37 protein-coding genes and 1 pseudogene (1 of these 38 cut by a window edge) are annotated in these 41,868 nt (G+C 37.6%); 15 read left to right on the top strand and 23 right to left on the bottom strand.

All coding sequences use genetic code 11. The features are described 5' to 3' along the window. The first annotated feature begins 202 nt into the window (after positions 1–202). Entirely contained in the window at positions 203–421 is a 219-nt protein-coding gene (locus ND2E_RS23615; RefSeq protein ID WP_033094355.1) for a hypothetical protein, read from the top strand. Between the two features lie 187 nt (positions 422–608). Here the strand turns inward: ND2E_RS23615 and tyrA are convergent, their stop codons facing one another. Then, positions 609–1,754 carry a bifunctional chorismate mutase/prephenate dehydrogenase gene (gene tyrA / locus ND2E_RS08460; protein ID WP_033094354.1) on the bottom strand — a complete coding sequence of 382 codons (1,146 nt, stop codon included), beginning with the start codon at positions 1,752–1,754 and terminating at the stop codon, positions 609–611. 123 nt (positions 1,755–1,877) lie between these two features. Next, positions 1,878–2,972, bottom strand: coding sequence for a 3-deoxy-7-phosphoheptulonate synthase (locus tag ND2E_RS08465; RefSeq protein ID WP_052056639.1), 1,095 nt, complete (start codon positions 2,970–2,972; stop codon positions 1,878–1,880). Positions 2,973–3,361: 389 nt separating this feature from the next. Here ND2E_RS08465 and ND2E_RS08470 point away from each other — a divergent pair, with 389 nt between their 5' ends. Further along, a complete protein-coding gene (locus tag ND2E_RS08470) occupies positions 3,362–4,318 on the top strand; it encodes a Kelch repeat-containing protein (RefSeq protein ID WP_052056637.1) in 957 nt (318 codons plus the stop codon). Positions 4,319–4,575: 257 nt separating this feature from the next. Here the strand turns inward: ND2E_RS08470 and acs are convergent, their stop codons facing one another. The 14 genes from acs to ND2E_RS08540 form a co-directional block, all read right to left on the bottom strand. Next, positions 4,576–6,522 carry an acetate--CoA ligase gene (acs, locus tag ND2E_RS08475; RefSeq protein WP_033094353.1) on the bottom strand — a complete coding sequence of 649 codons (1,947 nt, stop codon included), beginning with the start codon at positions 6,520–6,522 and terminating at the stop codon, positions 4,576–4,578. 519 nt (positions 6,523–7,041) lie between these two features. Beyond that, positions 7,042–7,359, bottom strand: coding sequence for a DUF6172 family protein (locus tag ND2E_RS08480; RefSeq protein ID WP_033094352.1), 318 nt, complete (start codon positions 7,357–7,359; stop codon positions 7,042–7,044). A 188-nt stretch (positions 7,360–7,547) separates the two neighbouring features. Continuing rightward, positions 7,548–8,504 (bottom strand): prolyl aminopeptidase, encoded by a 957-nt coding sequence (pip, locus tag ND2E_RS08485; protein ID WP_223303625.1) that lies wholly within the window; start codon positions 8,502–8,504, stop codon positions 7,548–7,550. Positions 8,505–8,629: 125 nt separating this feature from the next. Beyond that, complete coding sequence (locus ND2E_RS08490; RefSeq protein WP_033094351.1) at positions 8,630–9,007, bottom strand: DUF2237 family protein; 378 nt, start codon at positions 9,005–9,007, stop codon at positions 8,630–8,632. A gap of 617 nt (positions 9,008–9,624) precedes the next feature. Further along, entirely contained in the window at positions 9,625–10,008 is a 384-nt protein-coding gene (locus ND2E_RS08495; RefSeq protein ID WP_033094350.1) for a DUF4345 domain-containing protein, read from the bottom strand. Between the two features lie 179 nt (positions 10,009–10,187). After that, on the bottom strand, positions 10,188–11,315 hold the full coding sequence (locus ND2E_RS08500) for a Kelch repeat-containing protein (protein WP_190277836.1): 1,128 nt from the start codon (positions 11,313–11,315) through the stop codon (positions 10,188–10,190). Between the two features lie 417 nt (positions 11,316–11,732). Further along, positions 11,733–13,412, bottom strand: coding sequence for a sensor domain-containing protein (locus ND2E_RS08505; RefSeq protein WP_033094349.1), 1,680 nt, complete (start codon positions 13,410–13,412; stop codon positions 11,733–11,735). 100 nt (positions 13,413–13,512) lie between these two features. Further along, complete coding sequence (locus tag ND2E_RS08510; RefSeq protein ID WP_223303624.1) at positions 13,513–14,733, bottom strand: DNA alkylation repair protein; 1,221 nt, start codon at positions 14,731–14,733, stop codon at positions 13,513–13,515. Between the two features lie 239 nt (positions 14,734–14,972). Beyond that, positions 14,973–16,325 (bottom strand): tetratricopeptide repeat protein, encoded by a 1,353-nt coding sequence (locus ND2E_RS08515; RefSeq protein WP_033094348.1) that lies wholly within the window; start codon positions 16,323–16,325, stop codon positions 14,973–14,975. An 85-nt stretch (positions 16,326–16,410) separates the two neighbouring features. Next, the gene (locus ND2E_RS08520) at positions 16,411–17,058 is read right to left on the bottom strand and encodes an energy transducer TonB (RefSeq protein ID WP_052056647.1); all 648 of its coding nucleotides are present in this window, start codon (positions 17,056–17,058) and stop codon (positions 16,411–16,413) included. A 42-nt stretch (positions 17,059–17,100) separates the two neighbouring features. Continuing rightward, positions 17,101–17,511 (bottom strand): ExbD/TolR family protein, encoded by a 411-nt coding sequence (locus tag ND2E_RS08525; protein WP_033094347.1) that lies wholly within the window; start codon positions 17,509–17,511, stop codon positions 17,101–17,103. Positions 17,512–17,587: 76 nt separating this feature from the next. Beyond that, entirely contained in the window at positions 17,588–18,115 is a 528-nt protein-coding gene (locus ND2E_RS08530; RefSeq protein ID WP_033094346.1) for a MotA/TolQ/ExbB proton channel family protein, read from the bottom strand. Between the two features lie 3 nt (positions 18,116–18,118). Beyond that, complete coding sequence (locus tag ND2E_RS08535) at positions 18,119–19,606, bottom strand: MotA/TolQ/ExbB proton channel family protein (RefSeq protein ID WP_223303623.1); 1,488 nt, start codon at positions 19,604–19,606, stop codon at positions 18,119–18,121. 5 nt (positions 19,607–19,611) lie between these two features. Beyond that, entirely contained in the window at positions 19,612–20,433 is an 822-nt protein-coding gene (locus tag ND2E_RS08540) for a DUF3450 domain-containing protein (protein WP_081962051.1), read from the bottom strand. Positions 20,434–21,386: 953 nt separating this feature from the next. Between ND2E_RS08540 and ND2E_RS08545 the strand changes: the two genes are divergently transcribed. The 8 genes from ND2E_RS08545 (at position 21,387) to ND2E_RS08580 (ending at position 30,122) form a co-directional block, all read left to right on the top strand. Next, positions 21,387–21,770, top strand: coding sequence for a BlaI/MecI/CopY family transcriptional regulator (locus ND2E_RS08545; protein ID WP_033094345.1), 384 nt, complete (start codon positions 21,387–21,389; stop codon positions 21,768–21,770). A gap of 3 nt (positions 21,771–21,773) precedes the next feature. Further along, positions 21,774–22,724, top strand: coding sequence for a M56 family metallopeptidase (locus tag ND2E_RS08550; protein WP_223303622.1), 951 nt, complete (start codon positions 21,774–21,776; stop codon positions 22,722–22,724). Positions 22,725–22,827: 103 nt separating this feature from the next. After that, positions 22,828–24,102, top strand: coding sequence for a TolC family protein (locus ND2E_RS08555; RefSeq protein ID WP_052056635.1), 1,275 nt, complete (start codon positions 22,828–22,830; stop codon positions 24,100–24,102). 11 nt (positions 24,103–24,113) lie between these two features. Continuing rightward, complete coding sequence (locus tag ND2E_RS08560; RefSeq protein ID WP_033094344.1) at positions 24,114–25,352, top strand: efflux RND transporter periplasmic adaptor subunit; 1,239 nt, start codon at positions 24,114–24,116, stop codon at positions 25,350–25,352. A 9-nt stretch (positions 25,353–25,361) separates the two neighbouring features. Then, positions 25,362–28,508 carry an efflux RND transporter permease subunit gene (locus ND2E_RS08565; protein WP_033094343.1) on the top strand — a complete coding sequence of 1,049 codons (3,147 nt, stop codon included), beginning with the start codon at positions 25,362–25,364 and terminating at the stop codon, positions 28,506–28,508. A gap of 61 nt (positions 28,509–28,569) precedes the next feature. Continuing rightward, complete coding sequence (locus ND2E_RS08570) at positions 28,570–29,211, top strand: HupE/UreJ family protein (protein ID WP_150113761.1); 642 nt, start codon at positions 28,570–28,572, stop codon at positions 29,209–29,211. A 20-nt stretch (positions 29,212–29,231) separates the two neighbouring features. Further along, on the top strand, positions 29,232–29,744 hold the full coding sequence (locus ND2E_RS08575) for a hypothetical protein (protein WP_033094341.1): 513 nt from the start codon (positions 29,232–29,234) through the stop codon (positions 29,742–29,744). Positions 29,745–29,762: 18 nt separating this feature from the next. Next, positions 29,763–30,122, top strand: a complete 360-nt coding sequence (locus tag ND2E_RS08580; protein WP_033094340.1) for a DUF6488 family protein — start codon at positions 29,763–29,765, stop codon at positions 30,120–30,122. Positions 30,123–30,540: 418 nt separating this feature from the next. Here the strand turns inward: ND2E_RS08580 and ND2E_RS08585 are convergent, their stop codons facing one another. Next, positions 30,541–31,893, bottom strand: a complete 1,353-nt coding sequence (locus tag ND2E_RS08585) for a serine hydrolase domain-containing protein (protein WP_081962050.1) — start codon at positions 31,891–31,893, stop codon at positions 30,541–30,543. A 365-nt stretch (positions 31,894–32,258) separates the two neighbouring features. Between ND2E_RS08585 and ND2E_RS08590 the strand changes: the two are divergent. Further along, a pseudogene (locus ND2E_RS08590) lies at positions 32,259–32,816 on the top strand (transposase); the annotation flags it as partial. 104 nt (positions 32,817–32,920) lie between these two features. Here ND2E_RS08590 and ND2E_RS08595 read toward each other — a convergent pair. Next, positions 32,921–33,805, bottom strand: coding sequence for a LysR family transcriptional regulator (locus ND2E_RS08595; RefSeq protein WP_033094339.1), 885 nt, complete (start codon positions 33,803–33,805; stop codon positions 32,921–32,923). Positions 33,806–33,905: 100 nt separating this feature from the next. On the opposite strand from ND2E_RS08595, the gene ND2E_RS08600 reads away from it, so the two are divergent. Both ND2E_RS08600 and ND2E_RS08605 read left to right on the top strand, forming a co-directional pair. Beyond that, positions 33,906–34,604 carry a hypothetical protein gene (locus ND2E_RS08600; protein WP_033094338.1) on the top strand — a complete coding sequence of 233 codons (699 nt, stop codon included), beginning with the start codon at positions 33,906–33,908 and terminating at the stop codon, positions 34,602–34,604. Further along, positions 34,604–35,527, top strand: a complete 924-nt coding sequence (locus ND2E_RS08605; protein ID WP_033094337.1) for an MBL fold metallo-hydrolase — start codon at positions 34,604–34,606, stop codon at positions 35,525–35,527. The genes ND2E_RS08600 and ND2E_RS08605 overlap by 1 nt, the downstream gene beginning before the upstream one ends. A gap of 345 nt (positions 35,528–35,872) precedes the next feature. Here ND2E_RS08605 and ND2E_RS08610 read toward each other — a convergent pair whose 3' ends face one another. Then, complete coding sequence (locus ND2E_RS08610; RefSeq protein ID WP_033094336.1) at positions 35,873–36,940, bottom strand: metal-dependent hydrolase; 1,068 nt, start codon at positions 36,938–36,940, stop codon at positions 35,873–35,875. Between the two features lie 4 nt (positions 36,941–36,944). Further along, a complete protein-coding gene (locus ND2E_RS08615; RefSeq protein ID WP_150113758.1) occupies positions 36,945–37,544 on the bottom strand; it encodes a TetR/AcrR family transcriptional regulator in 600 nt (199 codons plus the stop codon). Positions 37,545–37,823: 279 nt separating this feature from the next. On the opposite strand from ND2E_RS08615, the gene ND2E_RS08620 reads away from it, so the two are divergent. Both ND2E_RS08620 and ND2E_RS08625 read left to right on the top strand, forming a co-directional pair. Continuing rightward, entirely contained in the window at positions 37,824–38,531 is a 708-nt protein-coding gene (locus ND2E_RS08620; RefSeq protein ID WP_033094335.1) for an AraC family transcriptional regulator, read from the top strand. A 100-nt stretch (positions 38,532–38,631) separates the two neighbouring features. After that, a complete protein-coding gene (locus tag ND2E_RS08625; protein ID WP_033094334.1) occupies positions 38,632–39,537 on the top strand; it encodes a DMT family transporter in 906 nt (301 codons plus the stop codon). 277 nt (positions 39,538–39,814) lie between these two features. On the opposite strand, the gene ND2E_RS08630 is transcribed toward ND2E_RS08625, so the two are convergent. The 3 genes from ND2E_RS08630 to ND2E_RS08640 all read right to left on the bottom strand — a co-directional run. Further along, entirely contained in the window at positions 39,815–40,186 is a 372-nt protein-coding gene (locus ND2E_RS08630; protein WP_033094333.1) for a hypothetical protein, read from the bottom strand. A 434-nt stretch (positions 40,187–40,620) separates the two neighbouring features. Beyond that, positions 40,621–41,505, bottom strand: coding sequence for a LysR family transcriptional regulator (locus ND2E_RS08635; RefSeq protein WP_033094332.1), 885 nt, complete (start codon positions 41,503–41,505; stop codon positions 40,621–40,623). A gap of 115 nt (positions 41,506–41,620) precedes the next feature. Then, a protein-coding gene (locus ND2E_RS08640) for a sulfite exporter TauE/SafE family protein (protein WP_033094331.1) crosses the window boundary here: on the bottom strand, positions 41,621–41,868 show its end. Its footprint extends 583 nt past the window's final position; the window shows 248 of its 831 coding nt (coding positions 584–831); its start codon lies beyond the right edge, outside the window; its stop codon occupies positions 41,621–41,623.

Raw genomic sequence — 41,868 nt, 5'->3', positions numbered from 1 at the left:
AGCCGATCACTCAATACCATTTTGACCGAAAAGTGATCGGCATCGATGGTATTGAGTGATCGCGATGGATGGTATTAGGTGATCGGCTTAGATGGTATTAGGTGATCGCGATGCATGAGAATATGCACATAGAGTTCATCATGGTACCAATAAGCAGTATTTAGATAAAAACTATGCTGGTATTTTTATTATTTGGGACAAAATGTTTGGCACATTTGCCGAAGAAAAAGAGGTTGTTTCCTATGGTGTCCACCCTCAGCTGAAAAGCGTAAATCCGATAAAAGTATTCTTTTCTGGTTATACAAAACTAACAAGTCGATTATGGCAAGCTCCCAACTGGGGTTACCGCTGGAACCTACTGATGAAATCACCAACCTGGGCTTGGCAACAAGAACAAAAGTTAAAAAACAATAAAAAGTAAATACACTGATTGTACTCACAGTTGGGAGCATGACAGATAGATTGTGAAAAATATGAATAAGCTTCAGAACATGTAGCTTAATATTTATGCTTTATTATGGCATTTTAGCAATAAGTGTTGATAACATATAAAGGAAATAGCGCTAGTAATAATACTAGCGCAAAGGTTGGAAAACGTTAAAGCTAGCTTAATTCTTTTTCAGCTCATTCGCTTTTAATAACATTGACTTACTTTCTTCGAGGAAGTCACCAGCATAGTCACCAAACCAATCAGATACGTTATTGAACATAGCAACAAAGGCGTCTTTGTCATCAAGGCTAACATCTTCAAGCAGTTCTAAAAAACGGTAGGCAAAACGTTTCATCATGCTTACATTATCCTTGTTAGCAAAAATAATATCTGCATAAAGCGTAGGATCTTGAGCAAATAAACGTCCGACCATGATCAATTCTAATCGATAAATGGGTGAGCTCATCGCGACCAAGTTTTCTATATCTGCACCTTCACTCATCAAATGATAGCCATAAGCAATGGTAGAAAAGTGTCGCATCACTTGCACCATTGACATCGCTTGATCATGCTCATGCGCTTGCACAGGATAAATTTTAGCGCCCCACACTTCAAATTGCTCAATCAACCATTGGTACTGCTCGGGATGTCGACCTTCACAACTAATGATAGTTTGTTTTATTAAGCCTGTAACATCAGGACCAAACATGGGATGCAAACCAACAACTGGACCAGCATGCACCTTTTTCATTTCAAATAAAGGCGACTCTTTTATACTGGTTAAATCGGCAAGGATACAGCTTTTAGGTAAGTTATTAAGCTGGTGAATAACCATACTCGTCAAACGAATAGGCACAGCGACAATAACTAAACTCGCTTCAGCTAAGATAGCTTCGCTGTTTGGCCAGTCATTTTGTTCAATAATAGCAACTTGGTAATCAGAGCGTTGAAATAAGTCAACAAAGACAGAGCCTAGCTGACCTTTACCACCAACTACCACCACCTTTTTGCATTCAGGATTAACACAACGATAACCACTAGCATCTTGACTGACATAAGAATCACGCATTAAACGACGTAAAACATCTTCTATTAAATCAGGTGAAAGGCCTGCTTCACTTGCCTGATGACGACGTTTAGCAAATAAACTCGCCTCACGTTTAGCATCATAAATAGGTCTACCAACACTGCTTTTTAATTGGCCAACTTTACTGGTCACAGCTAATCGTCTTTGCAGTAATTTAACTAAATCACTATCAATTCCATCAATTTCATCACGTAAATTAGTTAACTTTTTATCAAAGTCAGGATCTGAATTCGTCATTAATATCTCTTATTTACAACATATTATTCAAAGCATCTAGCATGATGCCTTCAAAATAGAAAACGCGACAAAAGTCGCGTTTCATTAAAAATATCTTACCTAACAATGTTAGGTAAATACTTCTTAGGCTGAACGCGAAGTTAAACAACCTGATAGACGTGCATTAGCATCATCTAATAATTTCTCTGTTTCAGCAAAATCAATACAAGCATCGGTAACAGAAACACCATAAGCTAATTCTTCTTTAGCTAAATCACTACTTTGATTTCCTGCATTAATATTACTTTCTAACATTATACCAATAATTGATTTATTGCCTGCACATATTTGTTCCACGATATCCTGGGTTACCACAGGTTGACGCGTATAATCTTTACTTGAGTTACCATGACTACAATCAACAATTATACCTGGATCAATCCCCTGCTTAGCCAAGGCTTGTTCACACTCGGCAATACTTTTTGCATCATAATTTGGCGCTGTGCCACCGCGTAAAATAACATGGCCATCAGGATTACCACTCGTTTGAATTAACGCAACTTGTCCTTGACGGTTTATCCCCATAAAGTGATGTGGTGAAGCGGCTGATTGCAATGCGTTCACCGCGACACTTAAACTTCCATTAGTACCATTTTTAAAACCGATTGGCATGGACAAACCACTGGCCATTTCTCTGTGAGTTTGCGACTCGGTAGTACGCGCACCAATCGCAGACCAGCTAAAGACTTCCGCAAGGTATTGTGGGCTGATTGGGTCTAGTGCTTCCGTTGCCAAAGGCAAACCAAGCTCTGTTAAATAAAGAATCAATTCTCGGGCTTTTCTCAGGCCTGTTTCAACATCAAAAGAACCATCCATATGTGGGTCATTAATCAAACCTTTCCAACCCACAGTGGTGCGTGGTTTTTCAAAGTAGACGCGCATAACAACAAATAATGAACCTTGGTATTTATTATGAAGCACTTTTAATTGGCGAGCGTAATCTTTAGCTGCTTCAACATCATGGACAGAACATGGGCCGGAAATAACGAGCAAACGAGGATCTCGTTTATGGATTATGTCACTAATTGTTTTACGTGACTGTTGAACAAACTCACGCCCTTCTTCTGAAAGCGGCATTTCAGCACGAAGCGCTTCAGGCGTAATGAGTACATGCTCAGCATTCACATGAATGTTATTTGAGCTAGTCGGTACGGCAGATAATTCGCTGGCTGTGGTCATAGTTTTTCCTCAATGTGATTCTTTTTCCACTAAGTGGATCTTTAAAGTGTATTAACGCTAGCTAAATAAACAGATTAAACATGTGAAATTCAAGGTAGGAAAAAGCGACTAAATAAGGGCTACAGCTCAACCAAAAACAAAAACAAGAAATCGTAAAGATTTAAATACGCGATTTGTATTGATATAATTACACTCTTTTTTACCTATGTATAGTACTAAATGGTAATAATCAGGTAAAAACTTGTATCTTAATATACATACCGATTAAAGCCTTCAAATCAGCCGTAAAAAAGCGCCATTCCATACTCAACCAGTAGATTATTAAATAGTTGAATAGTAAGGGGGAAATGCATTAACCTTTACCATTCAACTATTAAGAGACTCAATCAGTGATAACAACTAAAAATATTCATTTCACCTTTGTAATAATACTTCTATTAATAGCAATTACAGCGTGTAGCTCTAATCCTAATAAAAATACAGATGAATTATCTTTATCAACAGCTCGTTATGGCCATGCCGTTGTCAATGATGGTCAAAAAATATATGTCTTTGCCGGTGGTAACAAGTCAGGTTTCCTGTCTGATATTGAGATTATCGAGCCGACACTCGAAAAAACAAAAGTGCTCCCTAATAAATTAATACCTAGACGATATTTTTCAGCGGTATGGGATGGAGAACACTCCATCTATATCATCGGCGGAGTAAGTTTTGAAAAAAAATACTATCGATTTGAACCAAGAGTAGAGATTTTCAATACAATCACGCACGAGATCAGCTTTGCTCCACCTCTACCCACACCAACACGTATCAATACTGCAGTACTATTAAGTGGTCAAATTTATGTTTTTGGTGGCGCCTACTCTGTTAATAACAGGCTTAAAGCGAGCTCTGAAGTTACTATATTTAGTATTGAGGAAAATAGGTGGATGCAAGCAGCCGCAATGCCAACAGCAAAAGCGACAAGAGCGATAGTGAAAGATGGAGAAATATATGTCGTTGGTGGCTACAATCAAACGTCATCTATGAATGTCTTTGAAAAGTATGATCCTAAATTAAATGCATGGCAAACCCTACCTGCAATGCCAGTAAAAATCAGCGCGCATTCACTCTCCCTTGTTAAAGATACACTCTTTGTATTTGGCAATTACAATGACTTAACATCTAGCTATGCTTATAGCTTCCGTACAGAACAATGGAAAAAGGTTGAGCTAGGCTATCAAGCAAGCAGACACAATGCCGCAACTACACTCGGTGATACCACCTATGTAATCGGTGGTAATTTAGGTAGAAGAGGACCATTTCTAGATTATGTTCAAATATTCAAGTTATACCAGTTTAATTAAGTTTGTGATCTTGTTGTGCGTCGGAAAAATATTTCAGGACAAGACGCTCGATTGAGTAATAGCTGGCTATTCTGAGTGAGAGCAACGCCGACATGAACTATTTTAACCAGCACAAGTGAGCAATAATTTAATCAAATTGGTATTATAACACTTCCCCCTTCTTGACTCTTAATACTGTTTAGACATTAAAAAAGCGCCTTGCGGCGCTTTTATTTCAATAACTTATTATCTAGTAGTGAATACTTAATCGTTAAGTATTAACCACCGTGGACAATACGCTTATCAATTAGGTTTTCAACAACACTTGGGTCTGCCAATGTTGAAGTATCACCTAAAGTATCAACATCATTTTCAGCAATCTTACGTAGAATACGACGCATAATTTTACCTGAGCGTGTTTTCGGTAAGCCTGGTGCCCATTGAATGTAATCAGGTTTAGCAAAACGACCTAATTCTTTTGCAACAAACTCTTGCAGCTCTTTGTTTAACTCATCTGACTCTGAAGCATTACCCATAAGCGTTACGTAACAATAAACGCCTTGCCCTTTAATTTCATGTGGGTAACCAACAACAGCGGCTTCGGCTACTGCAGGGTGAAGTACTAATGCACTTTCAATTTCAGCAGTACCTAATCTGTGACCAGATACGTTAAGCACGTCATCTACACGCCCTGTTATCCAGTAAAAACCATCTTCATCACGTTTAGCACCATCACCAGTAAAATAGTTACCTGGGTATTGACCTAAATACGTTTGGTAGAAGCGGTTATGATCACCATAAACGGTACGTAGTTGTCCTGGCCAGCTAGCAGTCATCACGAGTAGACCTTGGTTTTCGCCTTCTAAGTTATTGCCATCTTTATCAAATAGCGCAGGCTGTACACCAAAGAAAGGCTTACCCGCACAACCTGGTTTCATGTCTACAGCACCCGGTAGTGATGTTATTAAGATACCACCTGTTTCTGTTTGCCACCACGTATCAACAATTGGACAATTACTCTTACCAACAACTTCATAATACCAATGCCAAGCTTCTGGGTTAATTGGCTCACCTACTGAACCTAACAAGCGTAAAGAGGACAAATCAGCTTGATTCACTAAATCATCACCAACACTCATTAATGCACGAATCGCGGTAGGTGCGGTATAAAATACGTTAACTTTATGTTTTTCACAGACTTGCCAAAAACGACCAGCGTCAGGGTACGTTGGTACACCTTCAAAAACTAACGTTGTTGCACCATTTGCTAACGGGCCGTAGAAAATATAAGAGTGACCAGTGATCCAGCCAGCATCGGCCGTACACCAGTAAATTTCACCTTCTTTATAATCAAACACATACTTGTGTGTCATCGCAGCATAAAGAATGTAACCACCACAAGTATGTACAACACCTTTTGGTGTGCCTGTAGAGCCAGAGGTATAAAGAATAAATAAAGGATCTTCAGCATCCATTACTTCTGGTTCACATACAGCTGATTGTTTAGCAACAGCTTCTTCGTAGCTAATATCTACTTTGTCATTCCAAGCAACATCACCACCTGTACGCGCAACAACAATTACTGAGTGAACGTTAGGGCACTCTGCAACGGCTGCATCAACATTTGATTTAAGTGGAATACGTTTACCACCACGTAATGATTGATCAGCAGTGATAACCACTTTACAGTCAGCATCAAGTACACGCGCTTTAATTGATTCGGTAGAGAAACCACCAAAAACAACCGAGTGGATAGCACCAATACGTGCACACGCTAACATAGCGTAACCGACTTCAGGGATCATCGGCATGTAGATACATACACGGTCGCCCTTTTTAACGCCACGTTCTTTTAATAAGTTTGCAAAACGACAAACATGATCGTGTAGCTCTTGATACGTTACCTTTAAATCTTCATTTGGATCATCACCTTCAAAGATAATAGCGGTATCATTTGCTTTAGTGGCTAAATGACGATCTATACAGTTATAACTTACGTTAAGTTTACCGCCAGAGAACCAGTTGATTTCAGAGTTTTTAAGGTCAACTTTACTTACGCTGTCCCAAGGTTGGTACCAATCTATAAACTCTTTTGCTTGTTCGCCCCAAAACTCATCTGGTTGCTCAATTGATTGCTTATACATGGCATCGTATTTAGCTGCATCAATATGAGTGTGCGCTTTTGCTTTTTCTGAAACTGGATAACAAGATTTTAATTCTTTCATTTTCTCTTCCTTCGGACTTAACTTGAGGTTATTCATACCATTGAGATTAAATAAGTAACGCTATGTTGACCCACTATTTAATCTGTTTGATATAACATGAAATATTTATTCTTTATATTTATTATTCTTCAACGCTAATATTATTTGCACTTAGTTTTAACGTATTATTTTCTTTAATTCCAGCAATAAACTACATGTGATAAGTAGCTAAAGATGATTGGATGACTAACATGCTAAAATTTTTGATCTGACTTTAATATACAACTTTAGTATTAAATTAAGTTTTTACTCTAATAAAGTGTAAACAAAAGTGACTGCACATTACCATATCATTGAAAACAAAGGGTGACAACGCTGTCATTTCCTGTCTGAATGTTTATCATACAAAGTGCTTACTATACGGTAACGACGCTATGTTTTTTTGATTCGACCACAGAAATAAAAAAACCGAGCGTATGGCTCGGTCTTTATCAATCTGAAAAAGTAGTGATGTGCTAAATTAAGCTGAAGTCTATTTAACTAGTCCTCAAAGTCACTCTCATCTTCATCTCTTGGCGTAAAGGTTCTGATCCCTTCTTTCGCTATGATTTCAATGTAAAATGACGTTAAGCCTTCCACTTGAGTTTGATCAATACGTTTATTAATCTCTGACAATTGCACTGGCTCTGCTTCCTCTTTGGTATTACCAAATTGGCAATCAAAGTCCCAAAAGTCAGCACCTGTAGGTAATTTTTTGTTGCGCTCTCTTTTAAGATACTTTTTAACTTCATGCTTTACAGCATCAACGCGTCTTTCAAGTTTTACTTTAGGATGGATTAATTCAAACGTTTTTTTCATGGTGGGCCTTAAGTCAATGGCTACAATTACGCGTTTATGAGACGAGTAAAAGGTGTAAATAGTATAATGTCGGCTATTTTACGTTACTTTCACGCAAGTAGCGAGATAGTGATAGCAACACAAGCATAAAAACCTAAGTGTGTTGCTGATAGACCTAAATTTACAGCCTGAATACTATTTTTATTACGCTACACTAACAACATTGCTTGTGTAGCCGCGATTAAGTGGTGCTTGGTGTTTGGTTCAACGGAGGCATGGCCTGATGCTTCACTAATAACAAGGCTCGATTTAGGTAACTGCTGATGTAATAACCACGCGTTATCTGCAGGGCAAACAATATCATAACGACCATGAACAATAGTTGTTGGGATATCTTTTATTTTATCGCAGTTCGCTAAAATCTGATTGTCCGATAAAAAACAATCATTAACCATAAAATGTGCCTCATGGCGAGCTAATGTCCAAGCATGATCATCCCCAGTAGCGGCATCAACAAAAGCTTGATCAGGTATTAAGGTACAACAGCGAATTTCCCAAATACTCCAAGCCGTGGCAATTTTTTGCGCTAACACTTTATCATCGCCAATTAACATCTCATAGGCTGCTTTGGTTGTTGCTTGTTCTTTACCTAGTGGCAGTACATCGAGGTACTCTTGCCAATAATCAGGGAAAATACGTGTTGCCCCACCCCCTGAAAATGTCCAATTAGTGTCAACATCACGTCCAAGGAAAATACCACGTAATACTAAACTCTTAACACTTATCGGATGCGCTTGAGCATAGACTAAAGATAAAGTAGAGCCCCACGAACCACCAAAGACATGCCATTGTTCAATATTCAAGTGTTGGCGAATCTTTTCGATATCTGCGACTAAGAAATTGGTTTCATTGTTATCTAAACAACCGTGCGGTAATGAACGTCCGCAACCACGTTGATCAAATAAAATAATATGGTACTTCTCAGGATCAAAAAAACGCCTGTCGTTAGTTGAACAACCGCCTCCTGGACCACCGTGAATAAAAAGCACTGGTTGCCCGTTAGGATTACCACACTGCTCTACATAGATTTGATGTTGGCCATCAACATCAAATAAAAAGTCATTAAACGGGGATATTTCAGGGTAAAACTGATTCATATTGTTCATTATATAAATTCTCTTCAAACATTCGCGCTATAAAAATAAAAGCTATTACACTGAATCAGGACAATATAACTTTGATTAGATTAATTATGCTGCTTTAGTTACCTTAAATTTTTAACATAAATTGATTAACTTAAATCTAATGCATATTTTTTTAATATTTCAATCGGCACAACTTCTAACGCTTTAATATGTGTCTTTCTTAAATGCACTCTAGGTGCTCTATCCCCCTGATAAGCTTCTAACCAACGCTCTGCACATAAACACCAAGTATCTCCAGGTTTTATACCGTCAAAATTAAATTCAGGTCTGGGTGTTGATAAATCATTACCTTTAAAACGAGAAAATTCTAAAAACTGCTGGCTTGCCTCAATGCAGATGGTATGTGAGCCAACATCTTGGGGCGAGGTATTACATTTATTATCTCGAAAAAAACCGGTCACAGGATCACCACCACAGCCGACTAACGCTTCACCAAAAACATTGATTGATTCATCCATTTCCATTTTTAATTCTCATTGCTAGGACTAATTAGCTAACAGTATACCCGTGTTATCTCAAAATGTAGAATGCAAATGGCAGTAGATAAATGCTTTTAGATATTCACAAATAAAAATTCTAAAAGCATATAAAAAAGGCGCAATACTTTCGAAGGTATTGCGCCATAATTTTAATAATAACATCGGTTAACGTAAGACTAGTGCCCTAACTCTTTTTGAGGATTCCAATCTTTATCAGTGCGAACCGTTTTTGATTTCCCCGCTAAATATGGTGTCATTTTTATACCTGACGGAGGTACAATTTTTCTGCCTTGCTAGGTGGTTAAAGGATGTTTATCATCCGCATAGTCTAATATTGTCATAGGTAAATCTTTTACTGAGACGTAAGTATCTGAAATTTCACCTTGACGCTTAAACTTATTCACATGCGCTTTAGTTGGAACCATAATCAATGGAACACGAGCCCCCCTTCAGAACCATTATCAGTCATATAAATAAACGGTTGTTAAGTAACCTCATATATTCATCAACTGTATAAAATAAGCATTCCATATAAGCCAATCAACTAAGCAACAATTAATCACTTAGTGATTTACCTATGCACTGATTTACTAGATTAATATTTATTGTTGTTTTCTCTGCTTAATAAGCATAAGACCCACAGTGCCAAAACCAATTTCAAGTAGTAAAAAAACCACTAACAATGGATGAGACATACCGTCAACGACTAAGCTTAAAGCACGTCCCGCAGCCAAACCTAGCATGAAGACAACGAGGCTCAATAGTGCTGGTAATTCTAAGTTTTTGTTTTTTGCACCAATCAACCAGAAGATAATAAGTGCTAGATATAAGCCCATTACGGCTCGGAATATATGAGCAACATTCACGCTACTCGCATCTATGTTATATAGAAATGACAAACTAACTGCAGGAGCCGCACCATACGAAAGTGCGATAGGAAGTAAACCCACAGAAGCAAGAATCAAGAATTTTTTTTCTCTTTCCATATTAAAGTCCTTCTTTGAATGAATTGAAAATTTATTAAAATAGATTCATTATTAAATCTATTATAACTATTATAACTATCAGCAATCAGCAATCAGCAAGGTAAATTTAGTATAGCTTCACTATTAATTCAAAATCTTTACTTAATAAATAAGGAGTATTATACGGTCATGCTAAACACTTACAAATAATCGTTAACATTACCGTGCTGATTAATTGTTTGTAGAACCTGCTGGTTCTCTCCCATACCGCCAATCGTTATTAACTGATCATCTAAGTGTAATAAACCGCGGTGGTCCATTGTTGCATTAGATGTTGCTTTAACTTGCCAACTTTGGCTTTTAATATCATAGATCCACACGCCATTATCAGGAGAAGATGCCTGACCGTTATAACCTATAGCATTGAAGTTATAAGGATTATCACTACCCCCAATAAAAACAATTTTTTGATATTTAGCTATCCCGACTGCAGCCATTCGGTATCTTGATTTTCCTGTCGGGTGAGGTAATAACTGCCAAGCTATTTTACTTGGCATTTTTTTATTTATTTTGCCTAAATAGCAACTTGCTTCAGCTGCATAACTTCGACGTTTATTAATATGAACATCAACTCGTACGCCATCACAGATAACCAGGGTATTACCAACAATTCCGCCTGCTTGGCCAAAGACAGGTTTACCTGGAAATGGACTTGCTTGCTGCCAAGTATCTGTTTTTATATCGTATAGTTGAACCAAGTTAACATTTCCATCATTATGCCAACCGCTAACTAAATAGATATATCGGTTATTATAAGGCAGAGCAACACTATCATCGACAGGTACAGGCATCGATGCCAGCTTTTGATAGTTAGCCTTAGTCACATCATAAGAATAAACATCAGGTACTGAGACTTCACTATGGTCTTTTGCAACGGTATAACCGCCAAAAACATACGCTTTACTTTTTATACTTGTCGCAACACTAGCCAAGCGTCCCGTTAAACCATTAATTGCTTTCTCAATCGGAACACCGGCAATAGCCTGCCATTTTTTCTGATTAACATCATAAATAAATGCCTTGTTGTGAACATCGCGATAGGTTTTATTTTTGCCTACCCCAGAAAAAGACAAGAAATAATCTTTATTCTCGATAGTAAGCTGAGTAACAGCGTTATTTGCAACAGGTTCAGGTAACAAAGCTAATTTCGTTTCGTTCAGTGAATTAGCCCAGACAGATAGGGGAAAATTTAACAGGATAATAAAATAAAACAACGCAGCTATATTTTTAGTAAATAGATCGACAATGTAAGAAAATGATTTAGACATAAATATAATCCAGATGTTTCGTATGTTATATGAGTAGTTAATAAAGTTATTGCTGCAATGAATCAGCAGAGACTATCAAGACAATGACTTAAGGGCTAAACCCTTTATCATTAAGTATGATTGCTACTTGCTGTTTTCTAGGTAATAACCTCGTATGCTTATTACTTAAAAATAGGCTTTCGTTCTCCTTGATTTAACTCCTTTTCCTTAAGGTTAGTTTCACTGATTTTAAACACATTTATCAATAACCGGACGTTATTTTTCATAAAATAAAGTCCGTAATGAAAATGTATTTTTTTGCTTATTATTGCGGTGTTTTTTAAGGTAAAACTGAACTAGGCGAGCTCAGCAATTTAACAGTCGGAGTTAATTACTATCACCAAAATTAACCGCTTTAGCAGAAAGAAATTAGTAAAATTAACAATTTAGATGATCACCTTTTATTATTTCATGATAATAACAATAGGCGGCATCTAAATGAAGCTTTGCTTCATACATTGCTTGATCGGCATGTTCTAATAATTCCTTAGCGTTATTGGCATCATCTGGATAAATACTAATACCAATACTCGCTGAAACTGTTGTTGAACTCTTTTGAATTATTAAAGGTTGTTCTATTTGAGCAATCAATTTTTGTGCTACATGTTTCGCTTGATCAATACTCTCAATATCAATAATGACAACAAATTCATCTCCCCCCATACGGGCAACTAAATCGACCTTTCTTATTTCAAGCTTTATCCGTGCAGCAATTTCAATCAACACTTTATCGCCTTCAAAATGACCAAATTGATCATTGATAGGTTTAAACTTATCTAGATCTATAAATAACGCAGCCATCAACTTTTTTTGTCGTTCACAACGAATTATGGCGCTGTTTAAATTACTTTCTAATTGCAGTCTATTTGGTAAGCCAGTCAAGTAGTCGTAATACGCCTTATTTGATAAATCCATCTCCCTAATTTTTGAGCTGGTATTATCACGAAGAAGAAGCACGTAATTATCAGGAATATTATTATTATCTAGTGTGCAATTCAGCGTAGCTAAAAAAGGTTGTCCACCTTTAGTGATAACATCCCCTGCCCACTGTCGTTTTGTCGCAATTATATCTTTAAAAAGAAGATTGCCATCAAAACAAAAAATAAAATCGGTAATTGACAATAAATGTTTATCTGACTTTTGAGAGTGCATAATATTTGATTTGGCAGCAACATTGGCTGTTTGGATGTAACCATTTTTATCTAAAATAAAACAGGGCTCAGAAGTTGTTTCAAACACTAATGCGGCTAATTTTAATTTACTTTCTGTTTCCCTTTCATCAGTAACGTCATGACCAATCCCTACTATGCCCTCAATATGTTCGTCATCGTTATACAAAGGGATCTTTAGCATATCAAGTAGTCGCTGATCTCCATTATTATAAGTAACCTTTTCATCACAACGAATTTCATTGCCTTGAAGGACTTTTCTATCATTTCCTTTTATGTAATTTGCCGACTTCTTTGACATCAAGTCGTCATCGCTAAATCCTATTATCTCACTATTTTTTTTATTTAAAAAAACCTCAAAAGAACGATTACAACGTTGATAAATGCCATTATGATCTTTGATAAATATAAAACCAGGTAGTGCATCAATCATAGTTGTTAGCATTCGTTTTTCTTTACCTAATGCTATATGAGCAGTAATTTGATCGGTAATGTCTCTGGCTACAACTGCAACCGACTTAATCGGTAAACCATCATAAAAAGTATGACGACTATCAATAAAGCGTTCTTCGCCTGTATGGTTTTTTCCCCAGAACTGAAGACTTACTTCTTCACCTTGAAGCGCTTTATCCAAGAAGGGTTTAATAATCTGTTCAAAACGATCTTGTCCGTGTAATTCTGAAACATGTTTTCCAACAATAGATTCATTGTGAATTCCAAAAAACTTGGTATAACCAGCACTTACCGCACGGTAATAATAATTTTCATCCACAATAGAAATTAAATCTTCCAAAGCTGACAATAAAGAGAGATCAGCTGAATTATTTAATAAGTCAGTGAGATATAGTGCAGAGTCATTTTCTTGGAGAGATTGTTTTTTAATATTCATCTTTTTATTATATACAAGTTTATGAATAATGATTGAAAAATACCTTAATCACTTTACATATTATCGGCCAATTACCTCTTACCATGTTCATTTAATGCCTTTATCTATCACGCACATCAGAGGTTACCAATACAAAGTCTTTTGCAGCAAACTCTTTACCATTTAATATGATTGATACTTGGTGTTTTCCGGGATAAAGCACGCGCGTGCTTATCGCTTTAAAACTCTGCTTTCGTTCCACTTGATGTAATTCATGAGCCTCAAGATGGCGCTCACTGATTTTAAAAACCTTTTTCGATAATTGGCCGTTCTTTTTCATAAAGTACAAGCCGTACTCCAAACGTATTTTTTTACTTATTGAGGAGTTATTCTTTACCGAAAAACTGAATTGGGCGTGTTCACCAAATTTAACAACATTGGTTAATACCTCAAATTTAGTAAGCACTATATCAGTACTGTCATAGCCAAAAAGTGCCAGCGTATCAGGGCAAGCCTGTTTTAATAACGTTCGACATGCATGTTTAAGTGTTCGATCAATCTGTTCACTTTTACCAAGATATTCTTTGGTAAAATTAATGACCACTTGTGGATTATCTTTGGCAATATCATTTAAGTTATTAGCAACGCTACGGCGAACAATCTCAGTTGGATCATCAACTAGGCGGTGTAGTATAGGTAAAACTTCAACAGGATTTTTCTTATATTCTGGCAGGGCTATCGCCCAAGGTAAGCGAGGTCTACTACCTTCAGTTGCTAAACGTCTAACCAAGTAGTGCTGATGTTGGCTCCACAAAATCATCTGATCCAACATTTGATTGCCATATTTAATCAAGAAAGGTCGAACGGCAAATTCGCCACTGGTAAATTGCGTTACTTTTTCCATAACCTTAACCGACTCTTGAAAATGGTCTATACCATAAGTTTCTATGTATTCTGGTAAAAACATATATTCAACACTGCCTTCAGTAATGCCAGCCTTAGTTAAACTGGCAATTAACTTCACTAACACTTCGGCAGCCTGGGAGAAATCAGTCGGCATAAACTGATGCATCACCACTTTGGTATGGCTCATTCGCTCTTTCAGCTCTAATACCTCAAAGTCATCACTTAGCATAAGGGACATGAATTCTTGCTCATCAAAGTCTGGCAAACATGCCTTTAAATGTACCGATAAAGTTAAATAAAAGTCTTCGTTATATAAATTTTTAAAAGGTTCCATAGTGATAATTTCAGTCCAGAGTTTTTCAATGCAATAGGTATAACCGTATACTGCCTTAAAACTGTATATAAAAACAGTTATCTTTACTGCTTTACTCGACATATAGGGTAACCATATCACTAGAACTTTGCTGGTCTTGCACTATGATTTGCTGCTTACCTGAAAGGTGTAAAATAAGTGCTCTTTGCCAAGTTTAGGTATTTCCGTATATCGTGATATTCCCCTATCAAAGAAACTACTGAATGATCCCCCTTGATAGGTGCTATGACTTATACTGAGATATTCATAACAAAAAAGCGCCCTAGGGCGCTTTTTTATGGTCATACTTTAAACGACGTAAACTAATTAAGCATAGCTAACTGAACTTTGTAGTGCTGTTGTTCACGCTCAACATACTTACCCCATTGCAAGGCCGTTTTTTTAGTACTAGTAAATTTTGACGCTTTGGCAAACGACGCTAAAGAGTGTTCAAATTTTCTCAGGTTGAAATTCGCCATACCCAAAATTAAGTGCATATTGGCGATATCTTTAGCTTGCTTATCATTAACTTCCTTATGTTTAGCAAATCGTGTTAAGGCTAAGGTGGAAGAGTCTATCGCCGCTTGCCATTGTTCGGTATTTAGATAGGTTTGCGCTAATAAGGCATCATGTTCACCTGATTGCGCAATGTCGCTGACGCGCACTAACACTTCTGTTGCTTTATCATATTCTTTAGCAGTCAAATAAGCACGAGCTAGCATACTTAAATTATCTTCATCAGCAAAAATACTCCCTTGCTCAATCGAGTTATCTAACACCTCAGCACTTTTATAAGGCGCACCATGGAATAAATAGAGTTGCGATAACGTCACTATATCACTCGCTTTGGTGATATAACCTGCTTGGTAAGCCGCTTCCATTACCGCCATTTGCTTGTCTTCTTCACCAATTTCACCGTACATGCTTGACAGTTGTAACCAATATTGTGGTTTGTCATATAGGCGTATGAGCTTTTCCATGACCTTGGTTACTTGTTTAGGTTGTTGTAACTCATAATAAGTAGCACGTTGTAAGGTGAGCCAATTTTCTTTAGGTATTTTATTTTTTGCTTCAACTAAACGGATTGCCGTTTCACTATGCTCTAAGCTATTAGTAAAATCTTTATCTTGATAATACACTTGAGCAAATAACATTTCTTGCGAACCCGTTAACTCTTTAGCGTATATATCGCGCCACTGAGTTAAGTAGGCAAGCGCCTCTTTATAGTGTTGTTGCTGCATACTCAATTGCGCTAGAGAATAAAGCGTAGAGGTAATCAAACTGTCAGGTATTGCTGTTTCAGCAATGACTTTGTTAAAGCTATCCACTGCTAATGCAATATCATCATTGGCGTAGTACATAAAGCCGTAGAAATTAAATAACATGGCGCGTTCATAACTGTTTAAGCTATCAACTCGCTCTTCAACTTCTGCTAAAACTTCAAAGCCTTCAATTTTATCACCTTCATCAGCTAACTTTTGCGCTCTTGCAAGTTGTGCATATACGCGGTTACGCATGGCAGGTACTTTTTTACTGGCGCGATAACTTTTTTTATCAACACTTTTTTTAACTGAGCTTGTAGCTGATTGCGTTTCTCCAGCAATGCTGTCATTGGCTGTTAATGAAACAAGTACAGTAAATGCCGTTGTCAGTAGTAAGGAGTTTTTACTTTTCATAACTCAATCCTCATTAATATCATTATTTATCTACACTCAAAATAGGTTTCAAAGTAATTAGCTTATGAACCCTGCCTTCGAGTTATTAACCATCAATTTCAAAACTAATTTTGTTCTGTACGCCAGCTACTTCCATTGCTACACCATCAACCACACGGGGTTTGTATTTAAACTTAGCAACCGCATCAAGTGCAGCCCTATCAAATACCCCTTCTGGTTTTGCTTGCACTACCTTAGCTTGACTAACTGAGCCTGTTTTAGTCACGACAAACTCAACAATAACAAAGCCTTCGATACCACGAGATTGCGCTCTACGTGGATAAATAGCGGCTACTTTAACAATTGGTAAATAATCACCATCACCACTATCCAGACTCAAGCCGCCTGACAATCCCATATCCGTTTGAATATCTGCTGCAAAGCTACTTTTCGTCGCACTGGCATTAGGATTTGATTGCTGCATCTGCGGTGCATTCATTGGTGGTGGTGGCTCTTTTGGCTTAGCTGGTTTTTGCGGTTTACGTTCTTTTTTCACAATCGCTTCATCTTTTTTTAAGCGAATAAAATCAAGCACACTGCCCTTGGCAGGATCTGTCATCACTTCATTACCGCCTGCAATTAGCTTTTGCATGCCCCAAAGTAAAATGAAGGTCATACTGAGTGCTAATACGCCGGCAATAACGTATCGAGCACCACTACGCACTATAATTTGTTGCGACGTATCAGTTGACATAGTTGTTGACATATTTGTTGACATGTTAAGTCCTTAACCCCATTAGGCTTCTTGCGCGGCGATAGATACATCATAAACACCGGCTGCACGGGCAGAGTCCATCACCTTAATTAAGGTGTCAGTAGTCGCTTTTTTATCGGCTTGAATCACCACAGTACCCTGTGGATTTTCTGCTTTTAAACGCTCAATATTGGCTTGTACACTGCGAATATCTACTTTACGTTTATTGATCCAAACATCGCCTTTATCACTAATCGCCACTAAAATATTGGCACGCTCTTTTTTTACCGCTGTCGCAGCTTCTGGGCGATTTACATCAATGCCCGCTTCTTTAACGAATGAGGCCGTTACAATAAAAAAGATTAATAAAATAAACACCACATCAAGCATAGGGGTCATATCAATTTCTTCTTTTTCATCTTGATCTTGTAACATTTGGTTTAAATGACGCATAACTAACTCCAACAATTTCTATTTTGAATAACGCTTCACCTGAGGTTAAATCGCTATTCTTTTATTAACTCAACGTTTAATGGCTAACCGTTAAACTATCGGCAAGTAATTCAGCTTCTTTTTTAGCATTTCGACGTAACCAGGTGGCGGTAAAGACACCTGATAGTGAGCCTACCATGCCCGCCATTGTGGGGATGGTGGCACGCGAAACCCCTGATGCCATGGATCTTGCATTACCACTTCCTGATATTGCCATCACATCAAACACTTCAATCATGCCAGTTACCGTGCCCAATAAACCTAATAACGGACACAAGACAACTAAGGATTGTATAAGCGCTAGGTTACGATTTAGCTTAGTGGTACCACGAGAAATTAACGCGTTGCGTATTTGTTCGCTGTACCACGACGTTTGCTCTTTGCGACCTTGCCACACACTGATCATGTGTTTCTTTACGCTGCGGTAGCTGTAAAAAACAAAGACAAAGCGTTCGAAAATCAACAACCACATAATGAAAATGACAGCAGCAATCACGATTAATACTTGACCACCAGTATCCATAAACTCATTAATGGCATCGTACATTTCCATTAAGGCAATCACTATTTATGCTCCTTGGCCTGCAAGTGTTTGGCCTTGGGCCATTTCATCTGATTCAACACTCTCAGCTCTTTCTGCAATGATGCCGGTACTTTCTTGTTGTAAAATATTAACAATGTTGCGGCTACGACCATTTAAGTAAGCGAAGATAAAGACCATAGGAATGGCTACGACTAGACCTAAAACCGTAGTAACAAGTGCTTGAGAGATACCGCCAGCCATAAGCTTAGGGTCACCCGTACCAAACAAGGTAATGGCTTGGAAGGTATTAATCATACCTGTAACGGTTCCGAGTAAACCGATTAGTGGTGCAACTACTGAAATGATTTTAATTAAGGTTAAACGCTTAGATAATTTAGGCACTTCTCTTAAAATAGATTCAGATAATTTAAGCTCTAAGGTTTCAGTATCTAGGCCAGGGTTATTATCTTTAACCTGCATTACACGACCCAGTGGATTATCACTTGATGCGACCGATGACTTAAGTTGACGCTCAACTTTAGAACCAATAAACACTAAGCTAATAAGGCGTTCCAGCGCAATAAGCAAACCGACTAAACCTATGGCTAAAATGATGTAACCCACAGGGCCACCTTGATCAACACGTTCTTTCAAGTCAGGTGCTTGCACTAATAAACTTAATATTGAACCGCCCGTTGGGTCTAAGGCAAAAGCGGAAGTGTTTCCAGCACTGTTAACCAAGTCACTTGTTGAGGCTAAGTATCGGTTAGAAGGTTGTCTAATGAGCTCAGCTACCGTGCCTGTTTCATCAATATATTCTAAATAGCTTCCATCAGAGATGAGGTTAAAACCACCAATTCGTGTCACAGCTGTATTATTACGATCACCGTTAGCTAATACCACTTCGCGGTTAAAGGTGGTTACCTTACCGCTTTGTGTCATTTCTCGTTGTAACTCAAACCATAATCGTTCAATTTCTTCAATAGATGCCAGTTTTGAACTTGAACCCATGCTTTGAGCAAACTCATCTAGAAACTGACCACGCCCTGGTATCTGCGCCGAAATAACAGAAGTTTGAAACTTACTGCGTGTATCACCAGCGACTTGCTGTAACACACCAAACAACTCTTTCAATTCGCCTAAACGTTTGTCCAACGCTTCAGCTTTGTTGGCTAAAGTTATTTCATTATCTGCGAAATTTTGCTCAAGCTGCACACTGAGTAATAGCGCATTATCACGCTGATTGCTCATATCATTTAACATGTTCTGCTGCTGATTAACTTTGGCTTTAAATTGACTTTCTCTGGCTTGGTTTTGCTTAGTTTGAGTTATTTGTCCCTGTTCTAATTGATTTAATAAATCATCTAGAGTGAGCGCATCTTGTGCATAACTCACAGTACTTAAACAACTTAATGAAGCAAATGTCAGTGCAGAAACAGTTAACGCCTTTTTACCCACTTTATTTAACTTAGATACCGTGCTTCTTAGGGTATTCGTTACTGTGTTTCGTATTTTTTTAGGAGAATTTGTCATTATTATTACTCTGCTTGTGTCGAGGTTTCGTTAATAGACACCGGTACCATAATTAAATCTGGTGCTAGCTGTTTACGGGCTATACGTAAGGCTTTGTTAATACCTAAACGATAATCTTGGGACAGTGGTTGCCATTGCCCCTTTCCTCCTGTTGAAGATTGTTTCCATTCACCTAAACGGCTACCATCACGTGTTTGATAAACTAAGCTGACACGACCAATACGTAAAAAATCAACATCCATTTTATTACCCTCAATCGGTAATACGCCGCTATACGCTTCAATAGTACGTCCGTAATCCACTTCAATTTGGTACGCTTCTAATACTCGGCGAAACTTCTCTGATACCGCTATATCCGCGCGATTCATCATGGTCTTTAAATCTTCAACGCGTTTAGTCCTTTCGCTAGGCAAAAAAGGCACATCAAGACTAACAAAGGTATCTAAGGTGCTGATCATACGAGCCATTAAGGGCGATATTTGACGTTCAATGACACTCACTTCTTCCATCGACTTAGCTAATTGGGCGAGCTCAGCCATTTGGCTATCAAGCTGTGCTTGCATTTGTTGGTTATAAACACTCAGACCGTCAACTTCTTTTGTTACCACATGAAATTGTTGTAATTTAGTTTGTGCTTTATCCGTTAATGCATTCACTTTTTGCTGTGACTTAGCGGCAGATTGATTGATTTGCTGACCGGCATTAACGACTTTATTTAATGAGGTATCAGCAGAGGCATCAGTAGCACTCGCTGAGGTAGCAAAGATTAAACTACTTGTGGTAAGGCCAAATATTAGGCTTGCTTTAGTGAGTTTAGACAACGTCATTGTTTTACCCTTTCTCTTTTACTCTATTCACTTTTAAAAAGTTAAGAGCGTCATAATGATAAATACCAACCCTAACCTTCATAGTTAAAACAAAGATTCTTTTATTGGTATTCAAGAATGTGACAAAGTGTACCGAGGGAATATGACAGTTAAACTGAAAAATTATGACGCTTATGTTGCATTAAGGTTTCAGATTAATGACAAACAACAAGAGTGGGAATAACAATAAATAATGAGTTGTGTAGTTCTTTAAAAAAAGTAAGAGTTCTCGTGCGATACTTTTTTCGCTGAAATTGACTTGGGATAAGTTAAAAGAATATTTTTCATAAAAAGATGCTGAGGAGATCACTAACAACTTAACAAGCCGCAAGACGATAAAGACAACTAAGTGCGCAAAGTTGAAGTATCAACTCATAAAGCTATCCTCGCGATAAGCTCATTGCTGTCGTTGATATTTCACATTTTAACGCTAACTAGTGCCACAAAAAAGTCGTTAGCATAGGTCAATTTTGTAGACGCTTTTGGGTCACTATAGATACGAAAGCGGAAGTTCTCCATAGATATAAAATGTATTTTTTAACTATAAATATTACCAATTAATCGAAAACCTGACTGGCAAAAAAGCCATCGTTGCAGTCTTTGGGGATTTTAGGTTAATGGCAGCTCATCTGGAACCGCAGTCATAGCCACTGAATTAACAGTATGTTGTTATAATCGTAAAATATAAATTCAGATTATTTTAGCAACCTTTTCAATTCAAACTTCAAGGCCAACATAATACCAAACAGCTCATTGGTGAAGCTTTGACTTGCTATTAACCTTAATTACTACCTGCTTGCATATCGCACGTTAAAGCATAATTTTTCAATAACCCAACTTAAAACCTATTGACTATAGGTTAAATGCAGTGCATTATACCTATCGTTAATAGGTTAAATTGTAAGGAGTATTAAATGAAGCTAGGAGATTTGGAAAAGTTAGTCTTACACTACCTTTGGGAGAACGATAAAGCTGATGTAAAAAAAGTGTTTTCTCACTTTGAAAAAATTCGCGGTGGCAGTTTGAATACTTATCAGACAACTTTAGATCGTTTATTTAAAAAAGGTTTATTGTCTAGAGAGAAACTAGGCTATGCGTTTCATTATAAAGCGAAAGTAGAAAGGTACGAATTAATTGGTCAATTAATAAAATCAGTAACTAATGATTTTATTACTGAAGATGATAATAGCCTAATTGCTGCATTTTCGTCGATTTCTAAAGATCTTGATGTGGAACAATTAGATAAACTAGAAGCTTTAATTGAAGCACAGCGTATAAAGTTAGAGATGGGAAAATAGCAAATGACCGAAGGGGCTATGGCAATAACACTAAATACGTTAGCAATAGTAATTGTTGCGTTTCTGATTTCGAATATAGTTTTGTCGATAGCATCTTCTTTATTAGCTCAGAAATTTCTTAGTCTACAGGTTGCTTCTAGAAAGATCTTATTATGGTTTATTGTCCTTTTACCTTGGATAGCTGCACTTAGTATTGGTTTATATTTTTTAAATAGTTACTTATCTTCATCGACATTCGAGTATGCGCATTGGCATCACATGGCAATATTTGAATGGTATAGTTGGCATGGAGCTTCTGTAATCGTGGCTGCAACTTATACGGTGTACGTATTATTAAAGAAAGCGTTACAGTTATTATCCCATAGGCAAGAAATCTCCGCGTTAACTGAGCTTTCTTTAGATTTAGGCAATGGTGTTTATGAAATAGAATTGCCTGAAGGAAGTGCTTTCACAACGGGATTCTTTAATAAAAAATGCTTTGTTACTAGTGGGTTGATATCGGAAACCACCGAAGAAGAACTTGCTGTTGTTATTGCACATGAAAAAGCCCATGCGGCTAATAATGATCCTTTTAAAAAATGGATGTTTAGCTTGTTCTCCTCATTTTTTATTGCATCTGTTGCGGCTAGGTTAAATTTGCATCTAACTCTGGCTATGGAGCAAGATGCAGATAACGCTGTAATTGACGCTAATAAAACATCGATATTCATTGCTGGAACTTTAGTAAAGATTGCTAGGCTAAATGCAAATGGGTTACCTGTTAGCAATAATGAATTAGTTGTTAACTTCGGTGCCGATGTACTTGAACAAAGAGTATATTTTCTACTGGGACATCTAAAGTTAAAGCCATTAAATAAAGTGGCGGCGATATTTTCAGTTAGTTTGATATTGTTAGCTTGTTTTTCATCAATAGATGGTATTCACCATTTAATAGAAAAAATTTTTAGTCATTAACTTTTAGTTATTAATCGCCAAAAGTTAATTTATACCCACCCATAAAACCTACTACTAATAGGTTTTACATTATTCCCTTTAATTTATTATGAGGAAGAATTTTATGCCTGAACATAAAAACACACTTAAAAAACCGACCTTGAATCGGTTTAATAGTGGGATTTGCTCAATCTTACTTAGTTTAACTATCTTTTCTCCTGCAATTTTTGCTCAGGAAAGTTTGTCGTTAAACAATGCAATTAGCCTTACATTAAAACAACACCCTGATCTTAAATCCTTTATGTTCAAAAAAGAGGCTGCTAAGGAGATGTTAGAGCAAGCTCGTATTGCTAGTCCTATGACTGTTAACTTAGACTTTGAAGATATGATGGGGAATGGTGGCTATTCAGGTATTGATAGCATGCAAACAACCCTAAGTATCTCATGGTTATTAGAAGGAGATATTATTGAATCTAGGGTAGGCGTTGCGAACGTAAAGCTTGATGAATATGCACTTAATAAAGAAATAAAAGCGCTAGATGTTGCTGCTGAAACGGCAAAAATATTTATAACTATTTTATCACAGAAAGAGCAACTCATCTTAGCAAAGCTCGCTAGAAATAATGCCAAAGATGTCTTTAATGAAATATCAATTAGAGTTAAGGCAGGAAAGCTTAATGTTATTGATGAATTAAGAGCAAAAGCTGATTTATCTAAAAAAGAACTTATTGTAGAAGACCTTATTCATGAAATCTTAGCGAGCAAGTCACAATTAGCGGCTCAATGGCAAGGTAATTCGGATTTTAATATTACAGGAAGTCTTTTAAACATCCCGACAGCCGAACAATTAGAACTAGCCATTAAAAGGTTAAAGTCAAACCCAAGATTAAAAACCTTTGCTTACAAAAATCGAATTGCTGACGCTGAAATAGCGCTAGCTAAAGCCTCTCAAAAACCTGCTTGGTCAATAAATACGGGAATAAAGAGAAATGAAGCAGTAGATGATTTTGCATTCACTGCTGGCATATCAATTCCTTTTGGGGGAGAGAACCGCAATCGCGGGCAAATAAATGCCTTACAAGCTAAGAAAAACCAAGCAATAGCTGATTCTGACGCCTCATTTCAACGAATGTCAACACAGCTATTATTACTAACTCACAAACTTAAACATAATAGCCATGTTGTAAAAGGGCTTTCTAATGAAACGATCCCCGCGCTAGAAGCAGCGAACCTTAAAGCAGAAGAGGCTTACAAAAAGGGGCGTTACCGTTACACCGACTGGTATTCCGTTCAACAAGACTTGCTGATGACTCAATCAGAGTTAATCAATGCATATACAAACATCCAGATATTTAATATTGAACTAGAGCGCCTTACAGGCAGCTCAATTTCTATGTAAGTGAGATAAAGATGAAACTTAAAGCAATAGTTACCTCAATACTTTTAGCCCACCTCTCTATTGGAGGAGCAACTTTTAGTATGCATGTGAATGCTCAATCAAATGAGCAGTCTGTGAAAGAAGAAGTCGAAAAAGGTCCGAATAATGGTCGAATGCTTAGAGATGCAGAGTTCGCTATCGAACTCGCTATTTTCGAAGATGGCATGCCACCTGAATTTAGAATATTTCCATCGATAGGAGGAAAGCCTATTCAACCAGATGATATTGAGATTAATGTCCAGCTCTCTCGTTTAGGGGGCGTGGTTGATGATATTAACTTTTACGCAGAGAACAATTATTTACGCGGAGATATGGAAATTTATGAGCCACATTCTTTTAATGTGACGCTGACAGCCAAGCATGGCGGAAAAAGCTATCAATGGTCATATGACAACTTTGAAGGAAGAGTTTTAATTGCTGAAAGCATGGCTAATACCATGTCAATCGAGACTGAAAAAGTTGCAGAGCAAGTGTTTGAAGAGAAATTAAAAGTTTTTGGGAAGCTTTCTATGCCACCCAATGCTATGCGTTCTATTAGTGCTAGATTTCCTGGCGAGATTAAAGCTTTACATGCCGTGATGGGGCAAAAAGTGAAAAAAGGGCAGCTACTCATGGTTGTGGAAAGCAATGAGAGTTTACAAAGTTATCGTATTTACTCTCCTATTAGTGGTGTGGTGACCAAGCAAAGCGCAGGAGTTGGAGAGCAAACAGAGGGAAGAGAGTTATTAAAAATCTCCAATACACAGAAGCTAATTGTGGAGCTGGGTGTGTTTCCTTTAGATCAATCAAAAGTGAAACTTGGCTCTATCGTCGATATTAGCATTCCAGGGCAAAGTGGCGTTGTAAAAGCCCAGGTTTTTGACTCACTTGTTACTGTAACAAATGAGCAAGCAAAAATATTTAGAGCAGAGATTGATAATTCAAATGGTGATTTTAACGTTGGTCAGATTGTTTCAGGTGAAATAATGCTGGATCGATACAAAGTATCACGAGCAGTAAAAGCTTCTGGTATTCAGTCCTTTCGGGACTTCAAAGTCGTTTATGCGAAAGTGAATGATGAATACGAAGTGAGAATGCTTGATATAGGGAGAAAAGTAGGACCTTGGGTTGAGGTCTTAGGAGGTATTCCTTCTGGTACTGAATATGTCGCGAAGAATAGTTACATAATCAAAGCCGATATTGATAAATCTGGCGCGTCTCACGACCATTAAGGAAGTAGTATGTTGGAATCAATTTTAAAATTTTCAATTGAACGAAGTAAACTTATACTGGTTTTTGTATTGGCTGTTGCCGCTCTCGGTGTTTGGAATTTCACAAAACTTCCCATTGATGCAGTACCTGATATTACCAATGTTCAAGTTGTTATCAATACTGAGGCTGCGGGTTACACTCCACTTGAAGTTGAACAACGCATTACTTTTCCTTTAGAAACCGCTCTAGCAGGGGTTCCTAATTTAGAGTATACACGCTCTGTCTCAAGATATGGCTTGTCTCAAGTAGTCGCTATATTTACTGACGAAACTGATATTTATTTTGCGCGTCAGTTAATCGGTGAAAAACTCAATTCTGCAAAATCTGAACTTCCCACTGGCTTAGAGCCAGAATTAGGACCTATATCTACTGGGCTTGGTGAGATTTTTATGTTCACCGTTGATGCAGCGCCAGGAGCTACTGACCTCGATGGTAGCGAAATTACGCCAACTGAGCTTAGAACCGTTCATGATTGGGTGATTCGACCTCAATTAATGCAAGTTGAAGGTGTTGTTGAAGTAAACCCAATTGGCGGATATGACCGAGAGATATTAATTGCGATAGATCCTGAAAAGTTGTTAATTCATGGGCTGACACAACAAAGTGTTATTGATGCTGTTGGTTCACACAATCAAAACCGTGGCGCTGGCTTCATTGAAAAAAATGGTGCTCAGTGGCTGATTCGAATCCCTGGACAAGTTGAATCTCTTCAACAATTATCTGAAGTTCCAATTTCAACAGTGGCAGGACGCGTTCTAAAAATCAAAGATGTTGCTGAAGTTAAGGAAGGTAAAGAGCTTAGAACAGGTGCCGCTACACAAAATGGTCGTGAAGTTGTACTTAGCACAGTCTTTATGCTGATTGGTGAAAATAGTCAAAAAGTAGCTAAAGATGTTGGAGAAAGACTATCGGAAATAAGTAAGAACCTACCAGAAGGAGTCGTTGTAAACGCGGTTTATGATAGAACAAAATTAGTTAATAAAACCTTAGATACTGTAGAGATGAACCTGGTAGAAGGTGCGGTTCTTGTTATCGTTGTTCTTTTCCTTTTACTAGGGAATTTTAGAGCGGCTTTATTAACAGCAGCAGTGATACCTTTTGCTATGTTAATGACTGTTACTGGTATGGTGCAAACCAGAACCAGTGCCAACTTAATGAGTCTTGGGGCACTTGATTTTGGCTTACTTGTTGATGGTGCAATTATTATCGTTGAGAACTGTATGAGAAGGTTAAGTCATGCATCCAACGGAAAAGTGCTACCTGTTAAAGAGCGGTTATCATTAGTTTTTGAGGCGACAAGAGAAGTTATCAGACCTGCTTTGTTCGGTGTGTTTATTATTACCGCTGTGTATTTGCCTATATTTGCTTTGAGTGGTGTAGAAGGGAAAATGTTCCACCCGATGGCTATCACTGTTGTAATAGCACTTGTTAGTTCGATGATTCTTTCGGTAACTTTTGTACCTGCTGCAATAGCATTAATGTTCAAAGGCCCAATTGTCGAAAAAGACAACATCATCATGAAGACAAGTGAATCGTTATATCGTCCAGTACTATCCTTTGTCTTGAAAGCACGATGGCTTGTTGTGCTAATTGCGGTATCTCTTGTATCCATTGCAGGTGTTATGAGCACAAAGTTAGGAAGCGAATTTGTTCCTAACCTTGACGAAGGAGATATTGCAATGCATGCATTAAGGATCCCTGGCACATCATTAACTCAATCAATAGAAATGCAAAAAGCCTTAGAAGAGAGCATTAAGGCGATGCCTGAAGTTGAGCGAGTATTTGCAAAAATAGGTACACCAAATGTTGCGACTGATGCTGTTCCTCCAAGTGTTGCTGATAACTTCATTATTCTAAAGCCTAGAAATGAATGGCCCGATCCCAAAAAATTAAAATCTGATTTTGTTGCTGAATTGGAAGCCATTGTGACACCTATTCCGGGAAATCGTTATGAATTTTTACAGCCTATTCAAATGCGTTTTAACGAGCTATTGGCTGGGGTTCGTTCAGAACTTGCAATTAAAGTGTTTGGTGATGACTTTGATGGGTTAGCTAGCATTGGCAAGGAGATTGAGAGTGCAATTAATAGCGTAGATGGAATTCGTGATATTCAGGTTGAGCAAACCAAGGGCTTACCAATATTAACTTTTATACCTAAAGATGAGCAGTTGGCTATTCACGGAATATCTAAAGAAGGGTTGCAAAACCAAATAGCGATTGCGATGGGCGGAGAATCTGTCGGTAAATTTTACGACGGAGATAAGCGATTTGACATTATTGTTAGGCTTAGTGAGCAGCAAAGACAAGATGTCGATGGTTTATCCCAATTACCTATCTCATTGCCAAGCGGTGGTTTTGTGCCACTTCAAGAATTAATCACAATTGAAATGATTAATGGTGCAAACCAAGTTAACCGGGAGAATGGTAAGAGACGGGTCGTCGTAACAGCTAATGTACGAGGCAGGGATTTAGGCAGCTTCGTTAAAGATGTTCAACAAGCTATTGATAGCAAGGTGAAACTACCATCTGGTTATTGGATTGAATACGGAGGAACTTATCAAAAGCTTCAATCGGCAACTCAAAGGTTGAGTATTGTAGTGCCTGTAACACTTGTACTGATAGTTGGATTATTGCTTCTGGCATTAGGCTCTTTTAAAGATTCTATGATTATTTTTACAGGGGTTCCCCTTGCCTTAACAGGTGGAATATTCGCTTTAGTCCTTAGAGATATTCCATTTTCGATTTCAGCAGCGGTTGGTTTCATTGCGCTATCGGGTATAGCAATCTTAAATGGCTTAGTGATGGTTTCTTTTATTCGAGAGTTACGAAAAGAGAAGTTTGCACTGGAAGAAGCCATTATAAAAGGGGCGCTAACTCGATTACGCCCGGTATTAACAACCGCGTTAGTGGCTTCATTAGGTTTCATACCTATGGCGCTAAATACCGGAATAGGATCTGAGGTACAAAGACCTCTAGCGACAGTTGTAATAGGAGGTGTTATTTCATCAACCATTTTAACGTTATTTGTTCTACCTGCGCTTTATCGTTTGTTGCACTCAAGAGATAAAAAGTCGAATGAACAAAATGACAATCAATTAATAGAAAATAAAGGGTAAATAAATGTTTGGAAAATTCAAACTTTCTTATTTGCTGTACCCGTTATTGATTCTACTGTCGATGGCTTCAATTGAAGCCTTCGCACATGGGGTTGATGATAGTACACGCAACTTCTTACAAAATAATACAGGTATCCAGATACTCCCATTCATCTACATTGGTGCGAAGCACATGGTGACTGGCTATGATCACCTGTTGTTCTTAGTCGGTGTATTGTTTTTCTTACGCAGCAGTCGAGACGTATTACTTTACGTCAGTATGTTCACGATTGGGCACAGCTTAACGTTAATGGGCGGAGTACTTGCCAATATTCAAGTTAATGCTCATCTAATCGACGCAATCATCGGCTTATCCGTTGTTTACAAAGGCTTTGATAACTTAGGTGGGTTTAAACACTTTTTTGGTAAGCAACCTAACCCGAAAAAAGCGGTTCTTATTTTTGGCCTGTTTCACGGTTTTGGTCTCGCTACAAAAATTCAAGAGTTTGAATTGCCATCAGAAGGCTTAGCAACAAACCTATTGTCATTCAATATTGGTGTTGAAATCGGACAATTCTTAGCGTTGATGTTTATTCTTCTTGCCATTAATTTTTGGCGTCAATTCGAGAGTTTTAACCGCTTTGCTAAAGCGACAAATACTGCATTGATGTGCGGTGGCTTTATGTTAGTTGGTATGCAACTAACCGGATATTTTGTTAGTTAACTTTTATGAGATATATATTTATGGAATCAAATAAAACAAGTCGTTCATTGATTAAAGCGACAACTCTTTCATTTGTGGTTGCGATGATCACATTGGTGTTATTCATTTTACCTGCTGAGTACAATATTGACCCAACGGGCGTTGGTCAAAAACTTGGTTTGACGGTATTTAATGATGAAGGGACAAAACCTTTAGTAACTCAAGCTAGTGATGGGGGACAAGATACAGCTATTTTGATAGTACCTGCTGGTAAAGGTATTGAATATAAGCTGGATATGAAAAAGTTCCAAAAAGCTACGTATGAATGGGTTACTGATGGCGGTGATTTATACGTTGATTTACATGGTGAGCCTAAAGGTGACACCACGGGCTATTTTGAGTCATATACGATTGCAACCGCAGATGAAATGAAAGGCAGCTTTACTGCACCGTTTGACGGTTCTCATGGTTGGTATTGGAAAAACAAATCAGAAAAAGACATCACTATTCAACTTATCTTCAGTGGCGATTATGTCATTGAAGGTCTTAAATAAACCTACATAGGAACCCTTATGAAAACATTAAGCAAATTAGCAGTTATTTCAACTTTATTATTCACTACATCAGTGTTTGCACACGGTGATGGACATGGTGAAGTTGACAAGAAGAAAATATTACAAGCTGCTCAAACTTCAGCCAAAGCTCTTACTTTTAAGGATAAGGGGATGTCTGTCGGTAAACTAGATGGCTCATGGAATAAAGTTGCTAAAGACAATTTTACTATCGTCGAAGAAACCCGTGAAGGTATTCTGGTGAAAGCGACAAATGCGCAAAATCATCAAACACTTTTATTCATGGTAAGTAAAACAGGAAAAGTGATGGAAGTTAAAGATGAAAAAATGTTCAAGCATGAACATGGTCATGCACACTAACTTATAAACACAGTTGGTAGCGGTAAATGCAGAAAAAATACCTGTATTTACCGTTTGTCGCAGATTATTTATTTTTTTCGGTTTTAGGCTCTGAGCTGCCATTAGTAACTCAAAAGCTAAGGTCCGCTATTGGCTAACTGAAGTACACTATAATTATTACTGTTCAGATGTTAACAAAGATACGAAAGCAGACGTAAGCGTTTATTGGTTTTCATAAAGCAACGAGCTGTGAGTTCAAGCCTAATAGAATATAGGGTATTGTTACTATCCTCCTTTCGACCAAATCGAAGAAACTTTATGAGTTAATAAAAGCTGTTTTAAATGTAGAAGTTAACAGCTATACGTCACCAGTAAATTTATTGATGGCTTTTATCTCTAGCTCTTCGTTGTTCTTTCAGCTTTAACGAGTATCAAATTTTTATTTACGATATGTTTGTTTGACTATTTCTCGAGCATAAGCATGAACCCAAACCTCAGCTTGATACGAGGAAGAATAGAAGACAACAACAGTATCAGTTTCAGGGGACACATAGAGAGCTTGCCCCGTCCTGCCTGATTTGTATAAATCTCCATCAGCAAAAACCGCGTCCCATTGATAAGATGCACCGAAGTCATCTTCTGCAAAATCATTAATTAACCTTTTACTCATATAATCATTGCCAACTAAGGCTTCTTTTGATGCTAATTTAGCTTTATCAAAATAGTTTTCCGACACTACACGAGTATTGGTTATGGTGCTCCAACTTGGAGTAAATAGCATGCCAAATCTAGCAAGATCTCTTAATCTAGCTGCAAATGCTCCAGGCGAAGATGGCTCACCGTTAACTGTAAGGCCAAGAACGCCATCACCTTCCATACCCGCTTTGCTCCAAATATATTCGGTGACTAAATCTTCAAACGGTTTACCTGTAACCTTTTCTAAGGCTAAAGTTACAACATAAGTATTCAATGAAGCATATTCAAATTGTACGCCCGGTTTTTGTTTAACCTTTACTCTTTTAAGGGCATCCATTAACGAGAGTCCTTCGGGTAGCGAAGGGTCACCAAAACCAATAGCATAGAATAAGCTGACAGGGTGTTCTGGAGAACTTCCCAATCGGCTTTCACTTACATCTAGACCCGAGCGTTGATGTAAAACATCTGATATTTTGATGTTTTCCCATACGCTGCCTTTAAGTTCAGGTAAGTATTTAGAAACAGTTGCATCAAGGTCAAGCTGCCCTTGTTCACTTGCAATATGAGCTAATGTTCCTACAAGTATCTTAGTAGCAGAAGCCCATAAATGATTATCCCAATCTCTTATGCCAATATACTTTTCAAATACTATTTTCCCTTTATGAACGACAGTAATTGCCTTGAAGCGAGACCGTTCATCTTCCATCATTTCATTTAATGTCATTGTTCCTAATATTGTTGTAGCACTGACATCACCAATTTGGGGCGTGAGTGAATAGTTTAATTCAGAAACGGGACCATAACGATGAACAACTGCTGTCGGTAAGTTTTCACTTAAGCGAGAGGCTGCGTAGTTTCCTGCATTACCTGCTGTAACCATAGTATCGCCACTGTACGCTTGACGGTACTTACGGCTTTGCTCAGCCGAAAATCCGTTTTTTCCTTCATTGACTGAGCGCAACTCATTAGGAATAGAGTAGTTTGAACGGCTTGATTCTTTATTGGGTACTTTTTCCGGTTTAGCCAAAATCTCACTAGTGACTATTAGTAACACTAAAAGTGTTATAAAAACCAAAAGTGAAATCAATTTATTCATAATTCTCTTTCCAAAAATATTTAATTAGATGGTTTTAATCTTTACATATTGTGGATAGAAAAAGCAACGTGCAGGCTCGGTAAGATATGGAAATGGAATACAACGCAACACTCCTAATATTGCTATAAAAAAATAGGAAATCGACATGCATATAAATTAAAGAATTAAAATTAATCGAATGGCCACTTTGGGTATAGAGAGCCATAAGATTAACTTCCGCTTTTGGCTCAGACTGTGTGAAAACCTTTTGTTCACCTTTTCCTATAACTACCTGATAGTTATGATCAATCGGTCTTAACTTTCTCCACAAACATAACACACGTTTACTATACTTATCAGTAAATTAATCTTTATTGGTAAGTGTCATATCAGGCTTTATTAAGGGCGTTAACCGCTCTCAATCGACACTCTTTCCTGAATCTCTCAATGACTTTGTTAATGCTGAAAATACCGTCAGAGTCATTGATGTGTTTATTGAAGCATTGGATTTAGCTGAATTAGGGTTCACGGGCATGATCACCAAATCTACTGGTCGTCCTAAGTATCACCCTGCTGTCATGTTAAAGCTCTATCTCTATGGATACCTGAATCGAGTCCAATCCTCTAGAAGATTAGAAATTGAAGCGAATCGAAATATTGAACTCATGTGGCTACTGGAGCGACTTGCTCCTGACTTTAAAGCTATTGCTGATTTTAGGAAAAATAATGCTAAGGGGATTAAGAACGTTTGCCGTACATTCGTTCAGCTTTGTCAACAACTGCATATGTTTGATGTAGGCGAGATTGCTATTGATGGCAGTAAATTTAAAGCCAGTAACAACAAAGATAACAACTACACCCCAAAGAAAATGGCATTTCATATTGAACGTGTTGAAAAGCATATTAGCAATTATTTAGAAAAATTAGACCGTGCTGATGAAGAGCAACTTAGTCCTCAAACAATCAAAGCAACTCAAGAGACCATTAACAATTTTTAGTACCAAAATTAGTTGACCACTACATATACCGTTATAGTACCTCAAATGGGCTAAGATTTAAGTTTATGCATAAGATGGTTAAGCCAGCCGTCAGCGGTACTTGGTTTATAAACCAGTGAAAATTGTTCTTGGTATTGATTGCGAAAATCAATCACTTTTATTGCACTTTGCTTGTTAACATCAATGGCAATATCAGGAATATAGGCTAAGGCTTTTCCGTGATTTACAATCGATAACAAAGCATTAAAATCGTCACTACGACATGAAATATTCCTTGGGTATTTATGATCTAGCCAACCATCTGAGCCAATTCCTCGTTCAATACCACAAAAGGGTGAAGTCTTAGGGCAAACAAAAGCATAGTTAAGCAAATCTTCCATCCTCACAATACCGTCAGGAAAAGCTTTAAATATTTCATGCTGATGGCTAGCAACAACAGTGCCCGTTGTTGCACCTAATAAGACAGACTCTAACGCAAAAGCATCGACATCAACTAGGGCCTCATTGGTCACTATGGCAATTTGGGACTGGCCGTTTATTAAGTGCTTCATTGCATCCCCTTCAAATAACGCATCTATGGTCAATTCCATATTGTTATTGGGTAGTAAGGGCATAATTGTTTCCAAGCAGGCATCTAATAGAACGGATGGCCCTGATATTTTTACATGGCACTTATTGTGTTTATCTGTAAATTCACTGCACATTTGCTCATATTCATGGGTTAAATGTAATGCATAGCTGAGAAATTTTTTGCCGTTGGCATTTAACTGAATATTTCGTCCTACACGATCAAATAATCGAGTGTTCAACTTATATTCAATTTTTTTCAATGTCTTAGATAGTGCGCCAACGGTAATATTTAACACACTCGCACTGACATGAACATTTTGAGAGTGTGCCAAATGAATTATTTTTTGTAAGTCATCAAACCGCATACCATTTCCTTTTAGGAATCAAATCACTGCTTTTTTTTGATTATATCTCAATAGTAAGTATTCTAATATGTAAAAATTATTAATTATTTATACAGACATCATGAAAATATTTTTTATTAAAAGCATCATTGCCAGTTTGTTAGTGGCAAGTTTTTTAACTGCCTCATTCATCTCAACTAATGCCCAGGCCAACAACTCAAACAGTCAGCATGGTAATCACAGCTTAATGGGATCACATGGTATGGTCCTGATTCATCACCCTGAAGAAGGTTTTTTTGCAAGTCATTTGCCTTTATATCGCACGCCTCATGATTACCAACTTATTTATAAAATACAGATAGCAGAGCCAGATAAACTTGCCGATTTAATTAAAAACGATATGGTCACTTTGCTGCCAGCAAATTTTGATCTGTCGAGATTGATTGCAGGCGAGCGTTTTTCAATTAACACAACTTTTTTTCAAGGACACTTTGAGCGTGGTGGAAAATCTCAGTTCAGCACTGACATGACTTTTGAAAAGCCAATACTTATTAAAAAAGTATCGCCAACATTTACCGCAAAAAAGGCAACGGCTTACCTTGCTCCAGTTAGTGCACAACTTGCAATTTTTGCTCATAGAATTCAAAAGTCTCCATCTTTTGATGCGATAGGCTTTGTCGAAAGCGCAATGGTAAATAACATGGTGGATACCTTAATGTGTGATAAACCATCCAAACTAAGGGTAGAAACGATTAAGGCTAAGTTAGAGGCATGTGCCAAGCTCGACGTAAAATATATTGAAACTCAGGATTTTAAATAATGCTTAATGCAAAAAAACAATTTTACTTATTCTTATTTAGCATTGCTTCTCACCTCAGTGCGACGGCGGCGACAGTGCCTGTTGAGCAACTTAAAAATAAATCTTGGTTTAGTAGCGCAGAAAACTGTCAGTTAGATAAATCGCCAGCTATTGAAACTTATCAATACGATCAAGACACCTTTATATTACGTCAAAATAAGTGCGTTCATTATGAAGCACCTTTTATGTATTTATTATTTGGTGAGCAGCAAGCAGTACTCATTGATACAGGGGCAACAAAAGAGCATGAGAAGTTTCCATTAGCTGCGAAAGTTAGCGAAATAATGGCGGAACGAGCACAGCAACTAAAACTTAAACAAGCTAGTCTGCCATTACTTGTGGCTCACTCACACAGTCATGGTGATCATATTGCTGGCGATAGCCAATTTACAAACTTTATAGATACTGAAATTATTAAAGTTAAGGACACTAAAGCGTTAATCTCTTCATTTTCATTTGAAAGCTGGCCAACTAAAACGTCACAAATAGATTTAGGTAACAGGGTTATTGATATAATTCCTACACCGGGACACCAAGCACAAGCTATTACTTTTTATGATCAACAAACTCAATGGCTGTTAACAGGCGACTCTATTTACCCAGGACGCTTGTATGTTAAGCAATGGCCAGAGTATAAAGACAGTATTAAGCGACTTGTTGAATTTGCTAAATCGCATTCAGTATCTGCTGTTTTGGGTGCTCACATTGAAATGTCTACCACACCAAATGTTGATTACCCGGTAGAAAGTTCCTACCACCCCAATGAGGCGTCCTTAGTACTTTCTCTTGAAGATTTATATAAATTAAACCATCAATTAAGTAAATTAGGTGATAAACCAATACGTGTGGGTTTAGAAAAATTTATTATTTATCCTATTGAATAGAATTTTCTTTACATAGAGCTTTACTATTTCGACAAAGGTTTTAACTCGATACATAACTTATAAAAAACAAATAAGCCACTGAGTAGCTGGGAGCTTGAAGCAAACCTTATCGCGTTAAGTGTCCCATTACGAGGTAGGGTTAACCATCACTGTTACCACGTTATAGTTTATTACACCTGATTCAAACCATACTTAATTGGTAAACTAAATGTTTTTAGTTTGCCAATAATTACACTTACCATTTAGTGGTTAGCTCTTTGCTTCCTGAGAGTATTTCAAATAATAGCTGAGAAGTGTTTGTATTTTTAGTGACGTTTAAACAAATGAAAAATCAACACTTTCCAATCAGTTGATAAGTTTAACCTGCTCGTCACTAAAATATTTTAATCGATAAAGTTGCCAGGAGTGTTCTTTTTCTCGGCACATACCGAATCGAAATGAAGGAATAATATTCGGCCAGTGGTAACGCAAATCACTAAACCATACACAAACTTTAGTCGATGTTTTTTGATATTTATAAAATACCGGATACTCTGCGAAGTCTCGAAAAGCGCTGAACTTTTTATGCTGCCAAACTAGGTTAACATCTCTTTGCATAGCGATATCTTTGGGCTTTAGTGACTGCATGTGCCAGCGAAGTTGTGGTGGTAAATAATAACTATTTTGGTAAACATCAACGCCAAGCAATTCGCTCACGTTAACCGCGATAACATCATTAGCTAACTTTAAATATGCCTGATTAATACCTTGCTCTGTCGGTTCGATAACATGCCAGTAAAGAGGGGAAAATGGCTGTGGAATAAGGACTCGCGACGAGGAACTTTTACCTTCCTTCTTTTCGGGGGAAGGAAGTTGGAGGTATGCCTGCTGTTTAAATAGCAGAACCAGCAATAGGTAGCACAAAGGTAATATAAATGAGTAAACCCGATAAGTCTTATTTCGCAAGACTACAATTAATATCAGTGTGATCAAAGCCATTAACGTGAAATAGACATCAACAACAAATAGTAGATCCCAGTTAACCCGGTAGTCACTCAACGGTGCGAACCATTGCGTTCCAAAAGCGGTTAAACTATCAATCAATGTATGAGATAAAATCCCGACCAGACATATTTGGAACAATAATATTGGAGGATGATGCCAACCATAAAATCGTATCAATAGTTTTGACAGGATCCAGGCCCAAAGTGGAGCCAAGAGTAGCGAATGTGTCTCAGCTCGGTGCCAATAGGCAACAAACTCTAAGGGATTCCAGAAAAAAAGTAGGTAGTCAATATCAGGGAATATTGCTGATAATGCACCAATGAGTGCACGACTTTTCCAACCTAATGAAACCCTTGATTGACTTTGTTTTACTTGCTGAGGTAATTGAGCCACCGAAGCACCGACAAACATGTGTGTTATAGCATCCATGCTATTAACTTACTCGGTAGTAGAGTTCAGACACCCAACCTCGTGTTCGCGTAATATTTCCTATAAGTTTCTTGAGCAAGGCTCGGGTTTTTTTATGACCTTCACTCTGATCTAACAAAAAAAAGCTGAAGCTTGCAAGGTAGACACTGGTTACTGTTATTTCGTCGGCTATTTTACATTTGCCTTTATGTTCTCGGCCAGATGCTTCTAAAAACCACTGTACGGTTCGGCTGATACGAGTAATGCTATGTGCCTGTAAATGAAAATGACCAAGCTCTAATTTATAAGCGAGAATTTCTCGTATCAAGTTTTTGTCTGGAACCAATGTTTGAAACCAGCACATGATGCATTCAAGCAAACGTTCGTCGACTGAGAGAGTAAAGTAACTGTCGGCTGACGTGATGGATAACATGGCTTCGTCGGCTCTATCAAAGAAAAGTTCAGCAATATCATCCTTTGAACGAAAGTAGCACTTGATATCGGTCATAGAACAATTAAGAGATGTGGCTAGTTCCATTATGCTAAACGACTGCCATGAACTTTGGTGCGCAAGCTCAACAGCCCTATGGAAGATGATATCTTTATTTATTAATTGCTCGGCCATAACAAAGGTTCGGAAATAAGACTATTAATATTATAGACCACATTAATAAGAAAATTATAACCTGGCCATTTCCAGTAATTTATATGGCGAATCGCGCCCCAAACCTAGATAACTTTATACTTGTAAATCAATGAATTAAACAGTCTACTCTGCCACCAAAGCGGTCATCGAGACTTTAGGTTAAAGAGTCAATAAAACTAACACTTCACTTTATTGTCCATTGATCTAATATGTATAACCAGAATCAGAATGAAGTAACGCCATGCATTTTATATTATTATGAAAAACCTATTAACCATTCGTTCCTATAGTACAAAACCAGCTCGTCACTCACATCACTTTAATCAATTGGTTTTACCTTTACGTGGTGTCATAAATATATGTGTTGGTAATTTCAGTGGTAAAGTTGCACCTAGTGAATGTGTTGTAGTTAAAGCCAACGAAGAGCACTTGTTCACTGCTGATACTGAAGCTAGATTTGTAGTCGTAGATATGGAAAACCTCCCACCAAATATTTCATCTTCACAATATATTGTTTTTGCGATTAACTCATCTCTTAGAAGTTACTTAACTTTTATCGAACACCAACTAGAAAACAAAGTTAATGCTCAATTAGAGCAGGCGATGTTCAAAATGCTCAGCTTACTGCTTGCAGAGCAACCTTTATTACCAAAAGTAGATAATCGCATTGGTACAGCAATATCCTTCATAGAGCAAAATATTGCAGCGCAACTTCAAATAAAACGATTGGCTGAATCTGCTTTCCTAAGTGAAACACAGTTTAAGAAGCTTTTTAAGCAACAAACAGGGATGACTGTTATGAAGTATGTAACAAAGCTTCGGATGGAAAAAGCCCAAGCTTTACTTACGCATACAGATTACCCGTTACAAATTATTGGTGAAAAAGTAGGTTATAAAGAGCCCTCAGCTTTTAGCCGAAAGTTCTCACAATACTTTGGTCTATCACCAACTAAGTTCAAAAAGTAACTTAGTCTTAATTGTTAACAATTGCGTCTTAATTGTTAAAAGTCCCCTTCATGATTAGCGTACTATTTCTGTATTGAAGTTATCATAATCAGGTTTCATTATGGAAAATCATCACGGAAATTTTAAAGGTATTATTGCTATTATTATTGCTAGTTTCTTGTGGGGGACAACTGGTACTGCGGCAAGCTACTCCCCTGATGTAAGCCCTCTGGCTATTGGTGCATTTTCTATGGGGATAGGAGGAGTGCTGCTTGTTATCACAGCACGTAAAAAGTTATTTATTGATTATAAACTAATGTCCAAACTACCTAAGGTTCTACTTTTAGGTGCCGTTTCTATCGCCATTTATCCATTAGCGTTTTATACCTCAATGCATTTGTCAGGTGTTGCCATAGGCACTGTAGTATCTATAGCTACGGCACCTTTTTTTGCCGCAATCCTTGAACGTCTGATTAGTAAAAAAAATATATCACTCCAATGGATTTTAAGCTTTGTCATTGGAGCTATAGGTATTGCTCTGTTAACTTTAGGTAAAGACCAGAGTAATAATACCGCTTACAGTATCCATCAACAGAGTATCGGTATTATTTTGGGTTGTATTGCAGGATTGACTTATGCGGGTTATTCATGGGCGGCAAGATGTTTAATTGAAAGTGGTGTTCATTCAAAATCATCCATGTCGGGGTTGTTTGGTTGTGCTGCACTATTGTTACTCCCCTCATTATGGTTTACAGGTGATAACTTATTTTCAAGCTCAACTAATACTTTGGTATCTTTGTATATGGCCGTGATTCCTATGTTTTTAGGGTATTTATTATTTGGTTTTGGTTTGAGTTTTATTGATGCAAGTAAAGCAACACTAATAACCCTAATTGAACCCTTGGTTGCAACTGTTTTAGCTGTTTTCATCATTGGAGAAAGGTTTAAGATGATTGGTTGGGTAGGTATTGCTTTAGTATCAATATGTCTATTGATGCAAACCATCAAACCTCAAAGCCAACTATGATTAGCCGTCAAAACAATGTAGTTATACAGCCCTAAATATGCTCCTGAATTTGCAAAAGCCTATTGTCCGCAATGGCTATCAGTTGACCTAAAGAATAGAGTGTGTTGCACTGACCGTTTGAATTCACCGCACCAAAGGAACATTAGCACCAATATTTATTGGTGCTAAAAAACTACGATTTTTGAGGGATGTTCTTTACCCGTCACTTTTGCCACATTCGAGACATCATCCAACTATAGTAAGTGTCCACTAAATGGGGAAACTTCACAGTCTCACTTTAAGTTTTTGTTATTTTTTTGTGCCACATCAGACATATAAATAATGCAAATATGCCACTTAGGTAGGTTGCGGCCAAAGGCACTATTGTAAGCTGGTATGCATGTACATGATCCTCAGGGTAATATGAATCTCCAGCCAAAAACCAAGCTGAAATGGCTCCCGCAATTAGCCAAATGGTTGCAGAAGCTTGTTTATGACTTGGCGAGGAAACATAACCAGATATAACCACACAGAAAGCAGCGACAGCACCCATAACAGGCTTTTTCCAAATGCCAATAAAGTCAGCTAGAAATGCTGCAGAAATGACTGAAACTAAAAACGAAATAATGACTATCGCAAATGAAAAAGCAAAAGCTTTAGTTTGATTCATACTCCATCCTATTGAAAAAATGATAGTTTTTTGAAGCCATGCTAGCTTTTTTAAACAAGGCTCCAAGCCCACTTTTATAATTTAATGAATTCAACCATAAAGGTTAGTGCAATGATTTTCAATGCATCAACAAGAAGTAGTTTTTATACTCTAAGTTGAAAGAAGGCGCTATGCCTTCTTTCTCGATAAGTGTCCCTCTGATAGAACTATAGATAAAGTCAGTTACAGAACAGACTTAACTCATCAGAAAATATATCATTGTAAGTCTTTAATGTGCACAAAGTGTTTATTATTTAGTGGCTATTATTTGTTGATTATGTATGACTGGTTTGGTCACGCAAGGTAAGTGACATAGGTAAGCAGCAAGTTTGCCCTTCTCTCTTTCGCAGGCGTTTCCTTTTCTTCAGGATGGCCATAAAAGTAGGGCTAATGGATCATTTTGTTTTTTTAGCTTGCGCAATGAAGTCGTTTAAGTAGTCAATATGCTGTTCGTTTTTACGAATACCTACAAAGATCTGTTTACCAATACCATTTTCTCCAAAACGAACACTCTTGATCGGCATTGATTTTGAGTACTCATCTACTAGCCAGCCTGGCAAGGCACAAACACCTCGACCAGCGGCGACCATCTGTAACATGATTTCTGTTGTTTCAATGTTTATGTGTTTCTTGACTGAACACTTTGCAGGGTTGAGAAATTGACTAAAGATATCGAGCCTCAGCGGCTCAACAGGGTAACTAAATAGAACTTCTTCGCTTAGTTGCTCGGGTAAGACAAAATTTTGCTTGGCAAGTTTGTGAGACGCGGAAACAACGAGCCTATGCTCATAGTCAAAAACAGGGATGTATTCTATCTTAGGTTTAAAGAGCGGATCTGGCGTGATCAAAACATCTATTTCATAACTAAGTAGAGCACCTAACGCGCCAAATTGAAACTCCTGCTTCACGTCCATATCAATATCTGGCCACTGCACCAGATAGGGTTGAATGACTCTAAGTAACCATTGATAACAAGGGTGGCACTCCATGCCAATTCGTAGCGACCCCATTTCACCTTTTGCAATCTGTTTCAGTAATAATTCCGTGTGTAAAAACTGAGGTAATACTCTATTAGCAAGCGTTTGAATGCGCTCTCCTGCAGCAGTTAGACGTAGATTTCGACCGTCTTTCTTCCAAATCGGTGTAGCAATTTGGCCTTCTAACTTTTTAATACTATGACTTAAGGCTGATTGGGATAAGTGCAAGGAGTCAGCCGCTTTAGTTAGGGTTCCATGTTCTTTTATTGCGGTTAATATCTCTAAATGGATCCTCTCTAACACCGGTTAACCCCTATTTTTAGTTTTATGTTGAATTGGTTTTATGATGAAATATGTTGATTGATGAAATGATATCATCAATCAAACAAATTTCTTCCTATTAGATCAGGAATAAAGCCTATAAGAAAAGTTGAGCCAACATACGTACCCCAGTAAAGAGTAATACGAAGGCAAAGATTCTTTTCAGTTTTACTGCATCTAATTTTGCTGCCAGTGATGCTCCTACAGGTGCGAATAATACCGTTAGCGGTACAATGCAAATGAAGCTAAAGATATTAACCAAGCCGAATGTCCCCGCTGGAGCATCGGTAGGTGTACTGCCCAGTGTCAACATGGTTAGCGCACCCGGTAACGAAATGATTAACC

The organism is Colwellia psychrerythraea, assembly GCF_000764225.1.
Lineage (GTDB): Bacteria > Pseudomonadota > Gammaproteobacteria > Enterobacterales > Alteromonadaceae > Colwellia > Colwellia psychrerythraea_D.
The sequence above is the reverse complement of the archived record's forward strand: the minus strand, read 5'-3'. Positions and strand labels throughout refer to the sequence as shown.

Excerpts from the sequence above, each read along its gene's own strand:
- ND2E_RS23615 (WP_033094355.1), top strand. The coding sequence starts at position 203 with ATGTTTGGCACATTTGCCGAAGAAAAAGAGGTTGTTTCCTATGGTGTC.
- tyrA (WP_033094354.1), bottom strand. The coding sequence starts at position 1,754 with ATGACGAATTCAGATCCTGACTTTGATAAAAAGTTAACTAATTTACGT.
- ND2E_RS08465 (WP_052056639.1), bottom strand. The coding sequence starts at position 2,972 with ATGACCACAGCCAGCGAATTATCTGCCGTACCGACTAGCTCAAATAAC.
- acs (WP_033094353.1), bottom strand. The coding sequence starts at position 6,522 with ATGAAAGAATTAAAATCTTGTTATCCAGTTTCAGAAAAAGCAAAAGCG.
- ND2E_RS08480 (WP_033094352.1), bottom strand. The coding sequence starts at position 7,359 with ATGAAAAAAACGTTTGAATTAATCCATCCTAAAGTAAAACTTGAAAGA.
- pip (WP_223303625.1), bottom strand. The coding sequence starts at position 8,504 with ATGAACAATATGAATCAGTTTTACCCTGAAATATCCCCGTTTAATGAC.
- ND2E_RS08490 (WP_033094351.1), bottom strand. The coding sequence starts at position 9,007 with ATGGAAATGGATGAATCAATCAATGTTTTTGGTGAAGCGTTAGTCGGC.
- ND2E_RS08495 (WP_033094350.1), bottom strand. The coding sequence starts at position 10,008 with ATGGAAAGAGAAAAAAAATTCTTGATTCTTGCTTCTGTGGGTTTACTT.
- ND2E_RS08500 (WP_190277836.1), bottom strand. The coding sequence starts at position 11,315 with ATGTCTAAATCATTTTCTTACATTGTCGATCTATTTACTAAAAATATA.
- ND2E_RS08505 (WP_033094349.1), bottom strand. The coding sequence starts at position 13,412 with ATGAATATTAAAAAACAATCTCTCCAAGAAAATGACTCTGCACTATAT.
- ND2E_RS08510 (WP_223303624.1), bottom strand. The coding sequence starts at position 14,733 with ATGTCGAGTAAAGCAGTAAAGATAACTGTTTTTATATACAGTTTTAAG.
- ND2E_RS08515 (WP_033094348.1), bottom strand. The coding sequence starts at position 16,325 with ATGAAAAGTAAAAACTCCTTACTACTGACAACGGCATTTACTGTACTT.
- ND2E_RS08520 (WP_052056647.1), bottom strand. The coding sequence starts at position 17,058 with ATGTCAACTGATACGTCGCAACAAATTATAGTGCGTAGTGGTGCTCGA.
- ND2E_RS08525 (WP_033094347.1), bottom strand. The coding sequence starts at position 17,511 with ATGCGTCATTTAAACCAAATGTTACAAGATCAAGATGAAAAAGAAGAA.
- ND2E_RS08535 (WP_223303623.1), bottom strand. The coding sequence starts at position 19,606 with ATGACAAATTCTCCTAAAAAAATACGAAACACAGTAACGAATACCCTA.
- ND2E_RS08540 (WP_081962051.1), bottom strand. The coding sequence starts at position 20,433 with ATGACGTTGTCTAAACTCACTAAAGCAAGCCTAATATTTGGCCTTACC.
- ND2E_RS08545 (WP_033094345.1), top strand. The coding sequence starts at position 21,387 with ATGAAGCTAGGAGATTTGGAAAAGTTAGTCTTACACTACCTTTGGGAG.
- ND2E_RS08550 (WP_223303622.1), top strand. The coding sequence starts at position 21,774 with ATGACCGAAGGGGCTATGGCAATAACACTAAATACGTTAGCAATAGTA.
- ND2E_RS08555 (WP_052056635.1), top strand. The coding sequence starts at position 22,828 with ATGCCTGAACATAAAAACACACTTAAAAAACCGACCTTGAATCGGTTT.
- ND2E_RS08560 (WP_033094344.1), top strand. The coding sequence starts at position 24,114 with ATGAAACTTAAAGCAATAGTTACCTCAATACTTTTAGCCCACCTCTCT.
- ND2E_RS08565 (WP_033094343.1), top strand. The coding sequence starts at position 25,362 with ATGTTGGAATCAATTTTAAAATTTTCAATTGAACGAAGTAAACTTATA.
- ND2E_RS08570 (WP_150113761.1), top strand. The coding sequence starts at position 28,570 with ATGGCTTCAATTGAAGCCTTCGCACATGGGGTTGATGATAGTACACGC.
- ND2E_RS08575 (WP_033094341.1), top strand. The coding sequence starts at position 29,232 with ATGGAATCAAATAAAACAAGTCGTTCATTGATTAAAGCGACAACTCTT.
- ND2E_RS08580 (WP_033094340.1), top strand. The coding sequence starts at position 29,763 with ATGAAAACATTAAGCAAATTAGCAGTTATTTCAACTTTATTATTCACT.
- ND2E_RS08585 (WP_081962050.1), bottom strand. The coding sequence starts at position 31,893 with ATGAATAAATTGATTTCACTTTTGGTTTTTATAACACTTTTAGTGTTA.
- ND2E_RS08595 (WP_033094339.1), bottom strand. The coding sequence starts at position 33,805 with ATGCGGTTTGATGACTTACAAAAAATAATTCATTTGGCACACTCTCAA.
- ND2E_RS08600 (WP_033094338.1), top strand. The coding sequence starts at position 33,906 with ATGAAAATATTTTTTATTAAAAGCATCATTGCCAGTTTGTTAGTGGCA.
- ND2E_RS08605 (WP_033094337.1), top strand. The coding sequence starts at position 34,604 with ATGCTTAATGCAAAAAAACAATTTTACTTATTCTTATTTAGCATTGCT.
- ND2E_RS08610 (WP_033094336.1), bottom strand. The coding sequence starts at position 36,940 with ATGGATGCTATAACACACATGTTTGTCGGTGCTTCGGTGGCTCAATTA.
- ND2E_RS08615 (WP_150113758.1), bottom strand. The coding sequence starts at position 37,544 with ATGGCCGAGCAATTAATAAATAAAGATATCATCTTCCATAGGGCTGTT.
- ND2E_RS08620 (WP_033094335.1), top strand. The coding sequence starts at position 37,824 with ATGAAAAACCTATTAACCATTCGTTCCTATAGTACAAAACCAGCTCGT.
- ND2E_RS08625 (WP_033094334.1), top strand. The coding sequence starts at position 38,632 with ATGGAAAATCATCACGGAAATTTTAAAGGTATTATTGCTATTATTATT.
- ND2E_RS08630 (WP_033094333.1), bottom strand. The coding sequence starts at position 40,186 with ATGAATCAAACTAAAGCTTTTGCTTTTTCATTTGCGATAGTCATTATT.